The organism is Pseudomonas sp. GW456-12-1-14-TSB6 (genome assembly GCF_059424205.1).
Genome location: NZ_JBWKZE010000015.1, coordinates 1 through 57351, shown reverse-complemented (window position 1 = coordinate 57351; position 57351 = coordinate 1). Strand labels below are relative to the sequence as shown.

Annotated in this window: 48 protein-coding genes (1 of these 48 only partly in view); 19 read left to right on the top strand and 29 right to left on the bottom strand. The window is 62.4% G+C overall.

Annotated features, from left to right (window positions below):
* From AC07Y2_RS15780 to AC07Y2_RS15755, 6 genes are all read right to left on the bottom strand, one after another.
* On the bottom strand, positions 1–888 hold the beginning of the coding sequence (locus tag AC07Y2_RS15780; protein ID WP_103386336.1) for an acetyl/propionyl/methylcrotonyl-CoA carboxylase subunit alpha. Its footprint begins 1074 nt before the window's first position; 888 of the gene's 1962 nt are visible here — the first part of the coding sequence; it begins with the start codon at positions 886–888; the stop codon falls past the left edge of the window.
* A gap of 79 nt (positions 889–967) precedes the next feature.
* Positions 968–1765 carry an enoyl-CoA hydratase/isomerase family protein gene (locus tag AC07Y2_RS15775; RefSeq protein ID WP_103386335.1) on the bottom strand — a complete coding sequence of 266 codons (798 nt, stop codon included), beginning with the start codon at positions 1763–1765 and terminating at the stop codon, positions 968–970.
* The gene (gene atuD / locus AC07Y2_RS15770; protein WP_103386334.1) at positions 1762–2919 is read right to left on the bottom strand and encodes a citronellyl-CoA dehydrogenase; all 1158 of its coding nucleotides are present in this window, start codon (positions 2917–2919) and stop codon (positions 1762–1764) included. The genes AC07Y2_RS15775 and atuD overlap by 4 nt, the downstream gene beginning before the upstream one ends.
* Positions 2920–2948: 29 nt before the next feature.
* The gene (gene atuC / locus AC07Y2_RS15765) at positions 2949–4565 is read right to left on the bottom strand and encodes a geranyl-CoA carboxylase subunit beta (protein ID WP_103386333.1); all 1617 of its coding nucleotides are present in this window, start codon (positions 4563–4565) and stop codon (positions 2949–2951) included.
* A 3-nt stretch (positions 4566–4568) separates the two neighbouring features.
* Positions 4569–5438: an SDR family oxidoreductase gene (locus AC07Y2_RS15760; RefSeq protein WP_103386332.1), complete on the bottom strand. Its 870-nt coding sequence runs from the start codon at positions 5436–5438 to the stop codon at positions 4569–4571.
* 12 nt (positions 5439–5450) lie between these two features.
* Positions 5451–7241 carry an acyclic terpene utilization AtuA family protein gene (locus AC07Y2_RS15755; protein WP_103386331.1) on the bottom strand — a complete coding sequence of 597 codons (1791 nt, stop codon included), beginning with the start codon at positions 7239–7241 and terminating at the stop codon, positions 5451–5453.
* A 194-nt stretch (positions 7242–7435) separates the two neighbouring features.
* Between AC07Y2_RS15755 and AC07Y2_RS15750 the strand changes: the two genes are divergently transcribed.
* From AC07Y2_RS15750 to AC07Y2_RS15740, 3 genes are all read left to right on the top strand, one after another.
* On the top strand, positions 7436–8059 hold the full coding sequence (locus AC07Y2_RS15750) for a TetR/AcrR family transcriptional regulator (RefSeq protein WP_039770393.1): 624 nt from the start codon (positions 7436–7438) through the stop codon (positions 8057–8059).
* 91 nt (positions 8060–8150) lie between these two features.
* A complete protein-coding gene (locus AC07Y2_RS15745) occupies positions 8151–8948 on the top strand; it encodes a substrate-binding periplasmic protein (RefSeq protein ID WP_103386330.1) in 798 nt (265 codons plus the stop codon).
* Positions 8949–9035: 87 nt separating this feature from the next.
* The gene (locus tag AC07Y2_RS15740) at positions 9036–10049 is read left to right on the top strand and encodes a GNAT family N-acetyltransferase (RefSeq protein ID WP_103386329.1); all 1014 of its coding nucleotides are present in this window, start codon (positions 9036–9038) and stop codon (positions 10047–10049) included.
* Between the two features lie 72 nt (positions 10050–10121).
* Here AC07Y2_RS15740 and AC07Y2_RS15735 read toward each other — a convergent pair whose 3' ends face one another.
* Positions 10122–10676, bottom strand: a complete 555-nt coding sequence (locus AC07Y2_RS15735; protein ID WP_011335256.1) for an RNA polymerase factor sigma-70 — start codon at positions 10674–10676, stop codon at positions 10122–10124.
* 379 nt (positions 10677–11055) lie between these two features.
* Between AC07Y2_RS15735 and AC07Y2_RS15730 the strand changes: the two genes are divergently transcribed.
* Entirely contained in the window at positions 11056–24057 is a 13002-nt protein-coding gene (locus AC07Y2_RS15730) for a non-ribosomal peptide synthetase (protein ID WP_103386328.1), read from the top strand.
* Positions 24058–24216: 159 nt separating this feature from the next.
* A complete protein-coding gene (locus AC07Y2_RS15725; RefSeq protein ID WP_103386327.1) occupies positions 24217–25029 on the top strand; it encodes an alpha/beta fold hydrolase in 813 nt (270 codons plus the stop codon).
* Between the two features lie 31 nt (positions 25030–25060).
* On the opposite strand, the gene dsbG is transcribed toward AC07Y2_RS15725, so the two are convergent.
* From dsbG to dsbD, 3 genes are read right to left on the bottom strand one after another with little or no spacing between them, the layout of a single operon-like run.
* A complete protein-coding gene (dsbG, locus tag AC07Y2_RS15720; RefSeq protein WP_103386326.1) occupies positions 25061–25831 on the bottom strand; it encodes a thiol:disulfide interchange protein DsbG in 771 nt (256 codons plus the stop codon).
* A complete protein-coding gene (locus AC07Y2_RS15715) occupies positions 25807–26679 on the bottom strand; it encodes a TlpA disulfide reductase family protein (protein WP_074687932.1) in 873 nt (290 codons plus the stop codon). The genes dsbG and AC07Y2_RS15715 overlap by 25 nt, the downstream gene beginning before the upstream one ends.
* On the bottom strand, positions 26679–28409 hold the full coding sequence (gene dsbD / locus AC07Y2_RS15710) for a protein-disulfide reductase DsbD (RefSeq protein WP_103386325.1): 1731 nt from the start codon (positions 28407–28409) through the stop codon (positions 26679–26681). Before dsbD ends, AC07Y2_RS15715 begins: the two co-directional genes overlap by 1 nt.
* A 153-nt stretch (positions 28410–28562) precedes the next feature.
* Here dsbD and AC07Y2_RS15705 point away from each other — a divergent pair, with 153 nt between their 5' ends.
* The 5 genes from AC07Y2_RS15705 (at position 28563) to AC07Y2_RS15685 (ending at position 33020) form a co-directional block, all read left to right on the top strand.
* Positions 28563–29243, top strand: coding sequence for a response regulator (locus tag AC07Y2_RS15705; RefSeq protein WP_011335250.1), 681 nt, complete (start codon positions 28563–28565; stop codon positions 29241–29243).
* Complete coding sequence (locus AC07Y2_RS15700; RefSeq protein ID WP_103386324.1) at positions 29243–30565, top strand: ATP-binding protein; 1323 nt, start codon at positions 29243–29245, stop codon at positions 30563–30565. Before AC07Y2_RS15705 ends, AC07Y2_RS15700 begins: the two co-directional genes overlap by 1 nt.
* Positions 30566–30672: 107 nt before the next feature.
* Positions 30673–31158, top strand: coding sequence for a GNAT family N-acetyltransferase (locus tag AC07Y2_RS15695; protein ID WP_103386323.1), 486 nt, complete (start codon positions 30673–30675; stop codon positions 31156–31158).
* A gap of 142 nt (positions 31159–31300) precedes the next feature.
* On the top strand, positions 31301–32713 hold the full coding sequence (locus AC07Y2_RS15690; RefSeq protein ID WP_103386322.1) for an aspartate aminotransferase family protein: 1413 nt from the start codon (positions 31301–31303) through the stop codon (positions 32711–32713).
* An 82-nt stretch (positions 32714–32795) separates the two neighbouring features.
* Positions 32796–33020: an MbtH family protein gene (locus tag AC07Y2_RS15685; protein WP_007917715.1), complete on the top strand. Its 225-nt coding sequence runs from the start codon at positions 32796–32798 to the stop codon at positions 33018–33020.
* 205 nt (positions 33021–33225) lie between these two features.
* Here AC07Y2_RS15685 and AC07Y2_RS15680 read toward each other — a convergent pair whose 3' ends face one another.
* The 10 genes from AC07Y2_RS15680 to AC07Y2_RS15635 form a co-directional block, all read right to left on the bottom strand.
* Positions 33226–34125, bottom strand: coding sequence for a metal ABC transporter substrate-binding protein (locus AC07Y2_RS15680; RefSeq protein ID WP_103386321.1), 900 nt, complete (start codon positions 34123–34125; stop codon positions 33226–33228).
* The gene (locus AC07Y2_RS15675) at positions 34126–35025 is read right to left on the bottom strand and encodes a metal ABC transporter permease (RefSeq protein ID WP_039770371.1); all 900 of its coding nucleotides are present in this window, start codon (positions 35023–35025) and stop codon (positions 34126–34128) included.
* Positions 35025–35768: a metal ABC transporter ATP-binding protein gene (locus AC07Y2_RS15670; protein ID WP_103386320.1), complete on the bottom strand. Its 744-nt coding sequence runs from the start codon at positions 35766–35768 to the stop codon at positions 35025–35027. The genes AC07Y2_RS15675 and AC07Y2_RS15670 overlap by 1 nt, the downstream gene beginning before the upstream one ends.
* Complete coding sequence (locus tag AC07Y2_RS15665) at positions 35765–36694, bottom strand: metal ABC transporter substrate-binding protein (protein ID WP_039770367.1); 930 nt, start codon at positions 36692–36694, stop codon at positions 35765–35767. Before AC07Y2_RS15665 ends, AC07Y2_RS15670 begins: the two co-directional genes overlap by 4 nt.
* A gap of 34 nt (positions 36695–36728) precedes the next feature.
* Positions 36729–37295 carry a DUF6162 family protein gene (locus AC07Y2_RS15660; protein WP_074687918.1) on the bottom strand — a complete coding sequence of 189 codons (567 nt, stop codon included), beginning with the start codon at positions 37293–37295 and terminating at the stop codon, positions 36729–36731.
* Positions 37292–37633 carry a hypothetical protein gene (locus AC07Y2_RS15655; protein WP_039770363.1) on the bottom strand — a complete coding sequence of 114 codons (342 nt, stop codon included), beginning with the start codon at positions 37631–37633 and terminating at the stop codon, positions 37292–37294. Before AC07Y2_RS15655 ends, AC07Y2_RS15660 begins: the two co-directional genes overlap by 4 nt.
* Entirely contained in the window at positions 37630–38169 is a 540-nt protein-coding gene (locus tag AC07Y2_RS15650; RefSeq protein WP_039770361.1) for a PA2404 family protein, read from the bottom strand. Before AC07Y2_RS15650 ends, AC07Y2_RS15655 begins: the two co-directional genes overlap by 4 nt.
* Entirely contained in the window at positions 38166–39368 is a 1203-nt protein-coding gene (locus AC07Y2_RS15645; protein ID WP_039770359.1) for a PepSY-associated TM helix domain-containing protein, read from the bottom strand. Before AC07Y2_RS15645 ends, AC07Y2_RS15650 begins: the two co-directional genes overlap by 4 nt.
* Before the next feature lie 253 nt (positions 39369–39621).
* Complete coding sequence (locus AC07Y2_RS15640; RefSeq protein ID WP_039770357.1) at positions 39622–40497, bottom strand: alpha/beta fold hydrolase; 876 nt, start codon at positions 40495–40497, stop codon at positions 39622–39624.
* Between the two features lie 141 nt (positions 40498–40638).
* Complete coding sequence (locus AC07Y2_RS15635; protein WP_074687912.1) at positions 40639–41097, bottom strand: VOC family protein; 459 nt, start codon at positions 41095–41097, stop codon at positions 40639–40641.
* 283 nt (positions 41098–41380) lie between these two features.
* On the opposite strand from AC07Y2_RS15635, the gene AC07Y2_RS15630 reads away from it, so the two are divergent.
* From AC07Y2_RS15630 to AC07Y2_RS15620, 3 genes are all read left to right on the top strand, one after another.
* Positions 41381–42595 carry an SfnB family sulfur acquisition oxidoreductase gene (locus AC07Y2_RS15630; RefSeq protein ID WP_074687910.1) on the top strand — a complete coding sequence of 405 codons (1215 nt, stop codon included), beginning with the start codon at positions 41381–41383 and terminating at the stop codon, positions 42593–42595.
* Between the two features lie 2 nt (positions 42596–42597).
* Complete coding sequence (locus tag AC07Y2_RS15625; RefSeq protein ID WP_064598205.1) at positions 42598–43263, top strand: methionine ABC transporter permease; 666 nt, start codon at positions 42598–42600, stop codon at positions 43261–43263.
* 73 nt (positions 43264–43336) lie between these two features.
* Positions 43337–44107, top strand: coding sequence for a MetQ/NlpA family ABC transporter substrate-binding protein (locus tag AC07Y2_RS15620; protein WP_103386319.1), 771 nt, complete (start codon positions 43337–43339; stop codon positions 44105–44107).
* A 30-nt stretch (positions 44108–44137) separates the two neighbouring features.
* Here AC07Y2_RS15620 and soxR read toward each other — a convergent pair whose 3' ends face one another.
* Positions 44138–44596, bottom strand: coding sequence for a redox-sensitive transcriptional activator SoxR (gene soxR, locus AC07Y2_RS15615; protein ID WP_039770345.1), 459 nt, complete (start codon positions 44594–44596; stop codon positions 44138–44140).
* Positions 44597–44686: 90 nt separating this feature from the next.
* Here soxR and AC07Y2_RS15610 point away from each other — a divergent pair, with 90 nt between their 5' ends.
* The gene (locus AC07Y2_RS15610; protein ID WP_085668152.1) at positions 44687–45052 is read left to right on the top strand and encodes an antibiotic biosynthesis monooxygenase; all 366 of its coding nucleotides are present in this window, start codon (positions 44687–44689) and stop codon (positions 45050–45052) included.
* On the opposite strand, the gene AC07Y2_RS15605 is transcribed toward AC07Y2_RS15610, so the two are convergent.
* Genes AC07Y2_RS15605 through msuE form a run of 4 tightly spaced genes read right to left on the bottom strand, consistent with a single transcriptional unit; the run spans position 45049 to position 49094 of the window.
* Entirely contained in the window at positions 45049–46152 is a 1104-nt protein-coding gene (locus AC07Y2_RS15605; protein ID WP_103386317.1) for a sigma-54 interaction domain-containing protein, read from the bottom strand. The two genes, AC07Y2_RS15610 and AC07Y2_RS15605, sit on opposite strands and share 4 nt — an antisense overlap.
* A 24-nt stretch (positions 46153–46176) precedes the next feature.
* A complete protein-coding gene (locus tag AC07Y2_RS15600; RefSeq protein WP_007955826.1) occupies positions 46177–47364 on the bottom strand; it encodes an acyl-CoA dehydrogenase family protein in 1188 nt (395 codons plus the stop codon).
* A 10-nt stretch (positions 47365–47374) separates the two neighbouring features.
* Entirely contained in the window at positions 47375–48520 is a 1146-nt protein-coding gene (gene ssuD, locus AC07Y2_RS15595; protein ID WP_103386316.1) for an FMNH2-dependent alkanesulfonate monooxygenase, read from the bottom strand.
* Between the two features lie 10 nt (positions 48521–48530).
* Positions 48531–49094, bottom strand: coding sequence for an FMN reductase (msuE, locus tag AC07Y2_RS15590; RefSeq protein ID WP_007955830.1), 564 nt, complete (start codon positions 49092–49094; stop codon positions 48531–48533).
* Positions 49095–49483: 389 nt separating this feature from the next.
* Between msuE and AC07Y2_RS15585 the strand changes: the two genes are divergently transcribed.
* The 4 genes from AC07Y2_RS15585 (at position 49484) to AC07Y2_RS15570 (ending at position 53706) form a co-directional block, all read left to right on the top strand.
* Entirely contained in the window at positions 49484–49753 is a 270-nt protein-coding gene (locus AC07Y2_RS15585; protein WP_103386315.1) for a hypothetical protein, read from the top strand.
* A gap of 101 nt (positions 49754–49854) precedes the next feature.
* On the top strand, positions 49855–50469 hold the full coding sequence (locus tag AC07Y2_RS15580) for a LysE family translocator (protein WP_039770336.1): 615 nt from the start codon (positions 49855–49857) through the stop codon (positions 50467–50469).
* 206 nt (positions 50470–50675) lie between these two features.
* Positions 50676–51842 (top strand): aminotransferase class V-fold PLP-dependent enzyme, encoded by a 1167-nt coding sequence (locus tag AC07Y2_RS15575; protein WP_039770334.1) that lies wholly within the window; start codon positions 50676–50678, stop codon positions 51840–51842.
* A 55-nt stretch (positions 51843–51897) separates the two neighbouring features.
* Positions 51898–53706 (top strand): aminopeptidase P family protein, encoded by a 1809-nt coding sequence (locus AC07Y2_RS15570; protein ID WP_103386314.1) that lies wholly within the window; start codon positions 51898–51900, stop codon positions 53704–53706.
* A gap of 89 nt (positions 53707–53795) precedes the next feature.
* Here the strand turns inward: AC07Y2_RS15570 and AC07Y2_RS15565 are convergent, their stop codons facing one another.
* Both AC07Y2_RS15565 and AC07Y2_RS15560 read right to left on the bottom strand, forming a co-directional pair.
* Positions 53796–54386, bottom strand: a complete 591-nt coding sequence (locus AC07Y2_RS15565) for a 2-hydroxychromene-2-carboxylate isomerase (protein WP_039770330.1) — start codon at positions 54384–54386, stop codon at positions 53796–53798.
* 33 nt (positions 54387–54419) lie between these two features.
* A complete protein-coding gene (locus AC07Y2_RS15560; protein WP_064598189.1) occupies positions 54420–55148 on the bottom strand; it encodes an SDR family oxidoreductase in 729 nt (242 codons plus the stop codon).
* A 90-nt stretch (positions 55149–55238) separates the two neighbouring features.
* Here AC07Y2_RS15560 and AC07Y2_RS15555 point away from each other — a divergent pair, with 90 nt between their 5' ends.
* Positions 55239–55808, top strand: a complete 570-nt coding sequence (locus AC07Y2_RS15555; RefSeq protein ID WP_039770327.1) for a TetR/AcrR family transcriptional regulator — start codon at positions 55239–55241, stop codon at positions 55806–55808.
* 10 nt (positions 55809–55818) lie between these two features.
* Here AC07Y2_RS15555 and AC07Y2_RS15550 read toward each other — a convergent pair whose 3' ends face one another.
* Entirely contained in the window at positions 55819–56100 is a 282-nt protein-coding gene (locus AC07Y2_RS15550) for a hypothetical protein (protein ID WP_007955851.1), read from the bottom strand.
* A 168-nt stretch (positions 56101–56268) separates the two neighbouring features.
* A complete protein-coding gene (rhtA, locus tag AC07Y2_RS15545; RefSeq protein ID WP_039770325.1) occupies positions 56269–57156 on the bottom strand; it encodes a threonine/homoserine exporter RhtA in 888 nt (295 codons plus the stop codon).
* Between the last annotated feature and the right edge of the window lie 195 nt (positions 57157–57351).

The following is a 57351-nucleotide window of genomic DNA, read 5'->3' as shown; positions in this document are numbered from 1 at the left end:
CTGCAACCGGGTGTTCATCTCCAGAAAGTAGAACCGGCCATCGGTATCAAGCAAAAACTCCACGGTGCCGGCACCTACGTAGTTCACCGCACGCCCGGCCTTGAGTGCCGCTTCTCCCATCGCCTGGCGCAGTTCTTCGGTCATCACCGGGCACGGCGCTTCTTCGATGACTTTCTGGTGGCGACGCTGTATCGAACAGTCGCGCTCGCCGAGGTAGATCAGGTTGCCGTGATGGTCGCCGAACAGCTGCACCTCGACATGTCGCGGCTCGATCAACGCCTGTTCGAGGATCAGTTCATCACTGCCGAAACCGTTCAATGCTTCCGAACGGGAGGTGCGCAATTGCGCTGGCAATTCCTCGACGCTGTGCACCAGACGCATGCCGCGCCCGCCACCGCCGGCGCTGGCCTTGATCATCAACGGGTAACCGATGCGTTCGGCTTCGCGGGTCAGCGTCACGTCGTCCTGCTCGGCGCCTTGATAGCCGGCGATGCAGGGGACGCCGGCGGCGAGCATGGCGATTTTCGACTGTCGTTTGCTGCCCATCAGTTCGATGGCTTCGACGCTGGGGCCGATGAAGGTCAGGCCGGCCTGTTCGCAGGCGCGGGCGAATTCGGCATTTTCCGAGAGAAAACCGTAGCCCGGATGGATGGCGTCGGCGCCGCTGCGCCGGGCGGCGTCGAGAATGGCCGGGATGTTCAGGTAGGACTGCTGCACGGGTGCCGGGCCGATGTTCACGGCCTCGTCCGCCATTTGGACATGCAGTGCGTCAGCGTCGGCATCGCTGAAAACGGCGACGGTGCGATAACCGAGGGCCTGGGCAGTGCGCTGGATGCGGCAGGCGATTTCACCGCGGTTGGCGATCAGGATTTTGTGGAGGGCTGGCATGATAATTTTCCTGAGTTTTTGGCGGTGAATGGAAGGGCCTCATCGCGGGCTTGCTCCGGGCGGCGTTCCGACGAAGCTTTCAGGAGGCCCACCTCGGTTTGCGTTTTTGCACAAACGCCATCGTGCCTTCTATGCCTTCGGCGCCGGTCACCGCTGCGCTGAACCACTGCGCGGCTTCGTCCAGCAATTCACTCGACGGCTGGCCGGCGCTGGCCAGCAGCAGTTTTTTCGTCACAGCATTCGCCTCGGGGGCACAACACAAGACATGATCGAGCACTTCATCCAGTCGCTCGGCGAGCGCCTGTGGATCCTGTTCGACAAAATGCACCAGCCCCAGACGCCGGGCCTGATGGCCGTCGAAGCGGGCGGCGGTCAGGGCCAGGCGTCGGGTCTCGGTCAGGCCGATGCGCTGCACCACAAACGGTGCGATCTGCGCCGGCAGCAGGCCGAGGCTGGTTTCCGGCAAACCGAATTGCGCTTGATGATCGGCGATGGCGATATCGCTGACACACGCCAGGCCGAAGCCGCCCCCGAGCACCGCGCCTTGTAGCACCGTGATCAGCACTTGCGGTGCGTGCTGTGCTTCTTCCAGCAACGACCCGAAGACTCGGTTCAATTCGCGATAGGCATCTCTGCCCTGAGCGCGGGCGTTGGCCATGTCCTTGATGTCAGCGCCGGCGCAGAAATGCCCGCCGGCGCCGCTGAGCACCAGCGCGCGAATACTGCGGTCATCGCGCACGTTGGCCAGTACCGCGCGCAACTCGCCGACCATTTGCAGGCTCATGGCGTTGCGGCTGTCCGGGCGATTGAGGGTGATGTGCAACACGCCGTTGTGCCGCTCCAGCAGCAGCGTCTGGCAATCGGGCAGGGCGCTCATTTCTTTTTCCCCGGCAGGATGCCCATCAGTTTGCAGATGATCCCCAGCATGATTTCGTCGGCGCCGCCGCCAATCGATACCAGCCGCACATCGCGGTAGGCGCGGGCTACCGGGTTGTCCCACATGAAGCCCATGCCGCCCCAGTATTGCAGGCAACTGTCGCTGACTTCACGGCCGAGACGCCCGGCCTTAAGCTTGGCCATCGAAGCCAGTCGGGTGACGTCCTGGCCTTTGACGTATTGCTCGGTGGCCTGATAGACCAGCGCCCGCAGGCATTCGATTTCGGTCTGCAATTCGGCGAGGCGGAAGTGGATCACCTGGTTGTCGATCAGCGCGTTGCCGAAGGTTTTGCGTTCCTTGCAGTACTCGATGGTGCTGTCGACGCAGTATTCCAGGCCCTTGATCATGTTGGCCGCGCCGAACAGGCGTTCCTCCTGGAACTGCAGCATCTGCATCATGAACCCGGCGCCTTCATGGCCGATGCGATTGCGCTGGGGCACGCGCACGTTGTCGAAAAACACCTGAGCGGTTTCCGAGCTGCGCATGCCGAGCTTGTCCAGATGCGAACTGAGGCTGATGCCCGGCGTGTTCATCGGCACCATGATCAGCGATTTGTTGATATGCGGCTTGTCGTCCGATGTGTTGGCCAGCAGGCAGATGAAGTCGGCGCTCGGCGAGTTGGTGATCCACATTTTGCTGCCGTTGATCACATAGTCGTCGCCATCCTTGCGCGCGGTGGTCTTGAGCCCGGCGACATCGGAGCCGGCGCCGACTTCCGAGACGCCGATGCAACCGACCTGCTCGCCGGTGATCGCCGGACGCAGGAATTCTTCGCGCAACTCATCGGAGCCGAAGCGGGCGAGGGCGGGGGTGCACATGTCGGTTTGTACGCCGATCGACATCGGAATGCCGCCGCAGTGGATGGTGCCGAACTCTTCGGCGGCGACGATCGAATAGCTGTAATCCAGGCCCATGCCGCCGAATTTTTCCGGCTTGGAAATCCCCAGCAGACCGAGGTTGCCGGCCTTGCGGAAAATCTCGTGGATCGGAAAGCGCCCGGCCTTTTCCCATTCATCGACGTGGGGGTTGATCTCGTGCTCGACGAACTGGCGGACGGTACGGCGCAGCGCTTCGTGTTCCGGGGTGAAGATCATTTTTATTGTTCTCCTTTAAACCGTGGCGATCAGAACCGGCTGACGCCGAAGCTGTTGGGTTGCAACGTGCGGATGTCGGCTTCGTGGCAGATGTCCAGCAGGTAACCGAGCAGGGTGCGGGTGTCGCGCGGGTCGATCAGCCCGTCGTCCCACAGGTTGGCGCTGCCGTAGAGGGCGGTGGACTGGCTGTCGAGTTTCTGCGCGGTGACCTGCTCCAGCATGTCGAGCATTTTCGGATCGGGCACCAGACCGTCCTTGAGCTGTTTGGCTTCGGTGACGATGCGCAACACCTTGCCGGCCTGGGCGCCGCCCATCACGGCGGTGCGGCTGTTGGGCCAGGCGAAGATGAAGCGTGGATCGAGCCCGCGTCCGCACATCGCGTAGTTGCCTGCGCCGTAGGAGCCGCCGACCACAATCGTCAGTTTCGGCACCCGCGCATTGGCCACGGCCTGGATCAGTTTCGAGCCGTGCTTGATCACGCCGTGCTGTTCCGATTCGGTGCCGACCATGAACCCGGTGGTGTTGTGGAAAAACAGCAGCGGCGTCTGGCTCTGATCACACAGTTGAATGAACTGCGCCGCCTTGCTCGCACCATTGGGCGTGATCGGGCCGTTGTTGCCGATGAAGCCGCAGGCGCGACCCTGAATCTTCAGGTGGCCACAGACGGTCTGCTGATCGAACTCGCCCTTGAACTCCAGGAAGCGCGACTCATCGGCGATCCGCGCAATGATTTCGCGCACGTCGTAGGGTTTTTTCGGGTCGTCCGGGATCAGCCCGAGCAGTTCGTCGATGGGGTACAGCGGCTCCTTGAATGGCGGCTCGGGCAGCCACGGCAGTTGCTCGTTCCAGTTCAGCAGGCTGACGATTTCCCGCACCTGACGCACGCCGTCGGCGTCGTTTTCGGCCAGGTATTCGGCGGTGCCGGCGACTTGCGCGTGCATCTCGGCGCCGCCCAGTTCTTCGTCGGTGGCGACTTCACCGGTCGCCGCTTTAAGCAATGGGGGACCGGCGAGAAACAGCTTGGCCTTGCCGCGCACCACCACCACGTAATCCGACAGCCCCGGCTGATAGGCACCGCCGGCGGTGGCCGAGCCGTGCACCACAGTGATCTGCGGCAAACCCATGGCCGACATCCGCGCCTGATTGGCAAAGCTGCGTGCGCCTTCGACGAAAATTTCTGCCGCGTAATTGAGGTTGGCGCCGCCACTTTCGGCGAGGGTGATGACCGGCAGTTTGTTTTCCTGGGCGATCTGTTGCAGACGCAGGGATTTTTTCAGGCCCGACGGGGAAATCGTCCCGCCCTTGATCGCACTGTTGTTCGCCACGATCAAGGCGCGCACGCCGGACACGTAACCGATGCCGGCGATCAAGCCGCCACCGGCGGAGCTGCCGTCCTTGTCGTCGTGCAGTTTGTAGCCGGCCAGGCTCGCCAGTTCGAGGAACGGCGCGCCGGGGTCGAGCAACAGATTCAGACGTTCACGGGGCAGCAGTTGCCCGCGCTTGTCGAATTTCGGTTTGGCCTCGGCCGCCTTGTTCAGCAGGTTCTGTTCGAGTTGCTGGACTTGCTCGATGGCGGTGAGCATCGCTGCGCGGTTGCGGGCGAAGGCTTCGCTGTGTGGGTCGAGTCGGGATTGAATGACCGGCATGGCTTACTCCTTGTCCTTCAAGACATCCGGCATGTAAGCCCGGTGAAAACCGTTGAAGGATTCGCTGTGGGTCGCCTTGTGCAACGGCCACGCACGACTGCCCAGACTGGCCGCGCCGTCGATGCGCAAGGTGCTGCCGCTGATGAACACGGCAGCCGGGCTGAGCAGAAACACGATCGCCGCGCTGACTTCCGATTCGGTGCCGATGCGCTTGAGCGGCACGTGTTCGCGCAAGGTCGGGATCACCGCTTTGAACGCGCCTTCGTAGGTGTCCATGCCGCTGGAAGCGATCCACCCCGGGGCTACCGCATTCACTCGAACGCCGGCATAACCCCATTCGAACGCCGCTGTTTTGGTGAAGTTGTCCATGCCCGAACGCGCGGCGCCGGAGTGGCCCATGCCGGGCATGCCGCCCCACATGTCGGCGAGCATGTTGACGATGTTGCCGCCGTGTTTGCTCATCGACTGGTTGAACACTTCCCGGGCCATCAGGAAACCGCCGACCAGATTGGTGCGCAGTACGGTTTCGAAGCCTTTCTGATTGATCGAGGCCAGGGGCGACGGGTACTGGCCGCCGGCATTGTTGACCAGCCCGTGGATCGGGCCGTGTTCGCGGATCAGTTCGCTGACCAGTGTCTTCACCGCTTCTTCGTCACGAATATCGCAGGCCTTCCAGTGGGCGCGACCGCCGTCCTCGGCAATCTCGGCGGCGACGGTTTGCAGCTTTTCCGGCTTGCGACCGACCAGCACCACGTTGGCCCCGAGCGCCGCGAGTTCATGGGCGGTGCAACGCCCGATGCCACTGCCGCCGCCGGTGACGATGACGGTCTGACCGCTGAACAGATCAGCCCTGAAAATCGATTCGAACGCCATGGTGCCAATCCTCTAGTCGAACTGTTCGGCGATGCTCTGCGGCACCGGGATCTGGATTTCCAGTAGTTGTTGGGCGAAGGCCTTGCCTTGCGGGTCGATGCGCAGGCTCGCCACGCCACCACCACCGAGGGCGTTTTCCAGCAGAAAGTTGAGGCTGTGGGTGCCCGGCAGATACCAGCGCTCGACCCGGCCGTGAATCGGGTCGAGGACATGGCTCATCCAGTCCACGACCACCGCCGGGGTCAGCGCTTCGGCGATCCACGGAAGGTATTCGGGACGGCGCGGCATGACGCCAATATTGCTGTGATTGCCCTTGTCGCCGGAGCGCGCCACCGCCAGCTTCACCAGTGGCACACTCGCGTCGGCGCGGCCCTGGGGTTTGGGCGTTTCGTGGGGCAGGGGCAGATCCTGACTGTCGAGGGCGGCGGGGACGGGCAGGGCGAGCGGGTGAGATTCGCCGGCGATGTCGATCTGCAAGGTGCAGGCGCTTTTGTCGATCAGGAACGAGAACAGCCGGATCAGCGGATACACCGTCGGCCGCCCGCCGACGATACCGGTGAGGCCCGGCGCCATGCCGGTGGCGGCCTGGGCGATCTCCCGGGAGAACAGGATCAAGGCTTGTTTGTTCGGGTGGCGCACGGCGAGTTTGATCACCACTTCGCGGCTGTCCCGACGCTGGCCGTGAGGACCGTAGGTGGCTTCGCTGCCGAGCAGTTCGACGTGGGTTTCGGTGTAGGGACCGAGGCCTTTCTGTTCGAGCATTTCCGAGGTCTTGTCGAGGATCGCCTGGCTGACGCGCCGGGCTTTCTCCACGGCATCGATGCCGGCGATCAGGCAACTGGCGGTGCAACGGAATCCGTCCGGGTACGTTGCGCTGACCTTGTATTGGTCGCTGGGCGGCAAGCCTTTGGCACCGTGGACCCGGACGGCGTTCTTGCCTTGTTGCTGGAGTTTGACCTGGCTGAAATCGCAGACCACATCGGGCAACAGATAAGCCCGCGGATCACCGATTTCGTAGAGCATCTGCTCGCCGACAGTCAGCGGCGTGACCAGCCCGCCGGAGCCTTCGGGTTTGCTGACGATGAACTGACCGTCGGCGCTGACCTCGACGATCGGGAAACCGATGTGTTCGTAATCCGGGACGTCGCGCCAGTCGGTGAAATTACCGCCGGTGCACTGCGCGCCACATTCGATGATGTGCCCGGCCAGGGCGGCTTGCGCGAGTTTGTCGTAGTCGTGCCACGACCAGTCGAATTCATGCACCAGCGCGGCGCTGACCACTGCGCTGTCGACCACCCGGCCGGTGATGACGATGTCGGCGCCCAGGCGCAGTGCTTCGACAATGCCCGGCGCGCCGAGGTAAGCGTTGGTCGACACGCACATCGGCGGCAGCGGGGCGCCGCTGAACATTTCCGTAATGCCTTGGGAGGCGAGGTGTTTGAAGTGGGGTTGCAGGTCATCGCCCGACAGCACGGCGATTTTCAACGATACGCCGGCCTTGTCGCAGGCCGCTTGCAGCGCGGCGGCACAGGCCTTTGGATTGACCCCGCCGGCATTGCTGATAACGCGAATGTTCTGTTCGGCCAGTTGCGGCAGCAGGGGCGCGAGGACTTCGATGAAATCACCGGCGAACCCGGCCTGCGGATCCTTCATGCGGGCGCCGGCCATGATCGACATGGTGATTTCGGCGAGGTAGTCGAAGACCAGATAATCCAGCTGTCCTGCGGCCACGAGCTGCGCGGCGGCGGTCGAGGTGTCTCCCCAGAATGCGCTGGCGCATCCGATGCGAACCGTGGTGGGCATTTTGATCTCCGACTCAGCAACCTGTGACAGAAGTGCATCGAGGCTACCAAGCAAGCGCTTGGTTTGTAAACAGCTGAAATTATCTTCTGCCCAAGCGCTTGCTTGGTCACCGCCGGCGGCTTAAATTGCCCGCGCAACCCCGCCGTTTCTGCGGCGTACGGCGCATTTGACTGATCGACTGTAGGAGAGAACGGGTGGACGAGCAAAAAGCCCTGAGGGTCATGCGTGAACTGGTCGATGCCGGCCAGCTGACCGATCCGGACAGCGCTCGCGGCAAACTGCTGCAAGTGGCGGCCCACCTGTTCCGCAACAAAGGCTACGAGCGCACCACCGTGCGCGATCTGGCCGGTGCCGTGGGGATTCAGTCCGGCAGCATCTTTCATCACTTCAAGAGCAAGGATGAAATCCTGCGGGCGGTGATGGAAGAAACCATCCGCTACAACACCGCGCTGATGCGTGCGGCCCTGGCTGACGCGGCCGATGTGCGCGAGCGGGTGCTGGCGCTGATCCGCTGCGAATTGCAGTCGATCATGGGCGGCAGCGGCGAGGCGATGGCGGTGCTGGTGTATGAGTGGCGCTCGCTGTCCGAAGACGGTCAGACCAAAGTGCTGGCGCTGCGCGACATCTACGAAGACCTCTGGCTGCAAGTGCTGGGCGAAGCCAAAGAGGCGGGGTTCATCCGTGGCGACGTGTTCATTACCCGACGTTTTCTCACGGGCGCATTGTCCTGGACCACCACATGGTTCCGTGCCGGCGGCAGTCTGAGTCTGGATCAACTGGCCGAAGAGGCGCTGATTCTGGTGCTCGAAGAGCGCTAGGCGCTTTCTATCGGGTCGGGAAACTGGCTAACTTGGCGAAACCGCCTAGCTTGAATGCAATGATCGGTACTTTTTCGGGGAGTGGGTTGTTTTGAAGTCTTCGCCAATTCGGACGGCCGCCGGGCTGATGCTCGCAGCGCTGGCTGCATTATGGGTATTGCCTGCTCCGGCGGCGCAAGTGGTTCGGGTGGGCGCGGCGCATTTTCCGCCCTACACCATTCGCCCGGAAAACGGCGCCGACACCGGCCTGCTGCCGGAACTGGTCGCGGCTTTGAACAGCGCCCAGAGCGAGTATCGTTTCGAACTGGTGCCCACCTCGATTCCTCGCCGGTTCGGCGATTTCAAGGATGGCCGCACCGACATGGCGATCTTCGAGAACCCGGAGTGGGGCTGGAAAGACATTCCCCACATCACCGTCGACATGGGGCTTGAGGACGCAGAGATTTTCGTCGCGCAGAACAAGCCCGGACGCCAACAGAATTACTTCGCCGATCTCAAGGGCAAACGGCTGGCGCTGTACAGCGGCTATCACTACGAATTCGCCAACTTCAACGCCGATCCCAAGTACCTCGCCGAAACCTACAGCGCCACGCTGACCTATTCCCACGACAGCAACCTGCTGATGGTCTTGCGCGGGCGCGCGGACATTGCGTTGGTCACGCGCTCGTACCTGTTCGATTACCTGCTGCGCAACGAAAAGGTGCGCGACGAGTTGCTGGTGTCCCAGCGCATCGACCAGATCTACCACCATTACGCGATTCTCAGTCCGAAGGCACCGATCACCGGCGAAGCCTTCGGCAAGCTGCTGCAAGGCCTGCGCGACAACGGGCAGATGCTCAAGATCTTCGATCCGTACAAGATTGCGGTGGTGCCGGTGCCGCATCAATGAGCTGCGGTTTTTCGCGTCCGGCCTAAATTTCCCGCCCCGGCTCACGTCCCATCGTTGAACTGTCGACGATTATCGTGAGCCCGACCCATGTCCAATCTGAATGACCTGACTGCCCTGGCCCTGCCTTCGGGCAGCCAACTGGTAGCCGATGCCACCGAAAGCCGTCTGAGCCTGAGCCTGGACGGGCAACCGCTGATTCGCCTGCGCCTTGATCGTGAAGGTCAGGGGTCGATCCAGATCGATGAACGCTACGCGCTGCCGCCAGGCCAGGCGCTGTGGGCGGCCTGTTACTGGCTGTTTGCCCGGGATCCGGCGCGTCAGCAATTGATCTGGCAACTGGACCAGGCGCCGACCGAAGCCTTGCTCAGCGGTTTGCTGGTGGGCACCGAAGTGGCAGGCGAATATCGCTGCGAGCGCACACTGTTCTGGCAACTGCCGCAGCCGTGGCTCGGCACCTCCCTGACCGGCAGTTATCCGCAGCAGATGGTCATCAGCAACGGCAAGCGTCATCCGCTGCGACCGGTGAAACCGAGGGGTGAGGTTTATCGGCGTTTCGATGCGCGTCTCGGTGCGTGGATTTCCCTGCGTACGGTTGAGATCGAGCAGGATCTTGCGCGTTTCAATCGCTGGCAGAACAGTCCGCGAGTCGCCAGTTTCTGGCAGGAGGAGGGCAGCCTCGAGCAGCATCGCGAGTACCTGAGCAAGCTCGAGGCCGATCCGCACACGCTGACGTTGATTGGCTGTTTCGACGACCAGCCGTTCGCTTATTTCGAAGCCTACTGGGCCAAGGAAGATCGCATCGCGCCGTTCTACGATGCTGACAATTACGACCGCGGCATCCACATGCTGGTCGGGGAAGAAAACCATCGCGGGCCGCACAAAGTGGCGAGCTGGCTGTCGGCGTTGGTGCACTACCTGTTCCTGGATGATCCTCGCACTCAGCGAGTGGTCGCCGAACCGCGCGCCGACAACGCGAAGATGATCGGCCATATGCACAACCAGTGCTTCCACTGCGAGAAGGAATTCGACTTCCCGCACAAGCGCGCGGCGCTGATGATTCTCGGTCGCGAGCGGTTCTTCGACCGGTGCACGCTGGTGTGACATTGCGCTGAAAACAAAAAAGATCGCAGCTCTTCGACGAAGGCTGCGATCTTTTTTTGCGACCGGTTTTTATCAGCGACGGTTTGCGGTCACTGCATCAGCGCGACTGCTCGAGACCTTGCGGCAGTGCACCAGCGCATCACGAATCATGAAGTTGACCAGGGTCGGCGAAACACCGAGTTCCTTGGCGATGTCCTTCTGCGGCACGCCGTGCAGACGGTACATCTCGAAGGCATAGCGGGTGCGGACCGGCAGCTCGGTCAGCGCGTCGGCGATGTGTTCCAGGGTCGAGAAATTGATGTGCGAGGTTTCCGGCGAAGCGCCCTGAATGACCACGTTCAACCCTTCCTCCTCGGGGCCGGCGTACTTCTGCTCCAGCGCCTGTTTGCGGTAGTGATCGATCGCCAGGTTGCGCACGATCTGGAACAGATAACTCAGCTGGGCCTTGATCGACGACGTGATCGGCGGTGCCGACTGCAGTCGGAAGAACGCATCCTGCACCACATCTTCGGCGCGTGACCGGCAGCCGGTAATGCGGGCTGCAATCTTGACCAGAATCAGTCGATTGTCGACGAATGCCTGAAGTAGCGGTGAATCGCACCTGCTTGTGGATACTTGTTCCGTCATGGAAATCACCTTGCTGCCAATAGGTTAGTGGGACGCCTGGGGGCGGGGCCGTCCTACATATCGAGCGACAAATTATGTTGAATGATAATGATTGTCAATTGAGAAAGGGAACTAATGATCCATAACAGTGCGATCTGAGAACTGCGACACGCCGCCGCACTCGCACAAGCGCCCAGCCCCGTTGGCGATCCAGCCTGCCGACTAATTATTTCAAGACGTCATCCGTTCTCATTGGTGAATGGCTCCGGGTGCGCAGCTCCGGACCTACCGCATTCCAATGCCTTGCACGGTCGGCGAAGACCGTGTCCCGCATGCCTTGCACGGGCATGCCGCAGTCAACCCGATTCCACCAGCAAGCCGAATTCAGGCAGGAAACCTCATGACCGACGCGTTCGAACTCCCCAGCACCCTGGTCCAAGCCCTCCAGCGCCGCGCGGCCCTGACGCCGGATCGGCTGGCCTTGCGTTTTCTCGCCGAAACCGAGGAACAGGCTGTGGTGCTCAGTTATCGCGAACTCGATCAGCGCGCGCGCACCATTGCCGCAGCGTTGCAGGCCGAGGCCGGATTCGGTGATCGCGCGGTGTTGCTGTTTCCGAGTGGCCCGGATTACGTCGCGGCATTCTTCGGTTGCCTGTACGCGGGCGTGATCGCGGTGCCGGCTTACCCGCCGGAGTCCGCCAAGCGTCACCATCAGGAACGCCTGCTGTCGATCATCGCCGACGCCGAGCCGCGCCTGCTGCTGACCAGCGCCGACCTGCGCGACGCCCTGCAGCAAATCGAAGGCGCGCCGCCGCTGTTGTGCGTCGATACCCTCGACGCTTCGCTGGCCGAGCGTTGGGTCGAGCCGGCCCTTCCGACAGACCATATTGCTTTCCTGCAATACACCTCCGGCTCCACCGCGCTGCCCAAAGGCGTGCAGGTCAGCCACGGCAATCTGGTGGCCAACGAACTGCTGATCCGCCACGGTTTCGGTATCGACGTAAACCCCGACGACGTGATCGTCAGCTGGCTGCCGCTGTACCACGACATGGGCCTGATCGGCGGTCTGCTGCAACCGATCTTCAGTGGCGTGCCGTGCATCCTGATGTCGCCGGCGTACTTTCTCGGCCGGCCGTTGCGCTGGCTCGAAGCGATCAGCCAATACGGCGGCACCATCAGCGGCGGCCCGGACTTCGCTTACCGTCTGTGCAGCGAGCGGGTCAGCGAATCGGCGCTGGAACGCCTCGACCTGAGCCGCTGGCGCGTGGCCTATTCCGGCTCCGAGCCGATCCGGCTCGACACCCTCGAACGCTTCGCCGAGAAATTCACCGCGTGCGGTTTCAGCGAAAGCAGTTTCATGGCGTCCTACGGTCTGGCGGAAGCGACCCTGTTCGTCGCCGGCACACCGCGCGGCACAGGGATTCCGGCGTTGCGCGTCGACGATCAAGCCCTGGCGCAGAACCGTGCCGAGCCGGGCGAGGGCAGCCCGATCATGAGCTGCGGCATCAGTCAGCCCGATCATGCGGTGCTGATCGTCGAACCGAACACCCTTGAAGAACTGGCCGACAACGCCGTCGGTGAAGTCTGGGCCGCCGGCCCGAGCATCGCCCTCGGCTACTGGCGCAACCCCGAGGCCAGCGCCAAGACTTTCGTCCAGCACGCCGGCCAGACCTGGCTGCGCACCGGTGACCTGGGCTTTATTCGCGACGGTGAACTGTTCATCACCGGTCGCCTGAAAGACATGCTGATCGTGCGCGGTCACAACCTCTATCCGCAGGACCTCGAGAAGACTGTCGAGAACGAAGTGGAAGTGGTGCGCAAGGGCCGCGTTGCGGCGTTTGCGGTCAATCAGAATGGCGAGGAGGGCATCGGCATCGCGGCGGAAATCAGCCGCAGCGTGCAGAAAATCCTCCCGCCCGAAGCATTGATCAAAGCCATTCGCCAGGCCGTGGCCGAGGCGTATCAGGAAGCACCGAGCGTGGTTGTGCTGCTCAATCCGGGCGCATTGCCGAAGACTTCCAGCGGCAAGCTGCAACGTTCGGCCTGCCGCAATCGTCTGGCCGACGGCAGCCTCGACAGCTACGCGGTGTTCCCGTCGGCCACCGCTGAAACCGCTCATGAGTCGACCGCGTCCGCCTCCGAACTGGAAGCGTTGATCGGCAGAATCTGGGCCGAGCAATTGAACGTCAAACAGGTCAACGCCGACGACCATTTCTTCCTGCTCGGCGGCAACTCGATCGCCGCCGCCCAGGTGATCGCCAAGGTCCGCGAAGAGCTGAGCCTGGAGCTCAATCTGCGTCTGCTGTTCGAAGCCCCGACCCTGTCTTCGTTCGCCGCCGCCGTGGCGCAACAGCAACAGGACGGCGGCAGCGCCCAAGGCGAAATCACCGCGTTGTCGCGCAACGAAGCCTTGCCGCAATCCCTGGCACAAAACCGTCTGTGGATCACTTGGCAGCTCGACCCGCACAGCAGCGCCTACAACATTCCCGGCGCCCTGCGCCTGCGTGGCGAACTGGACGAGGACGCCCTGCGCGCCAGTTTCCAACAACTGATCGAACGCCACGAATCCCTGCGCACGCGCTTCTTCGAGCGCGACGGCGTGGCCCTGCAACAGGTTGAAGCAGCGGGCGAATTCAACCTGCAACTGATCGACATCAGCGACCTGCCCGTCGCCGAACGTGAAGCCCGCGCACTACAGATCCGCGAGGACGAAGCCCGCACCCAATTCGACCTGGAGAAGGGCCCGCTGCTGTGGGTGACGCTGGTGCGCCTCGAAGACGAAGATCACCAGTTGCTGGTGACTCTGCACCACATCATCGCCGACGGCTGGTCGCTGAACGTGCTGATCGACGAGTTCTCGCGTCTGTACGCCGCCGCGTCCCAAGGCCAGCGCGCGGAACTGGCGCCGCTGCCAACCCAATACGCCGACTACGGTAGCTGGCAGCGCCAATGGCTGGCGCAAGGCGAGGGCGAGCGGCAACTGGCGTACTGGAAAGCGCAGTTGGGCGATGAGCATCCGACTCTGGAACTGGCGACCGACCTTCCGCGTTCTGCCAAACAAATTCACAGCGCCGCACGCCACAGCGTTCGTCTGGAGATCAGCCTCAGCGACGCCATTCGCCAGACGGCCCAGGCCTATCAATCCACACCGTTCATGCTGCTGCTCTCGGCTTTCCAAAGCCTGTTGCATCGCTACAGCGGCCAGCGCGACATCCGCATCGGTGTGCCCAACGCCAACCGTCCGCGTCTGGAAACCCAGGGCCTGATCGGCTTCTTCATCAACACTCAGGTGCTGCGTGCCGACGTCGATTCACGACTGCCGTTCACCGAACTGCTGGCGCAAACCCGTCAGGCTGCGCTCGGTGCCCAGGCGAATCAGGACCTGCCGTTCGAACAACTGCTGGAAGCCTTCCCGCAGGCCCGCGAACAAGGTCTGTTCCAGGTCATGTTCAACCACCAGCAACGCGACCTGAGTGCGCTCAAGCGCCTGCCGGGCCTGCTCGCCGAAGAACTGCCGTGGCACAGTCGCGAGGCCAAGTTCGATCTGCAACTGCACGGTGAAGAAGACCGTAACGGTCGCCTGACGCTGTCCTTCGACTATGCCGATGAGCTGTTCGACGCCGCAACCATCGAGCGCCTCGCCGAGCATTTCAGCAACCTGCTGCGTGCTGTCTGCGAAGGTCCGGACCAAGCCATCGGCGACCTGCCACTGCTGACCGCCGCCGAAAATACTCAGCAAAGCGAATGGAGCATCGCTCCGTGCACCCCGGCGCAACAATGGCTGCCGGAGCTACTGAATGAACAGGCCCGTCAGACCCCGGAACGCACGGCATTGGTGTGGGACGGCGGCAGCCTCGACTTCGCCGAACTGCAAGCCCAGGCCAACCGTCTCGCCCATTACCTGCGCGACAAGGGCGTCGGCCCGGACGTGTGCGTGGCCATCGCCGCCGAGCGTTCGCCGCAACTGCTGATCGGCCTGCTGGCGATCATCAAGGCTGGTGGCGCCTACGTGCCGCTGGACCCGGATTACCCGGCCGAGCGTCTGGCCTACATGCTCAGCGACAGCGGCGTCGAACTGCTGCTGACCCAGACGGCATTGCTCGACCGCTTGCCGGCCAGCGAAGGCGTCAGCGTGATCGCCATGGACACCCTGCACCTGGAGAACTGGCCGAGCCAAGCACCGGGTCTGCATCTGCACGGCGACAATCTCGCCTACGTGATTTACACCTCCGGCTCCACCGGGCAGCCGAAAGGTGTGGGCAACACGCATGCGGCGCTGGCCGAGCGCCTGCAATGGATGCAAAACACCTATCGCCTGAACGACACCGACGTGCTGATGCAAAAGGCACCGATCAGTTTCGACGTGTCGGTGTGGGAATGCTTCTGGCCGCTGATCACCGGTGCGCGCCTGCTGATCGCCGGCCCCGGCGAACACCGCGATCCGCATCGCATTGCGCAATTGGTTCAGCAGTACGGCGTGACCACGCTGCACTTCGTGCCGCCGCTGCTTTCGCTGTTCATCGACGAACCGTTGAGTGCCGAATGCACCAGCCTGCGCCGCGTGTTCTCCGGCGGTGAAGCGCTGCCGGCGGAACTGCGCAACCGCGTGTTGGCGCAACTGCCGGCGGTGCAGCTGCACAATCGTTACGGCCCGACCGAAACCGCGATCAACGTTACTCACTGGCATTGCAGCGTGGCGGATGGCGAGCGTTCGCCGATTGGCCGTCCGCTGGGCAACGTCGTTTGCCGGGTGCTCGACAGCGATCTCAATCCAGTGCCGGCCGGTGTGCCGGGTGAACTGTGCATCAGCGGCATCGGTCTGGCTCGTGGTTACCTCGGCCGTCCGGCGCTGACGGCCGAGCGTTTCGTGGTCGATCCGCTGGGCGAGCAGGGCGCGCGTCTGTACCGCACCGGTGACCGCGCACTCTGGACGAACGATGGCGTGATCGAATACCTCGGCCGTCTCGATCAGCAGATCAAACTGCGTGGCTTCCGCGTCGAGCCGGAAGAAATCGAAGCCCGTTTGCTCACTCAGGATGGCGTCGCCCAGGCCGCCGTGCTGGTGCGCGAAACCGTCGCCGGCCCGCAACTGATCGGCTACTTCACCGCCACTGATGCCAGTGAAGATCAGGACGGGCAAATCGCTCGCCTGAAAACCGCACTGTCCGCCGAGCTGCCGGAATACATGGTCCCGGCGCAACTGATGCGCCTGGACGCCATGCCCCTGAGCCCGAGCGGTAAACTCGACCGCCGCGCCTTGCCCGAGCCGCAATGGCAGGTGCGCGAACACGTCGAGCCGGTTACCGAGCTGGAACAACAAATCGCCGCGATCTGGCGTGAAGTGCTGGGCTTGAAACAGGTCGGCCTGCGCGACGACTTCTTCGCCCTCGGCGGTCACTCGCTGCTGGCCACGCAAATCATCTCCCGCACCCGTCAGGCCTGTGACGTCGAGCTGCCGTTGCGTGCCTTGTTCGAACACAGCGAGCTCGGTGATTTTGCCGAGCAGATCCGCCAGATCCAGGCCAGCGGTCGCACCAACAAACAGCCGCCGATCAACAAGGTTGATCGCAGCCAACCGGTGCCGCTGTCCTACTCGCAACAGCGCATGTGGTTCCTCTGGCAGATGGAGCCGGACAGCCCGGCGTACAACGTCGGCGGCATGGCGCGCCTGCGGGGCGTGCTGGATGTCGGGCGTTTCGAGGCGGCGCTGCAAGCGTTGATCTTGCGTCACGAAACCCTGCGTACCACGTTCCCGAGCATCGACGGCGTGGCCCGTCAGCAAGTGCATGCCGAGACTGGCGTGCGTATGGACTGGAAGGATTTCTCGAAATTCGCCGCCGATGTGCGCGAGCAGAAGGTCCAGCAACTGGCCGACGATGAAGCGCACCTGCCGTTCGATCTCGAGACCGGCCCGCTGCTGCGCGCCTGCCTGGTCAAGACCGCCGAGCAGGAGCATTACTTCGTCCTGACCCTGCACCACATCGTCACCGAAGGCTGGGCGATGGACATCTTCGCCCGTGAACTCAGCGCACTGTACGAAGCGTTCGTCGACGACCGCGAATCGCCGCTGGAACCGTTGCCGGTGCAGTACCTCGACTACAGCGTGTGGCAGCGCCACTGGCTGGAATCCGGTGAGCGTCAGCGTCAGCTCGACTACTGGACCGCACAACTGGGCCGCGAACATCCGCTGCTGGAACTGCCGGGCGACCGTCCGCGTCCGCCAGTGCAAAGTCACCAGGGCGAGTTGTTCCGTTTCGACCTTAGCGACGATCTTGCCGCGCGGGTTCGCGCGTTCAACGCGCAGAACGGTCTGACCCTGTTCATGACCATGACCGCCGCCCTCGCCACACTGCTTTACCGCTACAGCGGCCAGACCGATCTGCGCATCGGCGCGCCGGTGGCCAACCGTATCCGCCCGGAAAGCGAAGGCTTGATCGGTGCGTTCCTCAACACGCAGGTGCTGCGTTGCCAGCTCGACGGCCAGATGTCGGTCGGCGAATTGTTCGAGCAGGTGCGCCACACCGTGATCGAAGGTCAGTCCCATCAGGACCTGCCGTTCGACCATCTGGTGGAGGCGTTGCAGCCTCCGCGCAGCGCCGCCTACAACCCGTTGTTCCAGGTGATGTGCAACGTGCAGCGCTGGGAATTCCAGCAGAGCCGCATGCTCGCCGGCATGACCGTCGAGTACCTTGCCAACGATGCGCGGGCGACCAAGTTTGACCTCAACCTGGAGGTCACCGACCTCGACCATCGCCTTGGTTGCTGCCTGACCTACAGCACCGATCTGTTCGACGAGCCGACGATTGCGCGCATGGCCAAGCACTGGCGCAACCTGCTGGAAGCGCTGATCGCTGACCCGCAGCAGCGTCTCAGCGAACTGCCGTTGCTTGATGCGCCTGAGCAACAGCAATTGCTCGACAGCCTTGGTGTCGAGCCGGGCGAGCTTCGTCTCGACCAGTGCATTCATCATCTGTTCGCCGAGCAGGCGCTGGCGCGCAAAGATGCGCCGGCCCTGACTTTCGCCGGGCAGACCCTCAGTTACGCCGAACTCGACGCTCGCGCCAATCGCCTGGCCTGGGCCCTGCGTGAGCGCGGTGTCGGCCCGCAAGTGCGGGTCGGTCTGGCGCTGGAGCGTTCGCTGGAAATGGTCGTCGGCCTGCTGGCGATCCTCAAGGCCGGCGGCGCCTACGTGCCGCTGGACCCGGAGTACCCGCTCGACCGTTTGCATTACATGATCGAAGACAGCCGCGTCGGCCTGCTGCTCAGCGACCGGGCGATGTTCAAAGCCCTCGGCAAACTGCCGGCGAACGTGGCGCGCTGGTGCCTGGAGGATGACAGCGCCGCGCTGGCCGATTATCCGGCCACCGAGCTGCCCTTTATCAGCCTGCCGCAGCATCAGGCGTACCTGATCTACACCTCGGGTTCCACCGGCAAGCCGAAAGGCGTGGTGGTGTCCCACGGGGAAATCGCCATGCACTGCCAGGCGGTGATCGAGCGCTTCGGCATGCGTCCGGACGACTGCGAACTGCACTTCTATTCGATCAACTTCGACGCCGCCACCGAGCGTCTGCTGGTGCCGCTGCTCAGCGGTGCGCAGTTGGTGCTGCGTGCGCAAGGTCAGTGGGACGCGGAAGAAATCTGCGGCCTGATCCGTGAACACCGGATCAATATTCTCGGTTTCACCCCGAGCTACGGCAGCCAGTTGGCACAATTCCTCGCGAAGCAAAACGAGGTTTTGCCGGTGCGGATGATCATCACCGGCGGCGAAGCACTGACTGGCGAACACCTGCAACGGATTCGCGCAGCGTTCAAGCCGAGTCTGTTCTTCAACGCTTACGGCCCGACCGAAACCGTGGTCATGCCGCTGGCCAGCCTTGCGCCGGAAGTGCTGGAAGAGGGCGCCGGCAGTGTGCCGATCGGTAGCGTGATCGGTGATCGCGTGGCCTACATTCTCGACGCCGATCTGGCGCTGGTGCCGCAAGGCGCGACCGGTGAATTGTTCGTCGGTGGCGCCGGTCTGGCGGTGGGGTATCACGAGCGTGCAGGCATCACCGCCGAACGTTTCGTCGCCGACCCGTTTGCCATCGATGGCGGGCGCATGTACCGCACCGGCGACCTGGTGCGCCAGCGCGCCGACGGTCTGGTGGAATACCTGGGGCGGATCGACCATCAGGTGAAGATCCGTGGTTTCCGCATCGAGCTGGGCGAGATCGAAACCCGCCTGCTCGATCACGATTCGATCCGCGAAGCGGTGGTGCTGGCGCTGGATGCGCCGAGCGGCAAGCAACTGGTCGGCTATCTCGTGACCGAGGTCGCTTCGCGAAGCGAAGCCGAGCAGGCCGAACTGCGCGACGCGCTGAAGGCGCACCTGAAGACGCAATTGCCGGACTACATGGTGCCGACCCATCTGATCCTGCTGGCGAGCATGCCGCTGACCGCCAACGGCAAACTCGACCGCCGCGCGTTGCCGGCACCGGATCCGGAGCTCAATCGTCAGGATTACGTGGCGCCGAGCAACGAGCTGGAGCAGACCCTGGCGCAGATCTGGTGCGAGGTGCTCAACGTCGAGCAGGTCGGTCTGAACGACAACTTCTTCGAACTGGGCGGCGACTCGATCCTGTCGATTCAAGTGGTCAGCCGCGCGCGCCAGCAGGGCATTCACTTCAGCCCGCGTGATCTGTTCCAGCACCAGACCGTGCAGACCCTGGCGGCTGTTGCCAGCCGCAGTGAAACCGTGACCGCCGAGCAAGGTCTGGTGACGGGCGAATCGCGTCTGACACCGATCCAGCACTGGTTCTTCGACACCGAGATTCCCGAGCGCCAGCACTGGAACCAGGCGCTTCTGCTGGAACCGACGGTTGCGCTGGAACAGCACCGTCTGGAGCAAGCACTGTTGGCGGTGATCGAGCAGCATGACGCCCTGCGTCTGCGCTTCAGCGAGGTCAACGGCGTATGGCAAGCGACCCATCAACCGGTCACCGATGCCGCCGTGCTGTGGCAGGTTCGCGTGCCGTCGATGGACAAGTGCGCCGCACTGTTCGCCGACGCCCAGCGCAGTCTCGACCTTGCCCAGGGCCCGCTGCTGCGCGCAGTTTTGGTCGATGGGCCGGACGCTCAGCAACGGCTGTTCATCGCGATCCATCACCTGGTGGTCGACGGTGTGTCGTGGCGCGTTCTGCTCGACGATCTGCAAACCGTGTATCGCCAGCTCGACGCCGATCAGTCGGTGAAACTGCCGGCCAAAACCAGTGCCTTCAAGGACTGGGCGGCGCGTTTGCAGGCTTACGCCGGCAGCGAATCCCTGCGTGAAGAACTGAGCTGGTGGCAAGCGCAACTGGCCGGTCCGACTGCCGATTTGCCGTGCGAACGTCCTGAGGGCGGTCGCGAGAATCGCCATGCGCAAACCGTCAGCGTGCGTCTGGATGCCGAGCGCACCAAGCAACTGCTGCAACAGGCACCGAGCGCCTATCGCACGCAGGTCAACGACCTGTTGCTGACTGCGCTGGCCCGCGTGCTGTGCCGCTGGAGCGGTCAGCCGTCGGCACTGATTCAACTGGAAGGTCACGGCCGCGAAACCCTGTTCGACGAGATCGACCTGACCCGCACCGTCGGCTGGTTCACCAGCGCTTATCCGCTGCGCCTGACCCCGCACAATATCGAAGAGGCTGCGGGGCAGGGCGCTTCGATCAAGGCGATCAAGGAGCAACTGCGCGCCGTGCCGCACAAAGGTCTCGGTTATGGCGTGCTGCGTTATCTGGCCGATGACGCCAGCCGTCAGAGCATGGCGGCGTTGCCGAATGCGCCGATTACCTTCAACTACCTCGGCCAGTTCGACCAGAGTTTCGGCAGCAACGCGCTGTTCCGGCCACTGGATGAGTCGGTCGGCGCCGCCCACGATCCGCACGCACCGTTGCCGAACGAGTTGAGTGTCGACAGTCAGGTGTATGGCGGGGAACTGCTGCTGCGCTGGACCTTCAGCGCCGAACGCCACGACGCGCAGACCATCAACGAGCTGGCCGATGCCTACGTCGGCGAGTTGCAGAGCCTGATCGAACATTGCCTGCAGGACGAGGCCGGTGGCCTGACGCCGTCGGACTTCCCGCTGGCGAAACTGACCCAGGCGCAACTTGACGCACTGCCGGTGCCGGCGGCGCACATTGAGGACGTGTACCCGCTGACGCCGATGCAGGAAGGCATGCTGCTGCACACCTTGCTCGAACCGGGCACCGGTCTGTATTACATGCAGGATCGCTATCGCATCAACAGCGAACTCGACCCCGAGCGTTTCGCCCAGGCGTGGCAAGCAGTGGTCGCCCGTCATGAAGCGCTCCGTGCATCGTTCTGCTGGAACGTCGGCGAAGACATGCTGCAAGTGATTCATACGCCGGGGCGCACGCCGATCGAGTACCTGGACTGGAGCGCCATCGCCGAAACCGAGCAGGAGCCGAAACTGCAAGCGCTGCTCAAGACTGAACGCGAGGCCGGGTTCGATCTGCTCAATCAGGCACCGTTTCACCTGCGCCTGATCAAGGTCGGCGCGGCGCGTTACTGGTTCATGATGAGCAACCACCACATCCTCATCGATGCCTGGTGCCGCTCGCTGCTGATGAACGATTTCTTCGAGATCTACACGGCCCTCGGCGAAGGTCGCGAAGCACAATTGGCGGTGCCGCCGCGTTATCGCGATTACATCGGCTGGCTGCAACGCCAGAGCCTGGCCGAAGCGCGTCAGTGGTGGCAGCAGAACCTGCAAGGGTTCGAGCGCACCACGCCGATCCCGAGCGACCGTCCGTTCCTGCGTGAACACGCCGGCGAAAGCGGCGGCATGATCGTCGGTGACCGCTACACCCGACTGAATGTCGAGGACGGCGCCCGTCTGCGTGAGCTGGCCCAGGCCCATCAACTGACCATCAACACCTTCGCCCAGGCGGCGTGGGCACTGGTGCTGCGCCGCATGAGCGGTGATCGCGACGTGCTGTTCGGCGTGACCGTGGCCGGACGCCCGGTGGAGATGCCGGAGATGCAACGCACCGTCGGCCTGTTCATCAACAGCATCGCGCTGCGGGTGCAGATCCCGGCGGACGATCAGCGTGTCAGCGTGCGCCAGTGGTTGAGCGGTCTGCTCGACAGCAACATGCAACTGCGCGAGTACGAATACCTGCCGCTGGTGAACATTCAGGAGCAGAGCGAACTGCCGAAAGGCCAGCCGCTGTTCGACAGCCTGTTCGTGTTCGAAAACGCCCCGGTGGAAGTCTCGGTGCTGGACCGCGCGCAGAGCCTCAACGCGACCTCGGACTCGGGCCGTACCCACACCAACTTCCCGCTGACCGCCGTTTGCTATCCGGGTGATGACCTCGGTCTGCATCTGTCCTACGACCAGCGTTACTTCGACGAGTCGACCATCGTGCGCATGCTCGCTGAGTTCAAGCGTCTGTTGCTGGCGCTGGTCGATGGCTTCCATGGCGACATGGCCGACCTGCCGCTGCTGGGCCATGAGGAACAGGACTTCCTGCTCCACGGCTGCAACCAGAGTGAGCACGACTATCCGCTGGAGCAGAGCTACGTCGAACTGTTCGAAGCGCAGGTCGCGAAACATCCGCAACGCATCGCCGCCAGTTGCCTCGATCAGCAACTGAGCTATGCCGAGCTGAACCGGAACGCCAACCGTCTCGGTCATGCACTGGTCGCGGCCGGGGTGCAGATGGATCAACCGGTGGCGCTGCTGGGTGAACGGAATCTGGATCTGCTGGGCATGATCATCGGCAGCTTCAAGGCCGGTGCCGGTTATCTGCCGCTGGATCCGGGCCTGCCGAGCCAGCGTCTGCAACGCATTATCGAGCTCAGTCGCACTCCTGTTTTGGTGTGCACCGAGGCTTGCCGTGAACAGGCGACGACCTTGCTCGATGAGTTCAGTTGCGCCAACCGTCCACGCCTGCTGGTGTGGGAGGAGGTTCAGGCCGGTGCGGTATCGTCGGCGAATCCGGGCATCTTCAGCGGCCCGGACAACCTGGCCTACGTGATCTACACCTCGGGCTCCACCGGGTTGCCGAAAGGCGTGATGGTCGAACAGCGCGGCATGCTCAACAACCAGTTGAGCAAGGTGCCGTACCTGAACCTGAGCGACGCTGATGTGATCGCCCAGACCGCTTCGCAAAGTTTCGACATTTCGGTCTGGCAATTCCTCGCCGCGCCGCTGTTCGGGGCGCGGGTGGACATCGTGCCGAACATCATCGCCCACGATCCGCAAGGCTTGCTGGTGCATGTTCAGCAGCAGGGCATCACCGTGCTGGAGAGCGTGCCGTCGTTGATTCAGGGCATGCTCGCTTCGGATCGTCTGAGCCTCGACGGGCTGCGCTGGATGTTGCCGACCGGTGAAGCGATGCCGCCGGAACTGGCGCACCAATGGCTGCTGCGTTATCCGGACATCGGTCTGGTCAACGCCTATGGCCCGGCGGAATGCTCGGACGACGTGGCGTTCTTCCGCGTCGATATGGCCTCGACTCGCGGCAGTTACCTGCCGATCGGTACGCCGACCGACAACAACTTGCTCTATCTGCTCGACGGCGCGCTGGATCTGGTGCCGTTGGGTGCGGTGGGCGAGTTGTGCGTGGCGGGCACTGGTGTCGGACGCGGTTATGTCAGCGATCCGCTGCGCACCGCGCCGGTGTTGGTGCCGAATCCGTTCGGTGCGCCGGGCGAGCGTCTGTACCGCACCGGTGACCTGGCGCGCCGCCGCAGTGACGGGGTGCTGGAGTACGTCGGTCGGGTCGACCATCAAGTGAAGATCCGCGGTTACCGGATCGAGCTGGGTGAAATCGAGGCGCGGCTGCACGAGCAACCGGAAGTCCGAGACGGGGCAGTCGGCGTGCAGGAAGGCGTCAACGGCAAGCATCTGGTCGGCTATCTGGTGGCCGCAGATTCCGCACTGAACCAAAGCGAACGCCTGGAGCGGATCAAGCAACGCCTGCGCGCCGAACTGCCGGAATACATGGTGCCCCTGCACTGGTTGTGGCTCGACCGGTTGCCGCTCAACGCCAACGGCAAACTCGACCGCAAGGCTTTGCCGGTGCTGGAGATCGGCCAGTTGCAAAGCCAGGATTACCTGGCGCCGCGCAGCGAGCTGGAGCAGACCCTGGCCGATATCTGGGCCGAGGTACTGAAGGTCGAGAAGGTCGGGGTACGTGACAACTTCTTCGAACTCGGCGGCCATTCGCTGCTCGCCACGCAGATCGCCTCGCGGGTGCAGAAAGCCCTGCAACGGGACGTTCCGCTGCGGGCGATGTTCGAATGCAGCACGGTGGAGGAACTGGCCGGGTACATCGAAGGGCTGGCGGCCAGCGACATTACCGAGGAGAAGGTTGATCGTCTCAATGACCTGATGGCAGAGCTGGAAGGCTTGTAGTTTTCAGCGTCTGTACCGGCCTCATCGCTGGCTTGCCAGCGATGGCGTCGGTGCGTTCAACGCAATTGCGTCTGTGCATGGATGTACGTTTGTATAGTTGACGATCGAGATCCGGCAGCCCAGTCTGCCGGTTCTCTTTTTTTGTCGCGGGGGTGATCGATGGCTTTCTTCGAAGTTGACGGACAGGCGCTTCACTACATTGATCAAGGCACAGGCCCGGCGGTGTTGCTGGCTGGCAGCTACCTGTGGGATCAGGCCATGTGGGCACCGCAGATCGCAGCGCTATCGGCGCACTATCGGGTGATTGCACTGGATCTGTGGGGGCACGGCGAATCCGGTCGCTTGCCTGAAGGCACCGCTTCGCTGGACGACATCGCCCGTCAGGCACTGGCCTTGCTCGATCATCTGGACATCGACCGGGTGACCCTGGTCGGGCTGTCGGTCGGCGGCATGTGGGGCGTGCGCCTGGCACTGGCGGCGCCGCAGCGGCTCAACGGTCTGGTGCTGATGGACACTTACGTCGGCGTCGAGCCGGAGCCGACCCGCCAGTACTATTTCTCGCTGTTCAAACAGATCGAGGAAAGCGGCGGGATCTCCGAGCAACTGCTGGATATCGTGGTGCCGATCTTCTTCCGCCCGGGCATCGATCGGGAGTCGGCGCTGTATCAGGATTTCCGCGCAAAACTCGCCGGCTATTCCGCCGAACGCCTGCGCGACAGCATCGTGCCGATGGGGCGCATCACCTTTGGCCGTGATGACCTCTTGCCGCGTCTGGGCGAGCTGAATGCGGCGACCACGCTGGTGGTCTGTGGCGATCAGGACAAACCACGCCCGCCGTCGGAAGCACGGGAAATGGCCGAGTTGATTGGCTGCCCGTGTGTGCTGGTGCCGGAGGCGGGGCATATCTCCAATCTGGAGAATCCGTCGTTCGTGACCGACACGCTGCTGAAGTTTCTGACTGAGCTGAAGTAACGAAAACGCCCACGCATTGCGTGGGCGTTTTTTATTTCGGGCCGAGAATCTTCGCCAGTTTGTCCGGCGTCGGCGCGCCTTGCTGTTGTTGCAGTTCGCCCTTGTCGTCCATGTAGAAGATCGCCGGGGTGGCCTGTAACTCCAGGTCTTCCATCAACTGCATGTTCGCCGCGAGTCTGGTCTGCACGGCGACCGGAATGTCCTTCAAGGCCTTGAGGGTGCTGGCCTTGCCGGCCTTCTCGTGATCTTCCAGGGCTTTGCTCGGGTCCTTGGCGGCGAGCAGAGCGGCGGCTTTGGCCGGGCTGTCTTCGCGGATGATGCCGACCATGATGTGTCGCAGCTGCACCTTGCCGGCCTTGACCCATGGGCGGGCCTGTTCCCAGAACATGTTGCAGTACGGGCAGTTCGGGTCGCTGAACAGGTACACGGTGCGCGGGGCATCCTTGTCGCCGTCCTGAATCCAGTTGCTCGCTTCGAACTTGGCCCAGATTTCCTTGGCCATCGGCGCGTAGACCAGTTTTTGCAGTGGCGCGCTGCTCAAGTCGTTGCCGTCGGCGTCGTACAGGTTGCCCAGCAGCACGTGCTTGCCGTCCGGCGTCAGGTACAGCGCCATACCGCGGTTCTGGTATTGCGCGGCGTAACCGCGCAAGCCGTCCGGCGCGTCGAACTGGCCGACGATCCTGGCGCCCTTGGCTTCGATCTTCTTGATCGCTTCAGGCAGTTCTTCAGCAGCCTGGACCGACGGCAAGTGCAGCAGGGCGGCGCCCAGGGTCAGCGTCAGCAGGTGGCGGAGGCGGGGCATGGCAGTTTCCTTGAAGAAGAGGTGGCCGGATTCAGGCTGGATGCCGGGGTGTCGAAGCTTTCCAGAGCACGGGCCAGGCTGGCGTTGGACAATTCGCCCAAATGGCTGCCCAGCAGGCGACCGTCCGGGCTATAGAACAGGGTAGTCGGCAGGGCCATGGAGCCCACGGCCTGGCCGAGGCGTCCGCTGCGGTCGAACAGCACGTTGTTCAGGCTCAAACCCTGGGTTTCGAGAAAGGTGGCGACGCTTTGCATGCTTTCGGCCTGGTTGACGAACAGGAACGTCAGGTCCGGGCGTTGTTGCTGGGCGTTTTCCAGCACCGGCATTTCCCGGCGGCACGGCGGACACCAGGTGGCCCACAGGTTGATCACCAGCGGCCCGCCCTGATAGTCGGTGAGTTTCACGGTTTCCCCGGCGGCGTTGCGCAGAGTGATGTCCGGCAGGCGCGTGCCTTGCTCGTAGATATTCAGCGACAGGGTCGCCAGCACCCAGAACGCCACACCGCTGACCACGCCGAAACCCAGCGGGCGACGCAAGCCCGGCCGGCGCCAGCCGCGATACAGCGCCGCCAGCAACAGCACGATCACCCCCGGCCAGGCGAGAAAACCGCCGTCGCGCAGGTCGATGATCTGCCACAGATCGTTGCGATAGTGGCCCCAGTACACAGCGACAAACGCAATGCGCGCCGCCAGCATGCCGAGCAGAAACAGGCTGAACAGCGCCGACTCGGGGTTGTCACCGCCGCGCTTGGCCACCCGCCAGCCGACGAAAGTCGCCAGCGCCAGCGCGCTGATCAGCAGCAGGTGGTTGAGGGCGATGGCAAAGGTGCCGAGGGTGAAGGTCAGCATTAACGGGCGTCTCGGGTGGTGGTCCAGCGTTGCAGGAAAGTATCGGCATCGACCTCGCCGGTGATGCGCTGGCTGCGGCGCTCTTCACCGTCGGCGCCGATCCACACGAAACTCGGTGGCCCCGGCACTTTATAACGGCCGAGCAGTTCGCGGCTGGCGGCATTGTCGGCGGTGACGTCGAGCCGTAGCAAGCGCACATCGCTCAGGGCCTGCATCACCCGCGCCTGGCCGAACACCTGTTTCTCCATGATTTTGCACGACGTGCACCAGTCGGCGTAGTAATCGAGCAACACCCACTGGCCTTGCGCTTTGGCGGCGTCGAGCTCGCGCTGCAGGGCAGCGGGATCCTTGATCGTCGTGAAGGCTTCGTGGCCGCTGGGCACCGCAGATCCGACGCGGCCGGCGCTGTACACCTGCAACGGCTGATACGGATCGTCACTGCCGCCCGCCGCCCCGACCACCAGCAGACTGCCCCACAGGCCCAGCAACAGCGAACCGGCACCGAACAGTTGCGCCACGCGACCAAAGCCATCGGACTGTTTCCAGGCGCTGTAAGCGGCGATCAACAGCAGCGCGCCGCACAGGCCCAACCACAGCGACGGATCCAGCACCGGGCGCAGCATCAGCAGCGCGGTGGCAAGGAACAGAAAACCGAATATGCCCTTGAGCAGATTCATCCACGCGCCGGGCTTGGGCAGGAAGCGATTGCCGACCGTTACCAGCAACAGCAGCGGAACGCCGATGCCGATGCCCAAAGCAAACAGGATCAGGCCGCCGTGCAGCGCGTTGCCGCTTTGCGCGATGTAGAGCAGAGCGCCGGCCAGCGGCGCGGTCATGCACGGGCCGACCAGCAGACCGGACAGCGCGCCCAATACGCCGGCGCCGATCAGGCTGCCGCCGCGCTGGCTGCGCGAGGCGTGTTCCAGTCGATCTCGCAGGGCCACCGGCAACTGCAGTTCGAAGAAGCCGAACATCGGCAGCGCCAGAACCACAAACACTGCCGCGAACGTCCCGAGCAGCCACGGGTTCTGCAACCCCGCCTGCAGGTTGGCACCCAGCAGCGCGGCAATGACGCCCATCGCCGCATACACCAAAGCCATGCAAACCACATAACTGCCGGCCAGCGCGAAACCGCGACGCGGCGTGGCGCCGCTGCCCACGACCATGCCCGCCAGAATCGGCAGCATCGGCAACGAGCACGGCGCAAACGCCAGCAGCAGACCGAGACCGAAGAACACCAGCAGACTCCAGCCCAGCGAATGCTGTTGCAGACCGCTGGCCAGTGCCTGATCCGGCGCCTCATCTGTCGTTGCTGCGGCTTTGCCGCCGAGGTCGATCACTCTGGTTTGTGGTGGATAGCAAAGACCCGCGTCGGCGCAGCCCTGATAACTGACCTTTATCTGGCCCGTGGCGGCTGCGGGAATCTTCAGTTCCAGACCCTGACGATAAACCGGTTGCTCGCCGAAATACTCGTCGCTGTGGGACTCGCCTTCGGGCAGGGCCGGGACGCTTTCCGTCGCCAGCCCGTCGAATTTCAGACGCTTCTGATACAGGTAATAGCCATCGGCGATTTGCCAGAACAGCTGGGTCTCGCCGGAATCCAGACGCTCCGAGGTCAGCACGAACGCCTTGTCGACCGGCAAAAACTCCGGTTTTGACGCAAAAGGATCATTCCCTGCCTGGGCCAGACTCGAAATCAACAGTGCAAAAAACAGCAAAAAATGACGCATGGAGGAGCCTTGTCCCTGTGCAATTGAGGGGCACAATGGGCGGCGGCGATTAACCGATGATTAACCGCGACGCCCTTGTCGCGGTGGCGTTCGGGGCATAATGTCGGCTTAATCGGCCAGCGGCCTAATCAGCACTTTTCCACGGGACTCACCATGCACGTACTGGTTTGCGAAGACGATGAGTTGATCGCCAGCGGGATCGTCGCCGGGCTGACGGCGCAGGGCCTGACCGTCGAGCACGTCAACACCGCCTCCAAGGCACGGGCGATCCTCAAGGTTGCCGAATTCGACGTGATGGTGCTCGATCTCGGCCTGCCGGACGAAGATGGCCTCAAGTTGCTGCAACAACTGCGTCAGCAAGGCCTGGAGATTCCGGTCCTGATCCTGACTGCGCGGGATTCGGTTACCGATCGTGTCGACGGTCTTCAGTCCGGTGCCGACGACTACCTGCTCAAGCCATTCGACCTGCGCGAGTTGTTCGCCCGCCTGCAAACCCTGCTGCGCCGGGTGGCCGGACGCAGTGTCAATCTGATCGAACACGGCGCGCTGACTTACGATCCGAGCAGTCGCGAAACCACCCTGGCGGGGCGTCCGGTGGATCTGTCGCGGCGCGAGCAGTCGTTGTTGCAAGCCTTGCTGCACAACCGCGGCCGGGTGCTGTCCACCGAGCAGTTGAAGGACAGCGTCTACGGTTTCAACGATGAACTGGAAAGCAATGCGCTCAATGTGCACATCCATCACCTGCGCAGCAAACTCGGCAAAGGCATCGTCGAAACCGTGCGCGGTCTGGGTTATCGCCTGGGCCCGGCCGATGGCGGAGAACCCGACAAGTGATGAGCCTGCGCCTGCGCCTGAGCCTGACCCTCGGCGCCGCATTCGCGCTGATCTGGGCATTGGCGGCCGCCTGGATGCTCAGCGACCTGCGCAACCAGATGATGTTTTCCCTCGACCAGCGCCTGGTGGCGTCGGCGCGGATGGTCGCCGGGTTGCTGGAACAATTGCCGGCTGTCCCGAGCAAAGGCGAGGGCACTCATTTCAGCGCCGAGCAGTTGAACATTCCCGGCGGCATGGCCTGTCAGGTCAGCTCGCTGCGCGGGGAAATCCTCGCACGCAGCCACAACAACCCGGAACAGGCGCTGGAAGCCCAGAAAATGGGCTTCCACGATCAAATGATCGACGGTGCGCCATGGCGCAGCTTCACCCTGGCTCGGGGCGATGTGCGGATCACCACCGCCGACCGGGTGATCGAGCGTGAAGCCCTGAACATGTCGATTCTGCTGGCGGCCTCGGTGCCGGTCGGCGTGGCGTTGCTTGGCTGCCTGTGCCTGTTGTGGCTGGGGATCGGTCAGGGTCTGGCACCGTTGAATCGCTTGCGCGAAGCCTTGATGCGCCGCAATGCCGACTCGCTGGAGCCGTTGCAGTTGCAGTCATTCCCCAGCGAACTGAAACCGCTGCTGGAAACCCAGAATCAGCTGTTCCAGCGCATCGGCAAGACCATCGAGCGCGAGCGTCGCCTGACCGGCGATGCCGCCCACGAACTGCGCAGCCCGCTGACGGCGATCAAGACCCACCTGCAAGTGGCGCGCATGACCGATGGCAGCGCCCGCGATCAGTCTCTGGCCCGGGCCGAGGAGGGTGCCGACCGCCTGCATCGGACCCTTGAGCAGTTACTGTTGCTGGCGCGGGTCGAAGGCAGTCTGTCGTTCGACGACGGTGTGCAGTGCAGCGCCGAGCAGGTAGCGAAACTGGCGATCCAGGACTCGGCCGGCGACCAGCGCCAGCGGATAAGACTGCACCTGCCCGAGCGTTTGTCCGAAGCTCCACTGCAAATGCCGGCCGTGCTGTCGATCGCGGCCCTGCGCAATCTGCTTGACAATGCCCTGCGTCATACGCCGACGGACGGCGCGGTGGATCTGAGCCTGGATACTACCGCCAATCGCGTGCGTTTCGTGGTGCGCGACCATGGGCCGGGGATTGCCCCGGACGATCTGCAACACCTGACCCAGCGCTTCTGGCGCAACGGCCAGAGCACCGGCTGCGGACTGGGGCTGGCGATTGTCCAGGCGATCGTTCAGCGCTGCGCCTGCACCCTGCATTTCGACAGCCGTCCGGATGGTTTGCGGGTCGAGCTGAGCATGCCGCTGCAACCGGTCTGACAGTTTGCCGGGCACATCAAATGTAACCTCTCTCCATTAGTCATCCGCCGGCCGCGACGTTATTGTCGCCCCAGCCTTTGACTCAATGGATTGAGGGAAACAGCGCCATGGAAGCACCCATTCACATCTGTCCCGCCACCCCCGCCGACGCCGGCGTCATCAGCCGGATTCTCGAACGCTCGATCCGCGTCGGTTGCGCGCTTGACCATCGCAACGATCCACAACTGGTCGATCGCTGGGTCCGCCGACAATCGGCTGAGCACATCAGCGCGTGGCTCGCCGATCCCCGTCATTATCTGAATATTGCGCTGTTGCAGGACAAACCGGTCGGCGTCGGCATGGCCGCGGCCAATGGCGAGATCACGTTCTGTCATGTGCAGCCGGAGTGGTTTCGTCGCGGTGCGGGTCGCGCATTGATGGGCGATCTCGAGGGCTGGTTGAGAATTCGTGGCCAGCCTCGCGTCAGGCTCGCCAGCACGCGAACCGGCGAGGCGTTCTATCGGCGTCTGGGTTATCGCGAAGCGGCGTCTCCCTTTGCACATCACGGCATTTTGGCCCTGCCGATGCACAAGCCGCTGGCATTGTCGGCCTGACATTCGATCAAGGGTGTAAATCCTCGACACGCTGGTGCGTTTCCAGAACAGGAAAACCTGCATGTGCGCCCCGCGACCGGAACGCGCACCTGCCCGGTGTGCAGTTTTGGTCACTATCCATAGCGTATTGAGGGGTCGAGAGATGTCAGTCGCCACCAGCCTTATCGAAGAGCCGTCGGCCCGGATCGCCTCCGCGTCGGCTGAAACGCTGTATCAGTTCAATGAGTCGCCGTTGCTGGCCCGTCAGAGCCAGCAGGAATCCAATGCCCGCAGCTACCCGCGCCGGATTCCCCTGGCGCTCAAGCGCGCCAAGGGCCTGTACGTCGAGGACGTCGAAGGCCGCAGCTTCATCGATTGCCTGGCCGGCGCCGGCACCCTCGCGCTGGGGCATAACCATCCGGTAGTGATCGAGGCCATTCAGCAGGTACTGGCCGATGAGTTGCCACTGCACACCCTGGATCTGACCACGCCGGTGAAAGACCAGTTCGTGCAGGACCTGTTCGGCCTGCTGCCTCCGGCATTGGCCAAGGAAGCGAAAATCCAGTTCTGCGGCCCGACCGGCACCGACGCCGTGGAAGCCGCGCTGAAACTGGTACGCACCGCCACCGGGCGCAGCACCGTGCTGTCGTTCTCCGGCGGTTACCACGGCATGAGCCAGGGCGCCTTGAGCCTGATGGGCAGCCTGGGGCCGAAAAAACCACTGGGCGCGTTGCTCAGCAACGGCGTGCAATTCATGCCGTTCCCTTACGACTACCGTTGCCCGTTCGGCCTCGGTGGCACGGCCGGTGTGAAAGCCAACCTGAGCTACCTGGAAAACCTGCTCAATGATCCAGAGGCTGGCGTGCAATTGCCGGCAGCGGTGATCGTCGAAGCGGTGCAGGGCGAGGGCGGCGTGATCCCGGCGGACATCGAGTGGCTGCGCGGTCTGCGCCGCATCACCGAAAAGGCCGGCGTGGCGCTGATCATCGATGAGATCCAGAGCGGTTTCGCCCGCACCGGCAAGATGTTTGCCTTCGAACACGCCGGCATCACCCCGGATGTGGTGGTGCTGTCCAAGGCCATCGGCGGCAGCTTGCCGCTGGCCGTGGTGGTTTATCGCGACTGGCTTGACACCTGGCAACCGGGCGCTCACGCCGGTACGTTCCGTGGCAACCAGATGGCGATGGCCGCCGGCTCTGCGGTGATGCGTTACCTGGTCGAGCACAAGGTCTGCGAACACGCTGCTGCCATGGGCGAACGCCTGAGCGAACACCTGCGCATTCTGCAGCGCGATTTCCCGCAACTGGGCGATATTCGTGGTCGTGGCCTGATGCTCGGTGTCGAACTGGTCGATCCGAACGGTGCACCGGATGCGCTGGGGCATCCACCGGCCTTCGCACGTCTGGCGCCGCTGGTTCAGCGCGAATGCCTCAAGCGTGGCCTGATTCTGGAGCTGGGCGGGCGGCATGGTGCGGTGGTGCGATTCCTGCCGCCGCTGGTGATCACCGCGGCTGAAGTCGACCGCGTCGCCGAGATCTTCGGCCGTGCGTTGAGCGCCGCGACCTCCGGCCTGTAAATTTTTCGCCGCGTCGAACGTTCTTTCTACATACCCGGCTGCACCGTCGTGCAGCCCACCCTTACAGCGATGGAGACACAGCATGACGTCAGTATTCGACCGCGAGGACATCCTCTTTCAAGTCGTGGTCAACCACGAAGAGCAGTACTCGATCTGGCCGGACTACAAGGCCGTGCCGGAAGGCTGGCGCACCGTTGGCAAGAGCGGCCTGAAGAAGGAATGTCTGGCCTACATCGAAGAAGTCTGGACCGACATGCGTCCGCTGAGCCTGCGCCAGAAGATGGAAGCGCAAGCAGCTGCCCAGTAAGTCTTCAGCCAAAAAGAAACCCGCTGAACCGGGAACGGTCAGCGGGTTTTTTCATGTCTGGAAGATCGGCCTTGATGATCGTTCCCACGCTCTGCGTGGGAATGCCTCATTGGACGCTCCGCGTCCGCTTCGCAAGGGACGCGGAGCGTCCCGGGCTGCATTCCCACGCGGAGCGTGGGAACGATCAACGGGGGGGCAACTGGCCTTAGGCGCCGCTCAAGCCCTTGAGCAGCACATCCACATTGCCTTCCAGCTCTGCCACCGGATCCGCTGCATCGGTGCTGAGCACCAGCAGTTGACTGCCCGATTCGGCAATCGCCGCTTTCACCGCATCCGAAGGCTCGCGATGGTGCAGCACCACTGCTACGTCGTTGTCTTTCAAAGTCGCGGTCAGTTTTTTCAGCTCCTCCGGCGTCCATTCGGCATCCGGTCGCGCATCCTGTCCGATCAACTCCAGATTGAGGCTGCCGATCAGGTAACCGAAGTGATCGCTCAGGCTCATCACGCTCAGGTTGTCGGCACGGGCCAGACGCGCTTCGCTGTCGGCACTGAGTTTCAGCAGACGCTGTTTCAGCGCCGCCAGATTGGCCTCGATCTTCGGTTTGTCCTTCGGTGCCAGGCGCACCAGATCCGCCGCCATCACGTCAGCCATACGCCCCATGTTGTTGCTCGCCAGCCACGGCTGACTGTTCAGGCCGTCGACCTTGAGCCCCGGTTGCACGGCAATGCCGGGCAGGGCGCCGTCCACCGGGCGGGCTGCGTCGACTTCGACGATGCGGATGTTGCTGCGGCGGGCGATCGGGTACAGCGGGTCATCGGCCCACAGCGAGCGCACGCCGATCACTGCATCGGCGCCCGTGGCCAGTTTGCTCAGCGCTGGGGCGCCGCGACCGGTGAAGTAGGCGGTCTGGCGGCTGCCTGGCAGGTTGGCCGGTGCTGCGCGTTCGAGGCTGATGTCGGTGCCTTTGATCAGGACTTCGCCCAGACCATAAGTGATCGGCAGCGAGGCCAGCACCCGCAATGGTTTCTCGGCAGCCAGCAGAGGGCTCGAAACCACGCCGCTTAGGGCAATGGCCAGAGCAAGTTGTCGTAATGAAAAAGCCATTTATCCAAGGTTCCCTTTCAGACTGGGGACGACGCCCCGGGCAATTGCGGCGAGGGCGAAGGCGATACCGGCGACCAGAATGATCGCGGCGCCGGACGGAATCGGCAGGTCGAACACGATCGGCGCAAGAATCCCGCACAGCGTGCTGACCGTGGCGATCAGCACCGAACACCAGAAAAAGCCCTTGAGCGACTGGCTGAGCAAACGAGCCGCCGCCGCCGGAATCACCAGCAGCGCACCGACCAGAATCGCGCCGATGACTTTCACGGCGGCAACGGTGATCAGCGTCACCAGAATCACGAACAGGTAATCCAGGGTTTTCACCGCGACACCGCGCACCGCCGCCAGTTGCGGGTTGAAGCTGGCGAGCATGATCCGGTTGTACAGCGGTAGGGCCAGCGCCATTACCAGTGAACCGACAATCGCCAGCACCAGCAGGTCGTTACCGTTGACCGTCAGCACCGAGCCGAACAGCACGTTTTCCAGAATGTGCACGTTGATCTTGCCTGCCAGAATCAGCAGCAGGCTGGCACCCAGAGCGAGAGACACCGACAGGAATACGCCAATCAATGTGTCCGGGGCCAGCCCGGTACGGTTGCGCAGGTAATTGAGCGAAATCCCGAACAACAGGCAGTAGCCGAACAGGCTGCCGTAAGGCCCGGTGTAGGGTTCGCCGAGCAGAATGCCGATGGCCACCCCGGTCAGTGCCGCGTGGCCGACCGCCTCGGAGAAAAACGCGAAGCGCTTGACCACCACCAGCGTGCCGAGGCCACCCAGTACCGGGCCGATCAGCAGACCGGCGAGCAAGGCATTGACCACAAATCCATAGGCCAGGGCTTCCGGCAGGTAACCGGATGAGGCCCAGCCTTGCACCATCAAACGAAAGGCTTCGTAACTCATCAGGCAGCGCTCCGTGGATGGGTCGAGAACAGGGTCAGCAGGCGCTCCGGAGTCAGGGCCTGTTGCGGCGTGGCGTCGAACAGCACCCGGCGGTTAAGGCCGGTGACGCGATTGGCCAGACGCCCGACTGCTTCCAGATCGTGCTCGATCCACAGCACGGTGATGCCCGCCGCACGCCAGTCACCGAGCAAACGCTCGAACACCTGGATCCCGGCTTCGTCGAGGGCCGACATCGGTTCATCCAGCACCAGCAATTGCGGCGCCGGAATCAGGCCTTGGGCAAGCAGTACCCGCTGGCGTTCGCCACCGGACAGCGCACCCATCCGGCGCTTGCGTTTGTCCTGCATGCCGACCCGCTCCAGCGCATCACCGATGGCGCCGGCGTAGCGTTTGCTCAAACCGAGAAAGGCCGGGCGCCGCTGACACATGGCAGCCATGAAGTCGTCGACGGTCATCGGCAGGCCGCGGTCGAATTCCAGCGCCTGCGGCACGTAACCGATGGTGCCGGGCTCGCCGGGCCATTGCAGACTGAGCCGGCCCTGATGGGGCATCTGCCCGAGCAGGGTCTTGATCAGCGAACTCTTGCCGCCGCCGTTGGGGCCGACCAGCGCATGCACGCTGCCGGGCTGAACTTGAAAGGTGACCTTGTCGAGGATCGTCGTGCGGCCGAGGGTCAGGCTGACGTCCGCGAAATCCAGGGTCGGGCCGTTAAGGGTGATTGAGAGGTTTTCCTGAGCCGTCATGCGCCGGACTCCTGAATCGCCCGCACTACGGTGTTGAGGTTGCCGGTCATTTCCTTTTCGTACTTGTCGGCGGTGTATTCGCCATAGGAAATGTGCGACAGCGGGTACAGCTTCACACCGGATTCACGCTGGATGGTTTCGACGTAGGTGGACGGGAAATCCATCTCGGAGAAGATCACTTTCACGTCCAGCTCGCGCAGTTGGTCGATGGTTTTCTTCAACTGGCTCGGGCTTGGCTCGATGCCGTGGGCCGGCTCGACCACCGCGGTGACTTCCAGGCCGAATTCACGCAGCAGGTAGTCATAAGCGGCGTGCACCGTGGCCACTCGCAGTTCGGCGTTCGGCGCCTGGGTCAGCTTGGCCAGGGCGTCGGCGCGCATCTGCCGCAGGCGTTTGCCGTAGGCGCGGGCGTTCTGGGTGTAAGCCTTGGCATTGTCCGGGTCGAGCTTGCCCAGCTCACGGGCGATGTTGTTGACCTGGGCAATCGAGGCGCTGATCGAAAGGAAGGTGTGCGGGTTCACCACTTTGCCGGCACCGCGCGCGGCAACCCCGGTGGCGGCCAGCAACGGCACGTTTTCGTTGGCTTCGATGGTCTTGATGTTCGGCGTTTCGCTGGCGGCGATCATGCGATCGGCGAAGTCGTCATGGCCAACGCCGTTGAGCACGATCACATCCAGCCCGCTGATGCGCTTGATGTCTTCGGCGCGCGGCTCGTAGGCGTGCGGGTTGAAGCCGGCGGGAATCAGCGGCACGACCTCGGCCTTGTCGCCGACGATGTTCGCCACATAGCTGTAATACGGATGCAGGGTGATGCCGATGCGCAGGCGCTTGGCCTGATCGGCGCTGGCCAGCGGGCTCAGCAGGCAGGCGCACAGACCGATCAGCAGCAGGCGCAGGAAAGGACGGCGTTGAGATGAACTAGGCATGGGCAAGCGGTCTTCTCTCGGTAAAGGCGAGGGTTCAATGGCGATGTTCGCGGGTCACCCCGGCATCGAATTGCGCGACGATCTGTTTCCATCCGGCAGCGGTCAGCGCTGCGTCTGACAGGTCTTTCGGCGCTTGCAGGTCGGTGGCGCGGTTGAGCCAGATGTCCGGCGCGGCGTCGTTCAGGCGCATCAGAAACGAACCGGCCACGGCTGGTGCCTGGCTGTGGCCGAAGTAGGCGCGGTCCGCCAGCAACTGCCAGGCGTGACCGCCTCGACTGACCGAGCTGGCGTCCTGGGCGAACGGTGCAAAACCTTCATCGGCCAGGTTCTGCGGGCTTGGCAGCGTTTGCTGTTCTTCACGCAGCAGGCGGATCTCGTCGAGGGTCACGCGCAGATCCGCATAGATGCCCTGCTCGCTGGCGCCAAGGTCGCGACGGGCGTCCAGTTGATGGCTTGAAACCGGCTCCGGTTCGCGGGAAACGCCGCGCCATGTCACTACCGAGCCGGCAACCGCGATGATCAGCAGGCACATCAGCAGCACATTGAGGGTTTCGTGCCCGGCACCGGCCGGGCGTACAACCTGGGTGGTCGGCGTGGTCATGGGGCTTCGATATCCGCTTGGTCGATTTCGACCACGTGGCCAGGGCCGGCGTCGAACAGCACGTAGAACTCGGCGCCGGGTTTCTTGAAGGTCAGGGTCGAGTCGGCGCCGAGCTTGCCCGGCACCAGGATGGTTTCGTCGTAGCCGATCACATCGAGGGTCACCCCCGGCGCGCCGCTGCCGTCGGAGAAACCGCCGGTGCACTTGATCTGCTCGGCATCGATGGCCTTGCACTCGCACATCGGATTATGGGCCAGGACGCCGGCGCTGAAACCGGCAGTCAGCACCAGCAAGGTATTGCTCAGGAGCAAGCGGAAGGGGCGTTGGGCATGACTCATGGTTTGGCTCCTTGTTTGTTCAGCCAGGCGAGGGTGGCAGGCGAGGCCTGGCTCAGCGGAATCGAGGCTTGGTGCATGCTGCCGTCCCAGCCTTCCATGGTGATCCACAGTTCGGCGTCGGCAGCGGTCTTTTCCGGAACCGGCAACTGGGTACCCATGCGGTACGGCGTGCCGAAGAAAATCACCCCGGCCGCGCGCAGGCTGCGAGGTTTGCCGATGCGCAGGTACGTCGCCTTGACGTGGTCGACACAGGCGTCGCAGAGGGCGGCGCTGAAATCTTTCATGTAGCCGGCCGGGCCGGTCAGGGTCGGTGCCTGATTACGCAGTTCGGCCAGTCGCAGGCTCCAGGGACCGACCTGGATTTCGCCGATCTCCCGTTCACCCAGTCCGCTGTCACCGCGAAACAGCGAAGCATCGGCGAAGTATTTGGGCATGAAGCCGAGCGGGATCAGCAATAACAGGACATTGAGGTGGAAACGCCATTTGTGCCAGAACCGGTTCAGGCGCGACGGTGGTGTTATTCCAATGTGGCTCACGGACGCACCTCCGAAGGTTCATGTCGGGACGTCGATCGTGACGCGACCTTGCGGTTTCTCTTGTCTTCGCGCTTGAGTGCGTTGAGCGTGGCCAGGGCGGTGCGCTTGGTCCAGATCAGCAGGCCGCTGAGAACCATCATGCTCAGCAGCAGGCCGAAGAAGAACCAGATCAGCTTGATCCAGATTCCGCCGAAATCGCCGGTGTGCAGCGGACGCATCGATTCGGTGACGAACTCCAGGGCGGAGCGGTCGGACAGCAGGCGCGAGGCGGCAATGTCACCGTTGTAAGGATTGAGCGTGGCGGTCTGGAACATCAGCGGATACCAGCCACGACCACCGACACTCATGTGGCTGTAGGCGTTGCCGGGCAGGCTGACGAAACTGGCTTCCAGCCCCGGGATCTTTTGTTGAGCGATCTCGATGGCCGAGTCGAGACTGATCCGCGGTGGAGGTGTGCCGTCGGCGGAGATCGGCACACTTTCCCGGGACATCGCCGGGATGACCGGCTCGCTGGAAATGGAAATCTGGAAATCGAACAGCAGGGCGCGGATCAGGAACCACACGCCGGTAATGGAAATCACCGCGATGAACCAGATCGACCAGATGCCGCTGAGGCGGTGAAAGTCGCCCCAGAAAATCCGCGCACCGTGACGAATGCGCAGGGTCGGGCGGAAAAAGCCTTTCCAGAAGCGCTTGTACACCACCAGCCCGGTCACCAGCGAAGCGAGCATCGGCAGGCCGAGGAACGACACCAGATACCAGCCCCAACTGAAGCCGTTGGTGAACGGCACCAGCCACCAGCCATGCAGTGCGCGGGTGAACGCCTTGAAGTTGAAGGTTGGCGCGGGGCCCTGGATGACGCCGGTGTACGGGTTGACGTAGACCGTCAGCGAACGCCCGTCGGGGTAGCTGACCTCGACGTCGAGGGCAAAGTGCGATTCGTCCGGACGACTGATGCTTTGCACCACTGTCTGCGGTTCGGCCTTCTTGATCGCGGCCAGGACCTGATCATAGCTGAGCAATGGTGCGTCGTCCGAAGGGGCGCTGGCGCGCATCTGCGGGTTGGCCAGCCAGACGATTTCCTGGCTGACCACCGCCAGGGTGCCGGTGACGCAGACGATCAGAACGAAAAACCAGATCGGCAACGCCAGCCAGCTGTGTACCAGGAACCACAGTTTCGAGCGGGATTTCTTCGACATGATGACGGGTCTTGATTCAGTGAGAGGGAGCGGTACTACGGGCTTCGCAGCACGGGAGTCCCCTGAAAGGCCGGTCGTGGCTTTTGCCTACGCGACCGGCCCGCATCTCTATAAGACGGATGACCGAAGCAAATCCCGATAAACGATATGAAAGTAAATGTTTCGCGATTGCAGATGGCTGTCGCGTGGGCGGATTTTTGCGGGGGAGGCGAAGCAGTCCGGCAGCGCATGCCGCCGGATTGAAGGAGGGGAATCAGCGGAGAAAGTCGAGTGCTTCGGTCAGCAACAATTCGGGCACTTCTTCGGCGAGGTAATGCCCGGCAGGCAAAGCCTTGCCCCGTACATCAGTGGCAACTTGTTGCCATTCCCTCAGCGGATCGAAGCAGCGACCGACGGTGCCCTCGGCGCCCCACAGCACCAGCAACGGCAGGTTCAGGTGGCGACCAGTCGTGATGTCGGCGCGATCATGTTCCAGGTCGATGCCGGCACTGGCACGGTAATCCTCGCAGATCCCACGAGCACTGCCGGGACGTTCCAGGCAACGCCGGTATTCGCTGAACGCCTCGTCGGTGAAGGGTGCGAGCCCGGCGCTACGGCTGCCCATAACACTGCGCAGGTAACCTTCAGGATCGGCTTCGATCAGGGTTTCCGGCAACGGTGCCGGGCGGATCAGGAAGAACCAGTGCCAGTAGGCCCGGGCGAAGGCTTCATTGGTCTGGCTGTACATCGCCAGCGTTGGCGCGATGTCGAGCAGGACCATGCGCTGCACAACCGCGGGATGATCGAGCGCCAGGCGATGGGCAACCCGCGCGCCACGGTCGTGGGCAAGGATCGAGAACTGCGTGAAGCCCAGCGCTTTCATCAATTCCACGCCGTCGCGGGCCATTTCGCGTTTGGAATAGTTGGTGTGCCGCTCATCGGCCGGCGGTCGGCTGCTGTCGCCATAACCGCGCAGGTCGGCGGCGATCACCGTGAAGTGCTCCGCCAGTTGTTCGGCGATCTTGTGCCAGATGACGTGGGTCTGCGGGTGCCCGTGCAACAGCAGCAGGCCCGGGCCGCTGCCTTTGATGCGGTAGCTGATGTCCACACCGTTGACGTGGCGCTGATCTTTGACGAATCCGGCAAACATCGGGTGATCCTTTATTCAGGCGAGTGGCCTGCATCCTGAAATCGCCGGGCGTTCATGACAAGACGTGAAGCGTGGTTCGACGGTTCATGAATCGTGTTCGCCCATCCCCGCGCGCTGCGCGGGAATGGACACTCGGCGTTGCTAACCCTGCTGAAACATCTCCTTCGCCCGCTGCTCGATCTGCGCCTGGGTCAGATCCTCCTTGCGCGTGGCCAGGAACCACAGATGCCCGTACGGATCTTTCAACGTCCCGCTGCGGTCGCCGTAGAACTGATCCTTGACCTCGGACACCGAGGTGGCGCCGGCCTCCAGTGCGCGTTGGAAGGATTTGTCGACATCGGTCACGTACAGATGCAAACCGACGGACACGGCTTTGTCCGGATTGCTCAACGGACCTTGATCGCACGGCGAGCCGAGCATGATCGCGCTGTCGCCGATGCGCAGTTCGGCGTGGCCGATGCCGCCGTCGGGCATGCTCAGGCGCATGACTTCGGTGGCACCGAACGCCTTTTTATAGAAGTCGATGGCTTCGGCAGCTTTGTGAATGCCGAGGTACGGGGTAATGCTGTGGTACCCCTCGGGAATGGGTTTGACGCTCATGGCGGTACTCCCTGTTATTTGTTGCCTGGTTTTTATTAGAGGTTGAAGGTGTGCCTTCGCCGGGGTTGCCGGTCGCTCAACTATAGATCCGTGCCGCCGCCATGGCCGAGTAGCCGACGAGCAGCCACCGCACTGTTCAGCCATCGACAGTGAAGCAGCAGAATGCGCGGGTTTTCATCGTCAGATACCCTGAAAGTCCGCTGTAACCCGCGAAAAACAAGGCCTGTCAGTCAGGCACAGAAGCTGCAATGACCCGGTACAACACCGATACCGAGAGTCATCCATGTCTGAATCTGCCGTTTATCCGATCAACACGCCAGCCGCCCACCGGATCGCCGACGACGCCGAAGCCTTGCGCGTGGCCGCGCAGGTCGCCGCCGTCTTGCAGGAACATGCCGCCGAGCGTGACCGCAGCCGTGAAGTGCCCGCCGAGATCGTCGACCTGTATTCCAACAGTGGCCTGTGGGGCATCACCGTGCCGAAGGAGTACGGTGGCGCGCAGGTGTCCCTTGCGGTGCTGGCGCAGGTGATCGCGATCATTTCCGCCGCCGATCCGTCCCTCGGGCAGATTCCGCAAAACCATTACTGCCTGCTCGAAGACATCCGCCTGCAAGGCACCCCGGCGCAGCAGGCGCATTTCTTTGAGCTGGCGCTGCAAGGTCATCGCTTCGCCAATGCGCTGTCGGAAACCGGCGGCAAGAACGTGCAGGACATTCAGGCGACCCTCCGCCGTTATGGCGACGGCTTCGTGATCAACGGCCGCAAGGGCTACTGCACCGGTTCGCTCTACGCCCACTGGCTGGCGGTGCTGGCGCTGGATGAAGAGCAGAAGGGCCAGTTGGCCTTCGTCGAGCGCGGTACCAAAGGGCTGGTGATCGTCGACGACTGGGACAGCATCGGTCAGCGCACTACTTCCAGCGGCACGGTGCTGGCGGAAAATCTGCAAGTGGCGCCCTTCAATCTGTTTCCGACGTACCGTTCCTACGAGAGCCCGACCCTGGCCGGGCCGTTCGCCCAGTTGACCACCGCCGCCATCGACGCCGGCATTGCCCGGGCGGCGCTGCGCGACACCGTGGAATTCGTCCGCCAGTTTGCGCGGCCATGGATCGATGCAGGTGTGGACAAGGCCAGTGAAGATCCGCTGACCATCATTCAGATCGGCGCACTGGAAATCCGTCTGGAAGCCGCCGAAGCCTTGCTTGAACGCGCCGGCTGGGCGCTCGACGCCGCACGTCCGGCACCTGATGAAGACAACGTCGCGCTGGCCTCGCTGGCCGTGGCCAAGGCCAAAGTGCTGACCACCGAAATCGCCATCGAGGCCAGCAACAAGCTGTTCGAACTCGGCGGTACCCGCTCGACCCTGAAAAAGCACAACTTCGACCGCCACTGGCGCAATGCTCGGGTCCACACCCTGCATGACCCGGTGCGCTGGAAATACCACGTGGTCGGCAACTGGCTGCTCAACGGCGTCAAACCACCGCGCCACGACTGGTCCTGACCATGGCCGAGTGGTTCAAACACATTTACTGGGCCGACATCGCCCAGGCCTGTCTCGACACCCTCAGCATGCTCGGCGCGGCGCTGCTGTTTACGGTGCTGCTGGGATTGCCGCTGGGGTTGCTGCTGTTTCTCACCGGCAAGCGCCAGTTGCATGAAACGGTCGGCGTGTATCGGGTGCTGTCGGTGATCGTGAACATGCTGCGTTCGCTGCCATTCATCATTTTGCTGATCGTGCTGATTCCGCTGACCACGTTGTTGGTGGGGACGTCACTGGGCGTGCCCGGAACCATTCCGCCGCTAGTCGTCGGTTGCACACCGTTCTTCGCGCGGCTGGTGGAAACCGCACTGCGCGAAGTCGATCGCGGGGTGGTCGAGGCGACTCAGGCCATGGGCGCCAACACCTGGCAGATCATCCGCCACACCCTGTTGCCGGAAGCCCGCGGCGGGTTGCTGGCTGCGGTGACGGTCACCGCCATCGTGCTGGTGGACTACACGGCGATGGCCGGCGTGATCGGTGGCGGCGGGCTCGGCGATCTGGCGATCCGCTACGGCTATCAGCGTTTTCAGACCGACGTGATGGTGGTCACCGTGGTGTTGCTGCTGATTCTGGTGCAGGCCCTGCAAATGACCGGCGACCGTCTGGTGGCGCACTACAGCCGACGCTGAAAAAACAAGTTCAACCCATAAAGGCCCCACGTTCACCCCACGACGGCCACTCAAGTCTGCCTTGGAGCACAGCATGAAAAAGACCCTGGCCGTACTGGCTGCCGTTCTGTCGTTCGGCGCCCATGCCAACGAAAACCTGATCGTCGGCGCCACCCCGGTGCCACACGCGGAAATCCTCGAGTTCGTCAAACCGACCCTGGCCAAGGAAGGCGTGGATCTGGACATCAAGGTGTTCACCGACTTCATCCAGCCCAACCAGCAACTGGCGCTGAAAAACCTCGACGCCAACTATTACCAGTACCGGCCGTTTCTCGATGATTTCAACAAGACCCGCCACACCGATCTGGTGCCGGTGGTCGGTGTGCACATCGAACCGTTCGGCGCCTACTCGACCAAAATCAAGAACATCTCGGAGCTGAAGGACGGCGCCAGTGTGTCGATCCCCAATGACCCGGTGAACACCGGTCGCGCCCTGGTGCTGTTGCACGAGGCCGGGCTGATCAAACTCAAGGATCCGAGCAACACCCTGGCCACCCAGCGCGATATCGTCGAAAACCCCAAACACCTGAAAATCCGTGAACTGGAGGGCGCGTTGCTCGCTCGTTCAGTGAGTCAGGTGGATCTGGCATTCGTGTTCGCCAACTACGCGCTGGAAGCCGGGATCGACACCAACAGCGCACTGATCGTCGAGAAGGGCAAGAGCCTGTACATCGAGTTTCTGGTCGCACGGCCTGACAACATCAACGACCCGGGCCTGCAGAAACTGGCCAAGGCATTGAATTCCGATGAAGTGCGTCAGTTCATTCTGACTCGCTACAAAGGGCAGATTGCGCCGGGTTTCTGATCGATCAATCCGAGGGTTCCTCTGGAACCCTCACTTGGGAACATCGAGGAAATGTGCTCCCGGCCCTTGCTCGCCCAACACATCGCCCTGATTGCGCAGCGGGCAGGCTTCCATCGACAGGCATCCGCAACCGATGCAACCGGTCAGCCGGTCCCGCAGCAGCATCAGCTGATTGATCCGTTCGTCCAGCTCACGCCGCCACTGCTCCGACAACACTTTCCAGTCCGCCGCCGTTGGTGCGCGGTTGTCCGGTAGCTGTTTCAACGCCTCGCCGATTTCTGCCAGCGGAATGCCCAGGCGTTGCGCCACCTTGATCAGCGCCACCCGCCGCAGTACTTCCCGTGGATAACGCCGCTGGTTGCCGGCATTGCGCTGGCTCTTGATCAACCCTTTGGATTCATAAAAGTGCAGGGCGGTGACCGCCACACCGCTGCGGGCCGCAACTTCGCCGACGGTCAGTTGCTTGTGCAGATTTTTCGCAGTGATCATTTGAAAAATGCCCCTTGACCTCTAGTTAACTCGAGGTTTTACCCTGCAGGCCTTCGAATCGCAAGATTCGCCTGACCGAGTGGGGATCTCATGCAAGCACCAGCGAAAAACCGCAGCTTTACCCAATTGATCGAATTTGAAATCGAACCCGGCCAGCAACCGGCGCTGGTCTCGGCGCTGGCGCTGCAGACCGAACGTCTGGCCCAGCGTTACGCCGGCTTCGTCAGCGCCAGCGTCCAGGCCAGCGACGACGGGCGGCGAGTGTTGAGCTTCCTGCAATGGCAGTCCCGGGAGGCGGGGGAGGCGGCGTTCCAGAGTTTCGAAACCGGCGAGCAGGACTTCTGGCAACTGATCCGCACCCATCAGGCGCGCACCGTGACCTTCGGTTCATTCCAGGTGCTGAGCAGTATCGCTCGCAGTCACGACGATGGCTTGCACTGTCAACTGGTTGGTTAGATCGACAGCTGGATCAAGCGCTCGCCTTGCAGGTTTTCCGTGGGCCGCCGCTTGTTCACCGCCAGTTCGCCGATTTTGATCAGTCGCGTGCGGGTGACGTTGCGGCTCAGGCCGAGCAAGGATGCGGTGTGCACCTGGTTGTAATGGCAGAAGCGATAGGCCGCGCGCAGCAACGCGTCTTCGACTTTTTCATGCAGGGCGCCGGCCTGTTGCTCGAACAGTTTCTGGAAGGCGCGTTCCAGCAGCGCTTCCGGTGAGTCGTCGGCGGCCGCGTGTTGATCGTCGGGACGGTCGATGCGCAGGTTCGACAGGCGCAGATCGTCGCGTTCGATCACGCCGTTACGGCAGATCAACAGCGTGTGATGGATGACGTTTTCCAGTTCGCGGATGTTGCCCGGCCAACTGTAGCCGCGCAGCTTGTGCTCGGCGCCGGGGCTGATGGTGATGCGCCCGTAACCCAGGCGCTGACTGTAGGCCTCGATGAAATGCCGGGTCAGCGGCAGGATGTCGCCGGGCCGATCGCGCAATGGGCTCAGCTCCAGATTGACCACGTTCAGCCGGTAATACAGATCCTCGCGGAAATGCCCGGCGTTGATGGCTTTCTCCAGTTGCACGTTGGTCGCCGCCAGCACCCGCACATCGATGGGAATGCTCTTGCGCGAACCCAGGCGCACCACTTCACGCTCCTGCAACACCCGCAGCAATTTGACCTGGATCGCCATCGGCAGATCGCCGATTTCATCGAGGAACAAGGTGCCGCCATCCGCCTCTTCAAACCACCCGGCCTTGGCGCTGAGGGCGCCGGTGAAGGCGCCTTTTTCATGGCCGAACAATTCGGCTTCCACCAGCGATTCGGAAAACGCCCCGCAGTTCACCGCAATGAACGGCCGATTGCGCCGGTTGCTCAGGTTGTGGATGTGCCGCGCTACCAACTCTTTGCCGGTGCCCGTTTCGCCGATGATCAGCACGCTGGCTTCGCTCGGTGCGACCTGTTGCAGATGCGCGAGCAGGGCCTGGGATTTCGGGTCTTCGAACACCTGAGCGGTGGCGCGGATTGAGGTGGCCAGGGCGTGTGAAGGCGGCAGGGTCAGCAGTTGCATGGGGTCTCGCTCCACGAAAGAAAATCAGGAATAGAACGTCGGCACCGGCAGGGACTGGTTCAGCGCCCAGTCGCCCAGCTCGTGGAGCTTGTAATCCAGCGGGTCGTGCAGGGTTTGCGTGCGCAGGTTGCGCCAGTGTCGGTCGAGGCGCAGCGATGCGTGGGTCGAGCGGGCGCCAGTGACTTCGAACAATCGGCTACAAATTTCCAGGCCCTGACGACTGGCGGCGACCTTGGCCGTGGCAATCGCCGTGGCCAGATGACCGCGTTCTTCGGCACTGAGGTTCGGGCCTTTGGCCCAGGCCTCGTCGAGCAACGCGGCGGCGCGTTCTACCAGCAGACGAATACCTTCGAGGGCGACCCAGAACTCGCCGTAATGGGCCAGCACATACGGATCTTCGCGCACCTCGCGCACCGAGGATTTGTGCCAGACACGGGTTTCGCTGAGGGTGTATTGCCGCGCCTCTTCAAAGGCCCCTTCGGCAATGCCGAGAAACATGTGGGTGAACGTCAGTTGCGCGATCAACGGGCGCAAGCAGGCGAACGGTGTGCTCAACGGACCGGGATCCAGCAGCAGTTCCGACTCTTCGACCCGCACCCGTTCGAACGTGGCGCTGCCGCTGTCGGTCTGGCGCTGGCCGATGTTGTTCCAGTCGTTATGCAGGGTGATGCCGCTGCGGCCGCTGGGGATCGCCGCGATCAACAGTTTGCCGCCGTTGCTTTCGTCCACCGCCGAGGCGATCAGCATCTGCGAATCGCTGGCGCCGGAGCAGAAGCTCTTCTTGCCGGAAAACTCGCGCCAGCCGCCCAGATCCTTGACCACGGTGCGGGTGTCCAGCGGGTTGAGCGCGTTGCCCCAGAACCAGTTCTGCCGCGCGGTCTGTTCGAACCACGGTTGCCATTGTTCGGGGCGGGAAAACAGGCGCACGGTGGCAAGCATCAAATGATGAAAGCCGAAGACGTGGGCGATCGAGCTGTCGACCTTGGCGAATTCGCGCACGACTTCCAGGGTTTCGCTCCAGCGCGCGCCGAGGCCGCCGTAACGGGTGGGAATGCTCAGGGCCAGCAGACCGCTGTCGCGCAGGGCGTCACGTTCGGCTTTCGGTGTGCCGCCACGCTCGTCGCGCTCGACGGCGGTCAGGGCAAATTCGGCGGCCAGTTGGCGGGCGGTCTGCAACGGGGAGAGCAGGGTGCTTTGCGGTTTGGCAGTCACTCGGTCTTCCTCAGGCGTTGGCTTTGGCGGGCAGTACATCGTTGGCGATCATTTCGCCAAACGGCCCGGTGAGGTTGGTCACGCCGCGTCCGGCCAGGCTCGCGTACGGCTCGGGCAACAGCGGGAAGACCAGCTCGGCAAAGCGGTAGGCCTCTTCGAGATGCGGATAACCGGAGAAGATGAAACTCTCGATGCCGAGGTCTGCGTACTCCTTGATTCGCGCTGCCACTTGCTGCGGATCGCCGACCAATGCGGTACCGGCACCACCGCGCACCAGTCCGACGCCGGCCCACAGGTTGGGGGCGATTTCCAAATTGTCGCGGCGACCGTCGTGCAGAGCGGCCATGCGCCGCTGGCCTTCGGAGTCGAAACGGGAAAAGGATTTCTGCGCGGCTTCAACGGTTTCGTCGCTGATGTGTTCGATCAGTTTGTCAGCGGCTTTCCAGGCTTCTTCGGCGGTCTCGCGCACGATCACGTGCAGGCGAATGCCGAACTTCACCTTGCGTCCGTGGCGGGCGGCGCGCTCACGCACGTCGGCGAGTTTTTCGGCGACGGCGGCGGGAGGTTCGCCCCAGGTCAGGTACACGTCGACCTGCTCGGCGGCCAGATCGTGGGCCGCGTCGGAGGACCCGCCGAAGTACAGCGGCGGATAGGGTTTCTGCACCGGCGGATACAGGGCTTTGGCGTTCTGTACCTTCAGGTGTTTGCCTTCGAAATCCACCGCTTCGCCTTGCAGCACCCGGCGCCAGATCTTGAGGAATTCATCGGTGACTTCGTAGCGTTCGCTGTGGCTGAGGAAGCTGCCGTCGCCACGGTTTTCGTCCGGGTCACCGCCGGTCACGACGTTGATCAGCAAGCGGCCGTTGGACAGTCGATCCAGGGTCGCGGCCATGCGCGCCGAAACGGTCGGCGAGATGATCCCCGGACGGATCGCCACCAGATAACGCAGGCGTTCGGTGAGCGGCACCAGCGCCGAGGCGATCACCCACGAGTCTTCGCAGGAACGCCCGGTGGGAATCAGCACGCCGTGGTAACCGAGGCTGTCGGCGGCTTGCGCCACCTGTTTCAGGTAATTGAGGGTGACCGGGCGCGCGCCTTGGGTGGTGCCCAGATAGTGACCGTCGCCGTGGGTCGGCAGGAACCAGAAAACATCCATGAACAGCTCCTCAGGCGATTTTCAGCAACGGTTTGATGTGAGTGCCAAACAGCGGCGCGGCGCGTTCAGCCGCCAGGCGGATACGTGCCTTGAGCGGTTCGCTGGTGATCTGGTAGTCGGCGAAATCGGCTTCGGTGGCGTACACGCCAATCGGCAGGGTCACGGCCTGGAAGAAACTGAACAGCGGGCGCAACTGGTGATCGAGGACCAGCGCATGGCGTTCGCTGCCACCGGTGGCGGCGAGCAGCACTGGTGTGTCGATCAGCGCATTCAGGTCGATCAGGTCGAACAAATGCTTGAGCAATCCAGGATAGGAACCGCGATAGACCGGCGCGGCGACGATCAGCAGGTCAGCCTGTTCGATGGCTTGCAGCTCGGCTTCGATCTCGGCCGGCAACTCCTGGCGGGACAGTGCGGCGCCAAGCGGGCGGGCGATGTCACCGAGTTCGATCAGATGACTCTCGACCGGCAAGTGCCCGGACAATTCGGCCAGCAGGGCCTGGGTCAGCACCAGGGTGCGGGACGGACGCCAGGTTCCGCCGGACAGGGCGACGACTTTCAGTGGACGCGACATGGTCAGTTCCTTTTTCAACAGTTGCTCGGCGAGCAGTGAGTAGTCACTGGAGCAGAGCAAGCGCTGTACCAATTCCTGTAAGGCCCGTATTCCGGGGCTTTGAGCGTTGTCGGCGGCTGTGCTCGTGTGACTTTCAGGCGGGTTTGTTGAACCGCTGTTGCCTGGGAAACAGTTGCTGGAGCAACAGTGCCGAACGCGATGAAGGATTTATAAAGGCTGACTTTTATTCCGTAAAAGACTGTTAATTGATATTGATAGGTCTTTTGAGAATATGCAGAGCGAATCCTGCCCGAATTCTGATAGCCACTATTGAGAGCGTTGATTTCTGCCAAAGCGTGCCCGGGCGTAGCCTTTCTCCATCGACCCACACTGCTCGCCAGGACGCTCCCATGAATCGTTTACTGACTGTTTCGCTGATGCTCGCTGTCTCTGTTCTCGCCGGTTGCGCGAGCCATGGTTCCCCGGAACTGCGCCCTTACACGGCGGAGGAAACCCGCGAACTGGCGCTTGAATCGCTGAACCGTCGCGGTCTGTCCTTCGAGGAATACCACGCGAAAAAAGCCGAATTGCTCGGCCAGCCACAGAAGACATTCGGTTTCGATACCAAGGGTGAAATGAGCGCCGAGCGGGCCGTACAGCTGCACGGTCGTCCAAGCTGATAGCAAACTGTACTGCTCGAAGTTTTACCCAACTGTCCGTGGGTTTGCGCGGCGCCGTGGGATAGGGTCAACACCTGAATGACCCTGACGGACTGCCTGCCATGACCCTCTCGCTCGACCTGTTGCTGGGCTTTGCCCTGTTTGCCCTTGTCACCTCGATCACACCGGGGCCGAACAACACCATGTTGCTGGCATCGGGCGTGAACTTCGGTTTCAACCGCACCATCCCTCATATGCTTGGCATTACCTGCGGCTTCTTCGTGCTGGTGGTGGCGGTGGGTTTTGGCCTGGGCGCGGTATTCCAGACCTATCCGCTGCTTTATACGATCCTGCGTTATGTCGGCGCGGCGTACTTGCTGTACCTGGCATGGAAAATCGCTCACTCCGGCCCGGTCGGCGACAGCGAGCAGGGCGAGGCGAAACCGATCAGCTATCTCGGCGCGGCCGCTTTTCAGTGGGTCAACCCCAAGGCGTGGATCATGGCCATTGGTGCCATCAGCACCTACACGCCGATGCAGGGCTATTTCACCAACGTGATCGTGATTGCGGCGGTGTTCGCCATCATCAACCTGCCAAGCGTCGGCGTCTGGGCGGCGTGCGGGACCTTGCTGCGCAACGTGCTCAAGGATCGCCGCTGGTTGCGGCTGTTCAACTGGGGCATGGCAGCGCTGCTGGTGATTTCGCTGTATCCGTTACTCCTTGAAAGCTTTAGCTGACGCAGCGCTACAACCGCCGGCCCGATGCCTGTTAAAGTCGCGTTCAGGAGCGTTCCTACGCACTTTTAAATGAAGTTGTTCTTCTTTAACGGCCTCCGATCAGGTATTGATGACGCTCTCGAACCCGGACGCAGCTCACAAGGCTGCGTCGTGCCGTTTGCAGACACGAGCCTCCTGATCCCGGAACACGCTCTGCGAGTCTTTTTATGAACACACGTCCGCTGTATTTCGATTACGCCGCCACCACCCCGGTGGACGAGCGGGTCATCCAGGTGATGATCGAGTGTCTGGGTTTCAACGGTAATTTCGGCAACCCGGCTTCCAGTTCCCACGCCTTCGGCCAGCAGGCCCGGCAAGCGGTCGAGAACGCTCGCCGGCAAGTCGCCGAACTGGTCGGCGCCCAGGCGCAGCAGATCGTCTGGACCTCCGGCGCCACCGAATCCAACAACCTTGCACTGAAAGGCGTGGCCCAGGCCCGTGGTATGTCCGGCGGGCACATCATCACCAGTCAGATCGAACACAAGGCCATCCTCGATACCGCCCGGCAATTGCAGGACGCCGGTGTCGCCGTGACCTATCTGGTGCCGGACGCCGAAGGCCTGATTACCGCGCAAGCGGTCAGCGAAGCGATGCGTGAAGACACCTTTCTGGTGTCGCTGATGCTGGTCAACAACGAACTCGGTACCGTCAACGACATCCCGGCCATCGGCGAAGTGGTGCGTGGGCGCGGGGCGTTGTTCCACGTCGATGCGGCCCAGGGCGCCGGCAAGGTCGCGATCGATCTGGCGCAATGGCCGGTGGATCTGATGTCGTTTTCGGCGCACAAACTCTACGGGCCCAAAGGCATCGGTGCGCTGTACGTCGGCCCGCGTGCGCAACAGCGTTTGCAGGCGCAGATTCACGGTGGCGGGCACGAGGGCGGCTTGCGTTCCGGTACGCTGGCGACTCACCAGATTGCTGCCATGGGCTCGGCGTTTGCCCTGGCCGCCGACGCTTTCGATGACGAGAAGAAAACCATCGTTGCGTTGCGCGAACGACTGCTCGAACAACTCTTGAGCCTGCCCGGCGTGCGCCTCAACGGCAGCAGCACCCAACGTATCCCGCACACCTTGAGCCTGACCTTCAGCGAAGGTGAATTCAACCCGGCGGCGCTGAGCCATTCGATCGCGTTTTCCGCGACCTCGGCCTGCAATTCCGCGAGCAACACACCGTCCCACGTTTTGCTGGCATTGGGGCATGACGCGCACCTGGCCGGCCGTACCATTCGCCTGAGCCTCGGCCGTTTCACCACCGCCGAAGACATCGACAAGGCTGTAGATCTGATCAAGACCGCCTGCGCCAGTGCTCCGGCATTCTGGGCGACAGGACTTTAACCAGCCGACCTGACGGCTACGAACAATAACGATGAAGTGATTGGCAGGAGACATGATGAGTACCCAGACTTTGACCGAAGGAACGGTTCCCCAGCGCCTCGCGCACACCCGTGAATTGATGCGTCGCGAAGGTATCCATGCGTTGCTGGTGCCGTCCGCCGACCCGCACCTGTCGGAATACCTGCCGGGTTACTGGCAGGGCCGGCAATGGCTTTCGGGTTTCCATGGCTCGGTCGGCACGTTGATTGTCACCACCGATTTCGCCGGGGTCTGGGCCGATAGCCGTTACTGGGAACAGGCGACCAAGGAACTCAAGGGCAGCGGCATCGAACTGGTGAAACTGCAACCGGGTCAGCCGAGCCCGCTGGACTGGCTGGCCGAGCAGACGCCGGAAGGTGGCGTGGTTGCGGTCGACGGCGCGGTGATGGCCGTCGCGTCGGCGCGTACGCTGGGCAGCAAGCTAGAAGCACGGGGCGCCAGTCTGCGTACCGACATCGACTTGTTGAAGGAAGTCTGGAGCGATCGCCCGGCGTTGCCGAACGCGCCGATCTACCAGCACCTGCCGCCGCAGGCGACTGTCAGCCGTGGCGAGAAACTCGGCAAACTGCGCGAAACCTTGCAGGAACGCGGCGCCGATTGGCACTTCATCGCCACCCTTGACGACATCGCCTGGCTGTTCAACCTGCGCGGCGGCGATGTGTCGTTCAACCCGGTATTCGTTTCCTTCGCGCTGATCAGCCAGCAACAAGCCACGCTTTTTGTGGCACTGAGCAAGGTCGATGCTGAGCTGCGCGCAGTGCTGGAAAAAGACGGCGTGGCCCTGCGCGATTACAGCGAAGTCGCTGACGCCTTGCGGGCGATCCCGAGTGGCGCGAGCCTGCTGGTGGATCCGGCGCGGGTCACCAGCGGTCTGCTGGATAACCTCGACACTGGCGTGAAACTGGTCGAAGGCCTGAACCCGACCACACTGGCCAAGTCGCAGAAGAGCCTGGCGGACGCCGCACACATCCGTCAGGCGATGGAGCAGGACGGCGCGGCGCTGTGCGAGTTTTTCACCTGGCTGGATTCGGCCTGGGGTCGTGAGCGCATTACCGAACTGACCATCGACGAGAAGCTCACTGCTGCTCGTGAGCGTCGCCCGGATTATGTGTCGCTGAGTTTCAACACCATCGCTGCGTTCAACGCCAATGGTGCGATGCCGCACTACCACGCCACTCCGGAAGAACACGCGGTGATCGAGGGTGACGGCTTGCTGCTGATTGATTCCGGTGGCCAATACCTGGGCGGTACCACCGACATTACGCGGATGGTGGCGGTCGGTACGCCGAGTGAAGAGCAGAAACGTGACTGCACTCGGGTGTTGAAGGGCGTGATCGCCTTGTCCCGCGCGCATTTCCCGAAAGGCATTCTGTCGCCGCTACTGGATGCGATTGCCCGTGCGCCGATCTGGGCCGAAAACGTGGACTACGGTCACGGCACCGGTCACGGCGTGGGCTACTTCCTCAACGTGCATGAAGGTCCGCAGGTGATCGCCTATCAGGCGGCGCCGGCGCCACAAACCGCTATGCAGCCTGGAATGATCACCTCCATCGAACCGGGCACTTATCGTCCGGGCCGCTGGGGTGTGCGGATCGAGAACCTGGCGATGAACGTTGAAGCGGGGAGCAGTGAGTTCGGCGAATTCCTCAAGTTCGAAACCCTGACCCTGTGCCCGATCGACACTCGCTGCCTGGAACCGTCGTTGCTGACGCAGGAAGAGAAGCAGTGGTTCAACGCCTATCACGCCGAAGTGCGCGAGCGTCTGAGCCCGTTGCTTGAGGGCGCGGCGCTGGATTGGTTGAACACCCGTACTGCCGCTATTTAACAGGTTGAAGCTCGGGCGCTGCGGCCAGCGCCTGGGTCATGAAGTCGACAAACGCGTTGACCCAGGCGGACTGGTGTGGTTGTGGAGATTTAACGCAGGGCTTCCACAACGAAGTCGAGCCGGTCCTGACCGAAGAACAACTGGTTGTCGATGAACATGCTCGGCGCACCGAAGACGCCACGCTTCACGGCGGTTTCGGTGTTGTCCTTGAGCGCAGCCTTGACCGCTTCATCGTTGGTCAACGCCAGTACTTCTTCAGGATTGAAGCCATGTTCGGTCAGCACGGCGGCAACTGTTGCCGGCTCATCGAGGGCGCGGCCTTCAACCCACAGCGCTTTGAACAGGCAATCGATGAATGCCAGGAAGCGATCCGGATAACGCAGTTGAATGCCGGTGACTGCGCGCATCAACATCAGGGTATTGATCGGGAAATGCGGGTTGAATTTCAGGGGCACGCCGTAGCGTTTGGCGTAGCGGTCCAGGTCCTGAAACATGTAACGACCCTTGGCCGGGATCATTGCCGGCGACGCGTTGCCGGTGGCTTTGAAGACGCCGCCCAGCAATATCGGAATGTAGATCAACTGGCTGCCGGTTTCAGCGCAGATTTTCGGCAGTTGGGTATACGCCAGGTAGGTGGCGGGGCTGCCGAGATCAAAATAGAACTCCACGGTTTTGCTCATGTTCGCTGCACTCTGTTTTTGTTCTTGGTGGGATTACCAGCGTTCATTCCACGGGCGCAGATCCAGCTCGAACGTCCAGGCGTCCCGTGGCTGGCTATGCAGATACCAGTAGTTCTCGGCAATGTGTTCGGGGTCGAGGATACCGTCCTGATCTTTGGTGGCATATTTGTCAGGGAAGTTGTCGCGGATGAAATCGGTATCGATGGCACCGTCGACCACAACGTGGGCGACATGAATGTTCATCGGGCCGAGCTCTCTGGCCATGCTTTGTGCCAGAGCCCGGATACCGTGCTTGGCTCCCGCGAATGCGGCAAAACCCGAGGCGCCCCGCAGACCAGCGGTGGCACCCGTAAACAGGATCGTGCCGCGACGGCGGGTCACCATCCGTTTGGCGACTTCCCGGGCATTGAGAAACCCGGAGAAACAGGCCATCTCCCAGATCTTGAAATACTTGCGAGCGGTTTCTTCAAGAATGCTGCAGGGCACGTTGGCGCCGATGTTGAAAACGAATGCTTCAATCGGTCCGAGGCGGGTTTCGATATCTTCAATCAGCGCAATTACGTCTTCTTCCTTGCGCGCATCGCAGGCAAAACCGTGGGCTTCACCGCCGTCCATCTGAATGGCTTCCACCAAGGGCTGCAATTTGTCGGCGCTGCGCCGCGTGACGCAAGCGATGAAACCTTCTTTGGCAAACCGCCTGGCAATGGCGCCGCCCGTGGCATCACCTGCACCGACAACCAATACGACCTTCTTGTTATTCATGGGTGGATCCCTTTAGTAAACGATCGTTAAGTGAACGAACGTTATGTTAGGATTTGCTCAGCGTCAAGGCACTCAATGTGAGGACAAAACATGCGGTATTCCGCCGGTCACAAGCTGGAAACCAAAGAAAAGCTCCTGCAAAGCAGCTCGTTGTCTGCGAAAAAAAATGGGTTTTCATCAATGGGCGTCGATGGTCTGATGAAGGCGATCGGCTTGAGCGGGGCGGCGTTCTACAGTCATTTCTCGTCCAAGGACGCCTTGTTCGCGGCGATCGTCGAACGCGAGTTGGGCCAGAGTCTGGAGCGCTTGGGCGGGCAGGGTACGCAGGATCGCGAACGGTTGGAGCGATGCTTGAAACTGTATCTGAACATGGCCCATGTCGAGCAGCCTGATCTGGGCTGCGCATTGCCTGCGTTGGGCGCCGAGATCGCGCGGTCCGATATTGTTGTGCGGGAGCAGGCCGAGCTGTGGATTTGCAAACTTCAGGAGAATTGGGCGCAAATTCTGGAAAGTGACAGCCTGGCCTGGGCAATTCTGTCGCAATGCGTCGGAGCACTGGTGGTGGCGCGTATGCTGGCGTCGCCCAGGATTCAGCAGCGGGTGCTGGATTCATGCCGTGAAGAGATCGGGATCCAGCTCGCCGCTTCGCGAACGCAGTAGGGGCGATGATTTATTTGCAGATGACGATCATGCTACGGCTGGTATAGCCGGCGGGGTTGAGGCCAAAGGGATAATCACCTGGCTCTTCCACGGTGTCGCCAGATTTTGCAATGACTTTGTAGCCCTTCGGCGCGCAAGAGTTCGCGGCACTGGCGTAGCACTTGTCCCAAGAGGAGGACAACCCCGAACAGTTGATGTGCAGCCCTTTTTTGCCGTGTTTGACCTGGGTCTTCGACGTCGCCGCGCAGCCCGCAACGGCGAGTATGGCGATCAGTATCAAAATTCGTTTCATTACCGTCCTTATGGCCGCCTCGAGTCTGACGCTCGGGTCTGCCTGTATGCGCTCTCGCTTGAAGCGTTCCGATATCCCTATCCGAAAAAATCCATGTCTGGCACTGGGTTGCGAGGCTAAACATGGCCTAAATGAACGCCAATTGCCAGACCTTCGTAAAATCCTCTTTCAATCTGCCGCGATGGCGGGTTTAGAGGTGCTGCCCATCGTCATGGTTGCTCCTACGGAGGCCAGAATAATGCACAGGATCGCCATCCATTGTGACAAAGAGAGGTATTCCTGAAGGAAAAACAGACCCGAGAGTGCGCCGAAGGCCGGTTCGATGCTCATCAGCGTGCCGAAGGTGCGGGCGGGCATGCGGGTAAGGGCGACCATTTCCAGTGTGTAGGGGAGAGCTGTGGACAGGATCGCGACCCCGATAGCGATCGGGATCAATGCGGGTGTCAGCAGTGCGCTGCCGGCGTGGACGATGCCTATGGGGGCGACGAACAGGGCTGCGATCATCACGCCAAGCGCCGCGGTGGTCACGCCATTATCTGCTCCAGCCTTCTGGCCAAACAGGATATACAAGGCCCAGCACGCACCGGCTCCCAGCGCATAACCTGCACCGATCAGATCGATACCCGTTGTCGTGGCGCCGGTCGGTATCAACAGCAACAAGCCGATGGCAGCCAGGGCAATCCAGAGAAAGTCGATCGCGCGACGCGAGGCATAGATAGCGACTGCCAGCGGACCCGTGAACTCCAGCGCGACTGCGATGCCGAGCGGAACGGTGCGCAACGACATATAGAAAAGGAAGTTCATGCCGCCTAGCGCCATCCCGTAGATAATCACTGTGCGCAGTGATTTGGCTGTCAGCTTCGCTCTCCAGGGTTTGAGCAATAACAGCATGATCACGCTGGCGAAGATCAGGCGAAGGGTAGTAGTACCTTGGGCTCCAACGATAGGGAACATGCTTTTGGCCAGCGAAGCGCCTGACTGGATTGATGCCATGGCTATTAATAGCAGGCCAACCGGGAACAGAGTTGAGGCAAGGCTGCGAGGTTGATCGTTCATTGCGTGGCATCATCCGAAGAGTAGCTGTTGTATTGGGCAATATAGTGCGCACTCGCCAAGTCCCCGTCTATATAGAAGCGGTCTTTTACCTTCTCTTGATAGAAAACTCAAATTAAGGGTTGACGGCAGATTCTGAGTCTCTATAATTCGCCCCACTTCCGGCGCAGTCGAAACGGAAAACTCCTTGAGATTCAA

Bases quoted from the DNA above. Each gene is read 5' to 3' on its own strand.
- AC07Y2_RS15570 (WP_103386314.1), top strand. From the start codon at position 51,898: ATGAGTACCCAGACTTTGACCGAAGGAACGGTTCCCCAGCGCCTCGCG.
- AC07Y2_RS15550 (WP_007955851.1), bottom strand. From the start codon at position 56,100: ATGAAACGAATTTTGATACTGATCGCCATACTCGCCGTTGCGGGCTGC.
- ssuD (WP_103386316.1), bottom strand. From the start codon at position 48,520: ATGGATGTTTTCTGGTTCCTGCCGACCCACGGCGACGGTCACTATCTG.
- AC07Y2_RS15690 (WP_103386322.1), top strand. From the start codon at position 31,301: ATGTCAGTCGCCACCAGCCTTATCGAAGAGCCGTCGGCCCGGATCGCC.
- AC07Y2_RS15735 (WP_011335256.1), bottom strand. From the start codon at position 10,676: ATGACGGAACAAGTATCCACAAGCAGGTGCGATTCACCGCTACTTCAG.
- AC07Y2_RS15730 (WP_103386328.1), top strand. From the start codon at position 11,056: ATGACCGACGCGTTCGAACTCCCCAGCACCCTGGTCCAAGCCCTCCAG.
- AC07Y2_RS15560 (WP_064598189.1), bottom strand. From the start codon at position 55,148: ATGAATAACAAGAAGGTCGTATTGGTTGTCGGTGCAGGTGATGCCACG.
- AC07Y2_RS15695 (WP_103386323.1), top strand. From the start codon at position 30,673: ATGGAAGCACCCATTCACATCTGTCCCGCCACCCCCGCCGACGCCGGC.
- AC07Y2_RS15675 (WP_039770371.1), bottom strand. From the start codon at position 35,025: ATGAGTTACGAAGCCTTTCGTTTGATGGTGCAAGGCTGGGCCTCATCC.
- rhtA (WP_039770325.1), bottom strand. From the start codon at position 57,156: ATGAACGATCAACCTCGCAGCCTTGCCTCAACTCTGTTCCCGGTTGGC.
- AC07Y2_RS15760 (WP_103386332.1), bottom strand. From the start codon at position 5,438: ATGGCGTTCGAATCGATTTTCAGGGCTGATCTGTTCAGCGGTCAGACC.
- soxR (WP_039770345.1), bottom strand. From the start codon at position 44,596: ATGATCACTGCGAAAAATCTGCACAAGCAACTGACCGTCGGCGAAGTT.
- AC07Y2_RS15625 (WP_064598205.1), top strand. From the start codon at position 42,598: ATGGCCGAGTGGTTCAAACACATTTACTGGGCCGACATCGCCCAGGCC.
- AC07Y2_RS15610 (WP_085668152.1), top strand. From the start codon at position 44,687: ATGCAAGCACCAGCGAAAAACCGCAGCTTTACCCAATTGATCGAATTT.
- AC07Y2_RS15630 (WP_074687910.1), top strand. From the start codon at position 41,381: ATGTCTGAATCTGCCGTTTATCCGATCAACACGCCAGCCGCCCACCGG.
- atuD (WP_103386334.1), bottom strand. From the start codon at position 2,919: ATGATCTTCACCCCGGAACACGAAGCGCTGCGCCGTACCGTCCGCCAG.
- AC07Y2_RS15635 (WP_074687912.1), bottom strand. From the start codon at position 41,097: ATGAGCGTCAAACCCATTCCCGAGGGGTACCACAGCATTACCCCGTAC.
- msuE (WP_007955830.1), bottom strand. From the start codon at position 49,094: ATGTCGCGTCCACTGAAAGTCGTCGCCCTGTCCGGCGGAACCTGGCGT.
- atuC (WP_103386333.1), bottom strand. From the start codon at position 4,565: ATGCCGGTCATTCAATCCCGACTCGACCCACACAGCGAAGCCTTCGCC.
- AC07Y2_RS15575 (WP_039770334.1), top strand. From the start codon at position 50,676: ATGAACACACGTCCGCTGTATTTCGATTACGCCGCCACCACCCCGGTG.
- dsbG (WP_103386326.1), bottom strand. From the start codon at position 25,831: ATGCCCCGCCTCCGCCACCTGCTGACGCTGACCCTGGGCGCCGCCCTG.
- AC07Y2_RS15740 (WP_103386329.1), top strand. From the start codon at position 9,036: ATGTCCAATCTGAATGACCTGACTGCCCTGGCCCTGCCTTCGGGCAGC.
- AC07Y2_RS15660 (WP_074687918.1), bottom strand. From the start codon at position 37,295: ATGACCACGCCGACCACCCAGGTTGTACGCCCGGCCGGTGCCGGGCAC.
- AC07Y2_RS15705 (WP_011335250.1), top strand. From the start codon at position 28,563: ATGCACGTACTGGTTTGCGAAGACGATGAGTTGATCGCCAGCGGGATC.
- AC07Y2_RS15670 (WP_103386320.1), bottom strand. From the start codon at position 35,768: ATGACGGCTCAGGAAAACCTCTCAATCACCCTTAACGGCCCGACCCTG.
- AC07Y2_RS15645 (WP_039770359.1), bottom strand. From the start codon at position 39,368: ATGTCGAAGAAATCCCGCTCGAAACTGTGGTTCCTGGTACACAGCTGG.
- AC07Y2_RS15715 (WP_074687932.1), bottom strand. From the start codon at position 26,679: ATGCTGACCTTCACCCTCGGCACCTTTGCCATCGCCCTCAACCACCTG.
- AC07Y2_RS15580 (WP_039770336.1), top strand. From the start codon at position 49,855: ATGACCCTCTCGCTCGACCTGTTGCTGGGCTTTGCCCTGTTTGCCCTT.
- dsbD (WP_103386325.1), bottom strand. From the start codon at position 28,409: ATGCGTCATTTTTTGCTGTTTTTTGCACTGTTGATTTCGAGTCTGGCC.
- AC07Y2_RS15725 (WP_103386327.1), top strand. From the start codon at position 24,217: ATGGCTTTCTTCGAAGTTGACGGACAGGCGCTTCACTACATTGATCAA.
- AC07Y2_RS15605 (WP_103386317.1), bottom strand. From the start codon at position 46,152: ATGCAACTGCTGACCCTGCCGCCTTCACACGCCCTGGCCACCTCAATC.
- AC07Y2_RS15680 (WP_103386321.1), bottom strand. From the start codon at position 34,125: ATGGCTTTTTCATTACGACAACTTGCTCTGGCCATTGCCCTAAGCGGC.
- AC07Y2_RS15555 (WP_039770327.1), top strand. From the start codon at position 55,239: ATGCGGTATTCCGCCGGTCACAAGCTGGAAACCAAAGAAAAGCTCCTG.
- AC07Y2_RS15620 (WP_103386319.1), top strand. From the start codon at position 43,337: ATGAAAAAGACCCTGGCCGTACTGGCTGCCGTTCTGTCGTTCGGCGCC.
- AC07Y2_RS15700 (WP_103386324.1), top strand. From the start codon at position 29,243: ATGAGCCTGCGCCTGCGCCTGAGCCTGACCCTCGGCGCCGCATTCGCG.
- AC07Y2_RS15640 (WP_039770357.1), bottom strand. From the start codon at position 40,497: ATGTTTGCCGGATTCGTCAAAGATCAGCGCCACGTCAACGGTGTGGAC.
- AC07Y2_RS15685 (WP_007917715.1), top strand. From the start codon at position 32,796: ATGACGTCAGTATTCGACCGCGAGGACATCCTCTTTCAAGTCGTGGTC.
- AC07Y2_RS15585 (WP_103386315.1), top strand. From the start codon at position 49,484: ATGAATCGTTTACTGACTGTTTCGCTGATGCTCGCTGTCTCTGTTCTC.
- AC07Y2_RS15565 (WP_039770330.1), bottom strand. From the start codon at position 54,386: ATGAGCAAAACCGTGGAGTTCTATTTTGATCTCGGCAGCCCCGCCACC.
- AC07Y2_RS15755 (WP_103386331.1), bottom strand. From the start codon at position 7,241: ATGCCCACCACGGTTCGCATCGGATGCGCCAGCGCATTCTGGGGAGAC.
- AC07Y2_RS15775 (WP_103386335.1), bottom strand. From the start codon at position 1,765: ATGAGCGCCCTGCCCGATTGCCAGACGCTGCTGCTGGAGCGGCACAAC.
- AC07Y2_RS15655 (WP_039770363.1), bottom strand. From the start codon at position 37,633: ATGAGTCATGCCCAACGCCCCTTCCGCTTGCTCCTGAGCAATACCTTG.
- AC07Y2_RS15665 (WP_039770367.1), bottom strand. From the start codon at position 36,694: ATGCCTAGTTCATCTCAACGCCGTCCTTTCCTGCGCCTGCTGCTGATC.